The 57,671-nt window shown below is 41.5% G+C and carries 35 protein-coding genes, 2 tRNA genes and 1 other RNA gene (1 of these 38 running past the window's edge); 17 read left to right on the forward strand and 21 right to left on the reverse strand.

Annotation, left to right across the window (positions count from 1 at the left end):
• Positions 1-385 precede the first annotated feature (385 nt).
• Positions 386-634, forward strand: a complete 249-nt coding sequence (locus D0S24_RS16185; RefSeq protein ID WP_117020874.1) for a death-on-curing protein — start codon at positions 386-388, stop codon at positions 632-634.
• Between the two features lie 380 nt (positions 635-1,014).
• Here D0S24_RS16185 and D0S24_RS16190 read toward each other — a convergent pair whose 3' ends face one another.
• The 4 genes from D0S24_RS16190 to D0S24_RS16205 all read right to left on the reverse strand — a co-directional run bounded on the left by D0S24_RS16190 (position 1,015) and on the right by D0S24_RS16205 (position 4,884).
• Positions 1,015-2,259, reverse strand: a complete 1,245-nt coding sequence (locus tag D0S24_RS16190; protein WP_117020875.1) for a site-specific integrase — start codon at positions 2,257-2,259, stop codon at positions 1,015-1,017.
• A 227-nt stretch (positions 2,260-2,486) separates the two neighbouring features.
• Positions 2,487-2,561 (reverse strand) — tRNA-Pro (locus D0S24_RS16195).
• Positions 2,562-2,596: 35 nt separating this feature from the next.
• A tRNA-Ser gene (locus tag D0S24_RS16200) sits at positions 2,597-2,680 on the reverse strand.
• Positions 2,681-2,835: 155 nt separating this feature from the next.
• Positions 2,836-4,884, reverse strand: a complete 2,049-nt coding sequence (locus D0S24_RS16205; RefSeq protein ID WP_117020876.1) for an HD family phosphohydrolase — start codon at positions 4,882-4,884, stop codon at positions 2,836-2,838.
• Between the two features lie 237 nt (positions 4,885-5,121).
• Between D0S24_RS16205 and D0S24_RS16210 the strand changes: the two genes are divergently transcribed.
• Together D0S24_RS16210 and D0S24_RS16215 are read left to right on the forward strand one after the other, a co-directional pair.
• Entirely contained in the window at positions 5,122-6,297 is a 1,176-nt protein-coding gene (locus D0S24_RS16210) for an acetyl-CoA C-acyltransferase (protein ID WP_117021067.1), read from the forward strand.
• 22 nt (positions 6,298-6,319) lie between these two features.
• Positions 6,320-7,072 (forward strand): NlpC/P60 family protein, encoded by a 753-nt coding sequence (locus tag D0S24_RS16215; RefSeq protein WP_117020877.1) that lies wholly within the window; start codon positions 6,320-6,322, stop codon positions 7,070-7,072.
• 53 nt (positions 7,073-7,125) lie between these two features.
• Here the strand turns inward: D0S24_RS16215 and D0S24_RS16220 are convergent, their stop codons facing one another.
• Together D0S24_RS16220 and gyrA are read right to left on the reverse strand one after the other, a co-directional pair.
• The gene (locus D0S24_RS16220) at positions 7,126-8,388 is read right to left on the reverse strand and encodes a tetratricopeptide repeat protein (RefSeq protein ID WP_117020878.1); all 1,263 of its coding nucleotides are present in this window, start codon (positions 8,386-8,388) and stop codon (positions 7,126-7,128) included.
• A gap of 33 nt (positions 8,389-8,421) precedes the next feature.
• Positions 8,422-10,953: a DNA gyrase subunit A gene (gyrA, locus tag D0S24_RS16225; protein WP_117020879.1), complete on the reverse strand. Its 2,532-nt coding sequence runs from the start codon at positions 10,951-10,953 to the stop codon at positions 8,422-8,424.
• Positions 10,954-11,210: 257 nt separating this feature from the next.
• On the opposite strand from gyrA, the gene D0S24_RS16230 reads away from it, so the two are divergent.
• Positions 11,211-13,763: an ATP-dependent Clp protease ATP-binding subunit gene (locus D0S24_RS16230; RefSeq protein ID WP_117020880.1), complete on the forward strand. Its 2,553-nt coding sequence runs from the start codon at positions 11,211-11,213 to the stop codon at positions 13,761-13,763.
• A 204-nt stretch (positions 13,764-13,967) separates the two neighbouring features.
• The gene (locus D0S24_RS16235; RefSeq protein WP_117020881.1) at positions 13,968-14,378 is read left to right on the forward strand and encodes an STAS/SEC14 domain-containing protein; all 411 of its coding nucleotides are present in this window, start codon (positions 13,968-13,970) and stop codon (positions 14,376-14,378) included.
• Positions 14,379-14,427: 49 nt separating this feature from the next.
• Here D0S24_RS16235 and D0S24_RS16240 read toward each other — a convergent pair whose 3' ends face one another.
• Positions 14,428-15,972: an NAD(P)H-hydrate dehydratase gene (locus D0S24_RS16240; protein ID WP_117020882.1), complete on the reverse strand. Its 1,545-nt coding sequence runs from the start codon at positions 15,970-15,972 to the stop codon at positions 14,428-14,430.
• Between the two features lie 267 nt (positions 15,973-16,239).
• On the opposite strand from D0S24_RS16240, the gene thrA reads away from it, so the two are divergent.
• From thrA to thrC, 3 genes are all read left to right on the forward strand, one after another.
• Positions 16,240-18,684 carry a bifunctional aspartate kinase/homoserine dehydrogenase I gene (gene thrA, locus D0S24_RS16245; protein WP_117020883.1) on the forward strand — a complete coding sequence of 815 codons (2,445 nt, stop codon included), beginning with the start codon at positions 16,240-16,242 and terminating at the stop codon, positions 18,682-18,684.
• Between the two features lie 35 nt (positions 18,685-18,719).
• A complete protein-coding gene (locus D0S24_RS16250) occupies positions 18,720-19,652 on the forward strand; it encodes a homoserine kinase (protein WP_117020884.1) in 933 nt (310 codons plus the stop codon).
• Positions 19,653-19,719: 67 nt separating this feature from the next.
• On the forward strand, positions 19,720-21,015 hold the full coding sequence (gene thrC / locus D0S24_RS16255) for a threonine synthase (protein ID WP_117020885.1): 1,296 nt from the start codon (positions 19,720-19,722) through the stop codon (positions 21,013-21,015).
• Between the two features lie 246 nt (positions 21,016-21,261).
• On the opposite strand, the gene D0S24_RS16260 is transcribed toward thrC, so the two are convergent.
• The 3 genes from D0S24_RS16260 to glf form a co-directional block, all read right to left on the reverse strand.
• The gene (locus tag D0S24_RS16260) at positions 21,262-21,609 is read right to left on the reverse strand and encodes a type II toxin-antitoxin system PemK/MazF family toxin (protein ID WP_117020886.1); all 348 of its coding nucleotides are present in this window, start codon (positions 21,607-21,609) and stop codon (positions 21,262-21,264) included.
• Positions 21,599-21,829, reverse strand: coding sequence for a hypothetical protein (locus tag D0S24_RS16265; protein ID WP_117020887.1), 231 nt, complete (start codon positions 21,827-21,829; stop codon positions 21,599-21,601). Before D0S24_RS16265 ends, D0S24_RS16260 begins: the two co-directional genes overlap by 11 nt.
• 297 nt (positions 21,830-22,126) lie before the next feature.
• On the reverse strand, positions 22,127-23,224 hold the full coding sequence (gene glf / locus D0S24_RS16270; RefSeq protein WP_117020888.1) for a UDP-galactopyranose mutase: 1,098 nt from the start codon (positions 23,222-23,224) through the stop codon (positions 22,127-22,129).
• A 130-nt stretch (positions 23,225-23,354) separates the two neighbouring features.
• Here glf and D0S24_RS16275 point away from each other — a divergent pair, with 130 nt between their 5' ends.
• A complete protein-coding gene (locus tag D0S24_RS16275) occupies positions 23,355-24,398 on the forward strand; it encodes a beta-1,6-galactofuranosyltransferase (RefSeq protein WP_117020889.1) in 1,044 nt (347 codons plus the stop codon).
• 18 nt (positions 24,399-24,416) lie between these two features.
• Here the strand turns inward: D0S24_RS16275 and D0S24_RS16280 are convergent, their stop codons facing one another.
• On the reverse strand, positions 24,417-26,030 hold the full coding sequence (locus tag D0S24_RS16280; RefSeq protein WP_117020890.1) for an aminopeptidase P family protein: 1,614 nt from the start codon (positions 26,028-26,030) through the stop codon (positions 24,417-24,419).
• 400 nt (positions 26,031-26,430) lie between these two features.
• Between D0S24_RS16280 and gcvT the strand changes: the two genes are divergently transcribed.
• From gcvT to D0S24_RS16300, 4 genes are all read left to right on the forward strand, one after another.
• Positions 26,431-27,516: a glycine cleavage system aminomethyltransferase GcvT gene (gene gcvT / locus D0S24_RS16285; RefSeq protein ID WP_117020891.1), complete on the forward strand. Its 1,086-nt coding sequence runs from the start codon at positions 26,431-26,433 to the stop codon at positions 27,514-27,516.
• A gap of 39 nt (positions 27,517-27,555) precedes the next feature.
• Entirely contained in the window at positions 27,556-28,374 is an 819-nt protein-coding gene (locus tag D0S24_RS16290) for a sugar nucleotide-binding protein (protein ID WP_117020892.1), read from the forward strand.
• 429 nt (positions 28,375-28,803) lie between these two features.
• Positions 28,804-29,091 carry a 4a-hydroxytetrahydrobiopterin dehydratase gene (locus tag D0S24_RS16295; RefSeq protein ID WP_117020893.1) on the forward strand — a complete coding sequence of 96 codons (288 nt, stop codon included), beginning with the start codon at positions 28,804-28,806 and terminating at the stop codon, positions 29,089-29,091.
• Between the two features lie 68 nt (positions 29,092-29,159).
• On the forward strand, positions 29,160-29,870 hold the full coding sequence (locus D0S24_RS16300; protein ID WP_117020894.1) for a YebC/PmpR family DNA-binding transcriptional regulator: 711 nt from the start codon (positions 29,160-29,162) through the stop codon (positions 29,868-29,870).
• Between the two features lie 245 nt (positions 29,871-30,115).
• Here the strand turns inward: D0S24_RS16300 and D0S24_RS16305 are convergent, their stop codons facing one another.
• From D0S24_RS16305 to D0S24_RS16350, 9 genes are all read right to left on the reverse strand, one after another.
• On the reverse strand, positions 30,116-31,210 hold the full coding sequence (locus D0S24_RS16305; RefSeq protein WP_117020895.1) for a hypothetical protein: 1,095 nt from the start codon (positions 31,208-31,210) through the stop codon (positions 30,116-30,118).
• A gap of 310 nt (positions 31,211-31,520) precedes the next feature.
• A complete protein-coding gene (locus tag D0S24_RS16310; RefSeq protein ID WP_251795812.1) occupies positions 31,521-40,142 on the reverse strand; it encodes a malectin domain-containing carbohydrate-binding protein in 8,622 nt (2,873 codons plus the stop codon).
• 25 nt (positions 40,143-40,167) lie between these two features.
• Positions 40,168-48,177 (reverse strand): PKD domain-containing protein, encoded by an 8,010-nt coding sequence (locus D0S24_RS16315; protein WP_181938122.1) that lies wholly within the window; start codon positions 48,175-48,177, stop codon positions 40,168-40,170.
• 834 nt (positions 48,178-49,011) lie between these two features.
• Complete coding sequence (locus tag D0S24_RS16325; RefSeq protein WP_117020898.1) at positions 49,012-49,551, reverse strand: 1-acyl-sn-glycerol-3-phosphate acyltransferase; 540 nt, start codon at positions 49,549-49,551, stop codon at positions 49,012-49,014.
• Positions 49,552-49,675: 124 nt separating this feature from the next.
• Positions 49,676-50,803 carry an iron-containing alcohol dehydrogenase family protein gene (locus D0S24_RS16330; RefSeq protein WP_117020899.1) on the reverse strand — a complete coding sequence of 376 codons (1,128 nt, stop codon included), beginning with the start codon at positions 50,801-50,803 and terminating at the stop codon, positions 49,676-49,678.
• Between the two features lie 4 nt (positions 50,804-50,807).
• Complete coding sequence (locus tag D0S24_RS16335; RefSeq protein ID WP_117020900.1) at positions 50,808-51,509, reverse strand: HAD family hydrolase; 702 nt, start codon at positions 51,507-51,509, stop codon at positions 50,808-50,810.
• Positions 51,500-52,228 carry a 3-deoxy-manno-octulosonate cytidylyltransferase gene (kdsB, locus tag D0S24_RS16340; RefSeq protein WP_117020901.1) on the reverse strand — a complete coding sequence of 243 codons (729 nt, stop codon included), beginning with the start codon at positions 52,226-52,228 and terminating at the stop codon, positions 51,500-51,502. The genes D0S24_RS16335 and kdsB overlap by 10 nt, the downstream gene beginning before the upstream one ends.
• A 74-nt stretch (positions 52,229-52,302) precedes the next feature.
• Entirely contained in the window at positions 52,303-52,875 is a 573-nt protein-coding gene (locus tag D0S24_RS16345; protein ID WP_117020902.1) for a DUF4126 domain-containing protein, read from the reverse strand.
• Positions 52,876-52,902: 27 nt separating this feature from the next.
• Positions 52,903-54,342 (reverse strand): ATP-dependent RecD-like DNA helicase, encoded by a 1,440-nt coding sequence (locus tag D0S24_RS16350; protein ID WP_117020903.1) that lies wholly within the window; start codon positions 54,340-54,342, stop codon positions 52,903-52,905.
• A gap of 101 nt (positions 54,343-54,443) precedes the next feature.
• Between D0S24_RS16350 and D0S24_RS16355 the strand changes: the two genes are divergently transcribed.
• The 3 genes from D0S24_RS16355 to D0S24_RS16365 are packed head-to-tail and all read left to right on the forward strand — an operon-like array spanning position 54,444 to position 56,453.
• Complete coding sequence (locus tag D0S24_RS16355; protein WP_117020904.1) at positions 54,444-55,094, forward strand: hypothetical protein; 651 nt, start codon at positions 54,444-54,446, stop codon at positions 55,092-55,094.
• Complete coding sequence (locus D0S24_RS16360) at positions 55,072-55,908, forward strand: DUF3822 family protein (protein ID WP_117020905.1); 837 nt, start codon at positions 55,072-55,074, stop codon at positions 55,906-55,908. The genes D0S24_RS16355 and D0S24_RS16360 overlap by 23 nt, the downstream gene beginning before the upstream one ends.
• Positions 55,908-56,453, forward strand: a complete 546-nt coding sequence (locus D0S24_RS16365; protein WP_117020906.1) for an RsmD family RNA methyltransferase — start codon at positions 55,908-55,910, stop codon at positions 56,451-56,453. The genes D0S24_RS16360 and D0S24_RS16365 overlap by 1 nt, the downstream gene beginning before the upstream one ends.
• A gap of 214 nt (positions 56,454-56,667) precedes the next feature.
• On the opposite strand, the gene rnpB is transcribed toward D0S24_RS16365, so the two are convergent.
• An RNA gene (gene rnpB / locus D0S24_RS16370) (RNase P RNA component class A) lies at positions 56,668-56,999 on the reverse strand.
• A 305-nt stretch (positions 57,000-57,304) separates the two neighbouring features.
• Between rnpB and D0S24_RS16375 the strand changes: the two genes are divergently transcribed.
• Positions 57,305-57,671, forward strand: partial view of a DNA polymerase III subunit gamma/tau gene (locus D0S24_RS16375; protein WP_117021069.1) — the 5' portion only. The gene runs 1,454 nt beyond the window's last position; 367 of the gene's 1,821 nt are visible here — the first part of the coding sequence; it begins with the start codon at positions 57,305-57,307; its stop codon lies beyond the right edge, outside the window.

Below are 57,671 nucleotides of genomic sequence, written 5' to 3' on the forward strand. Positions count from 1 at the left end.
CAGGGCAAACATCTTCTGTTCCTTGCTCATCGTATACTATTTTAGGGCAAAGCTAGAGACAGGAAATCAAGATGGCAATATGTGCTTGGTGGGGTGGATACTATTCGTTTACAAACGTATATAGCGATTTTAATAATCAATATTGCAACTCAACATAAGCACAATGCGCCCTAATTCGATTTTACTTTACGCTTATCCGCCCGAACACTATAAAATCGAATCAGGATCCACGCGCAGTTAAGTTATGGTAAGATTTGGGGTTACATGTCCTTACCTCCTCTTCCCAATTCTTATCTTTCTTTCAATATTCGTCTCTTTTAGGATTTTTATGTAATCGTTATGATCCATTATTAATAATTTTAATTTTCGAATATTGTGTTGCATTATGGAAACACAGGATCAAATACTTATATATAGTTCGGAAGATGGAAAAACACAGGTAAGTGTTCAGTTAAAGGGCAAAAACATCTGGCTTACACAAAGGCAAATGGGAGAGTTATTTGACACAGACTCGGATACGATCGGTTTGCATCTAAAAAACATTTACCGATCAGGAGAGTTTCAAAGAGAGGCAACTACCCAGAAATACTCGGTAGTTCAAATAGAAGGTGACCGACAGATAAAAAGCAATTAAGGTCCATGGTTAGTCCATAGATACTCCATAGATACTCCATAGATAGTCCATAGTTAGGCCATAGTTAGGCCGTATTTGCGAATAGGCTAGGTCCACCCCTTTTTTGGCGCGCTAAAATAGCTCCCAAGCCACTATTTATCTTTCATGGACGGCAAAATACGCTCCGGGATCCCTTGCGGAAAACGAAGCTAAAAAGCAGTGTCTTTATGAAGTTATTTTTTCCATAAGAATATTGGCATAAACACAACAATTGTGCTTGATCCGCTATTACACTATAGTCTGGATACAATTATTTCAGTAGGGTAGAGGGTAAACTCCGTTAGGGGAACCCAATTTAGAATATAGCAAATAATGTCCTAAACCTGATATCAAAACCGTAATCAATAAGTAGCCTTAAATTCCCGGTTGTCCTTTTTTCCAAACCGCTTCAATAGATTCCCGATATCCTCGCTAATCTTGGACTCCACCACCCTAGCGTATATCTGGGTGGTAGACAATTTGGTATGGCCCAAAAGTTTCGAGACCGTTTCTATGGGTACCCCGTTGGAAAGCATGACCGTAGTGGCAAAGGTATGCCTGGCCACGTGGAAGGTAATGTTCTTATAGACCCCGCATGCCCCTGCCACTTCCTTGAGATACGTATTCACCTTTTGGTTGGAACAAATGGGAAGCAATCCATTGTAGGTAGGATAGTGCCTGTACTTTTCCAAAATCTTCCAAGCTTGGGGCAGTATGGGTATTTTGACCAGCTCGTCCGTTTTTTCCCGTTTGGTATAGATCCAATTCCGGTCGTCTATCCCCTTGGTAATCTTATCCCTGGTAAGTTCCTTTACATCTACATAGGAAAGTCCGGTATAGCAGGAAAAGACAAAACAATCCTTAACCTGTTGCAATCTGTCCTGTTTAAATTCCGTTTCCTCTATCAGCCTTAATTCCCTTTGGGTCAGGAACACGCGATCGAATTTGTTGAACTTCAATTGGAACCTATCGAAAGGATTTTTATTTACCCATTCCAGTTTCACGGCAAGGTTCACCATTTTCTTGAAGCGTTCCAAATGCTTCATTACCCCATTGTTGTTGAGACACAACTGTTTCTTTTTATTCGTATACCTCCTTAGGAAATGTTCCAGGTCCAATATGAAACGATAATTGAGCTGCTTTAGATAGATATCCTCCTGCTTGTACTTGCTCTTTAAAAATCGTTTCAGGTATTTTTCGGTGGTATAATAATTCTTCATGGTGCCGGGCTTCAGGACATGGACCATGTTCCCGTTGTGGTATTCGATAAGGTCCATCAAGGTTCTGCTTACCTCGTCTTCCCCAAGGAAACGCATTTTAATGGCGTTGGAGGAAACGATCTTGTCCTCTTGGAGCAGTTGGCCATGGCACTGTAGCAATTTGGCCTGTACCTGGTCCAAATAGGCATTTAGGCTCCTGATCTCTTCCGACCTGCCCTTTCCCCGGCCTTTGATGCAGTCCCATCGGCCTTCATCGATCTTTCGCTTTAAACTGATTTCTGCACGTTTACCCAAAATGGTGATACGGACATAAATGGATAGGAGGTTTGCTGCGCTCCTGGATTTTCTAGTAAAAAATATTACCGTAAAGGTCTGGTTTGTTTTCATTTGAAACGGCTTTAGTTAGACATTGATCTGTAAAGACGAAAGTCAAATACTACCCTAAAGTTCTTTCAAGTTACTACAATTCCAGTGAACCATTGCACACCGAATTGCACACCGAATTAGGTGTACACAATTGATATCATTTGATATCAAAGAATATCCATAAAAACAAAAAACACTGAAAATCAATTGATTAACAGTGTTTTTGATGTTCCCTATTTCTAGGTTCGTCGGGGTGGCAGGATTCGAACCTGCGGCCTCCTGCTCCCAAAGCAGGCGCGATAACCGGGCTACGCTACACCCCGTAGCAAAATTTCACAATATATGATTCAAAAAAAAGCGGAGAGACAGGGACTCGAACCCTGGCGACAGTTACCCGTCGACAGATTAGCAATCTGCTCCGTTACCACTCCGGCACCTCTCCAATATTTTTAAAGATCATCCATTAAAAATGCGGTTGCAAATGTACTTTTTCATTCATAAGAACGCAACAATTTTTCTGTTTTTTTTTACTTGTCCCTGCCCTTTGTCCATTTTTTCCACTTATCTAATTAATCTTCAAACAATTATAAAAATCAATTACTCCGGGTATTCTACCCTTAAATGATAAATATTGATCAATTTCTGTTTTAAAATCTTCTTTATCGCTTCAATCTCCTTGAAGGTAATATTGGCATTTAAAAACTGCCCCGCCTTGATCTGCCCTTGAACAATCTTTTCCACAAATTCATCGATGATCAAAAAAGTGGGGTTCTTTAGACTTTTGGAGGCGGCCTCCACCGAATCGGACATCATTAAAATAGCGGTTTCCTTAGAAAAAGGGATGGGTCCGGGATATCTAAAATCCTCTTCATTGACATCCCCGGCCAAAGCCTCCTGCTTTTTGTAAAAATAAAAGACCAAGGAAGTTCCATGATGGGTACGTATAAAATCTATTATTCTATCCGGTACCTTATTTCTCCTAGCTATCTCTATGCCTTCAATGACGTGGTTGATAATTATGGCCGCAGCATCCCTAGGCTCAAGGTCATCATGTGGGTTTACATTGGTAACCTGATTTTCCGTAAAAAAGGTGGGATTGTTCATTTTTCCAATGTCATGGTACAACGCCCCAACCCTGACCAGCATGGCATTGGCCCCAATTTCATTGGCTGCGGCTTCGGCTAAATTGGCTACCTGAAGGGAATGATGAAAGGTTCCGGGGGCCTTATTGGACAACTCCTTTAATAATTTGGAATTGGTATCGGACAATTCCAACAGGGAAACATCGGATACCAGACCAAATATTTTTTCAAAAATATAAATCAATGGCTGAACAAATAGGGTAATCATTCCGTTCAGGAAAAAATAACCAAAGGCCACCCAATGAATATCTTCCAGATTTCCCTCATGGATCATATGAAAAGCAAAATAACCAACAATATAGATCAGGGTTATTTGACCCACCGATATAAACAAATTGGCCCTTTTATACAGTTCCGACACCGATAATATGGTGACGATACCGGCCAAGGTTTGGAGAAATATATATTCAAAACTATTGGGTACCACAAAACCCAAAATTAAAACGGTAAGAACATGAACAAATAGTCCCAACCTGGCATCAAAGAATGTCTTTAGCACCAAGGGCAAAATGCATAAAGGAACCACAAAAACATATTCTACATCATATTTTACCACCATAGTGGTCAAGAATACCATGATGAGGATGTTCACTATAATAAAGGTAACTTTTGTATTGTCCCTAAATATTTCCTGCCGATATTTTTTTAGGAAAAGAAAAAACATCATCAATACCATGGCCACCAATACGGTATAGCCGAACAATATAAAATATTGATTATTTTCTTCCCATAATTTCGACTCGAACTCACTTTTCAATGAATCCAACACTCTAACATCCTCCTGTTCCACTACCTCCCCCTTGGCAATAATGAGCTTGCCCTCGTCCACATTTCCCAAAGTATAGGAGATCTTAGAATATTCGGATTCCAGCTCCTTATTGGACAAATCGGCATCAAAGCTAACATTGGGCTTTATAAAATTGAAGAACAATTCCTGAAAGGAGGGCTCATAAGCCGACAAATTGTTTTGGGCCAGTTTTTTCGCAACAACGCCCTCTACATCGGATAAACTATATATCTCATCAAAATTTAATTTAATGGCCTCGTTATTCTTGACCAGATAAAGACTGTTCCCTGTGCTCCTCCGTTCAATTTTGGATAGGATACCATTCCCATATAGATCCGCCAAAACGTCATTGGCAACCTCTTTAATCCTTTCAAGTTCGTTTTGGTCAAAACTGGAGGAATTAAAAACCTTGTCCAACTCCTTCCCAATGGTACTGTCCACCTCCGATACAATATCGGAATCATAGTAATAGTAGTCTATATGATTGCTTTCTATTTTCTCTTTTTCCTTCGCAATAGCCTCCTCTCCCTTATTAATGGAAAAATCAAAAGGAGCATAAAAGTTATTGTGTTGCCAAGGCTTTCCTTTTTGGTATTCGTACTTGAACTTGCCCCCACGTGGAAAAAAAAATACAATAAAGAAAACAGCCGAGAAATATAAAATGTACTTATAAACAAGCGAGTGATTTTTATAAAGGCTGTCCAAAAAAGTGCGCATACGGAAAGTATAGATAGTCAAAAATAGAAAAATATATACTTAAAATAGCACTTTGCTCAAATAACACCACTTTTGAAATCAACTTATAGAATTTAACTAATCGGCAAAGGCTTTAATTTACCCATTGCCCATTCCCAAAATGTAGTTATGGATTCATAAATAACTTGGAATATTCCAAGGTTGCACATTTCATTGCACATTAATTTATTAAATTCGCAAATAATAAAAATGAACTTGATGAAAGATGTTGTGATCGTTTCCGCTGTTAGAACGCCCATAGGAAGCTTTATGGGGGCATTGTCCACCATTACGGCCCCAGCACTTGGCGCTATTGCCATTAAGGGCGCATTAAGTAAGATAAAATTGGACCCTTCAAAAGTAGGGGAGGTTCTCATGGGAAACGTTGTACAGGCAGGAACGGGTCAGGCACCGGCCAGACAGGCGGCCATTTTGGCCGGCATACCCAATACAGTGCCCTGTACTACAATCAACAAGGTCTGTGCCTCGGGAATGAAATCGGTAATGATGGCCGCCCAATCCATAGCATTGGGGGACAACGATATTGTTGTTGCCGGGGGTATGGAAAACATGAGCCTAATACCCCATTATGTTCATATAAGAAATGGCCAAAAATTTGGGCCTGCCACATTAATCGATGGCATGCAAAAAGATGGACTTATGGACGCTTATGACCAACAGGCCATGGGAACATGTGCGGACGCCTGCGCCATGGAATATGAATTTAGCAGGGAAGATCAGGATAGATATGCCATTCAGTCCTACAAGAGATCCGCTGATGCCTGGGCAAGTGGTAAATTTAACAATGAAATAGTACCCGTGGAAGTTCCGCAAAGAAGGGGCGAACCTATACTTGTAACCGAAGACGAAGAATTTAAGAATGTTGATCTGGGCAAAATTCCCGGTTTGCGTCCTGCGTTTTCCAAGGAAGGAACGGTTACGGCTGCCAACGCATCTACCATAAATGATGGTGCGGCGGCCTTGGTACTTATGAGTGGTGAAAAAGCAATGGAACTCGGGTTAAAACCTTTGGCCACCATTAAAAGTTATGCCGATGCGGCCCAGGAGCCCAAGTGGTTCACAACGGCCCCTGCAAAAGCCCTTCCAAAAGCATTGACCAAAGCCGGTATTGGTATGGACGATGTTGATTATTTTGAATTTAACGAAGCCTTTTCCGTGGTTGGCCTGGCCAATATGAAGCTACTCGGCCTTAGTGATAAGAATGTTAATGTGAATGGCGGAGCCGTTTCCTTGGGCCACCCCTTGGGTTGTTCCGGCGCAAGGATCATTGTAACATTGTTGAATGTATTGGATCAAAATAAAGCTAAAATAGGGGCAGCGGCCATATGTAATGGTGGTGGTGGAGCTTCTGCAATAATTATAGAAAAAAATTAATAAGTTCTTGTAAAGCAAGCCCATGCAATACGGTATTTGCCACCTTAGTATTGTCCCGATACGTTCCGCAGCCGACGACACCGGCGAAATGGTTTCCCAACTTTTGTACGGGGAACATTTTAAGGTATTGGAGCAGAGAAAAAAATGGAGCAGGATCCGCAATGCTTTTGACAGTTCCGAAGGCTGGGTCAACAATCAGCAATTCACCTTCATTGACGAGGACCTATTTAAGGAAATGGAAAGTCTGGAAGCAACAAAAGTTTCTTCCGATCTTATTTCATTTATAGAAACGGAACACAATGTACTGTTACCCATTGTATTGGGGTCGTGCATACCACAAAATTGTCCTTTAAACCACAAGTTTGAAGGATCGTACACAGCGGGTAAACAAGACAAGGGCCAACTTATAAACAAAGCCCTTCTCTATTTAAACGCACCTTTTCTTTGGGGAGGAAAAACTACTTTTGGTATAGACGGTCCGGGGTTTACCCAAATGGCCTATAAAACCAACGGTTATCGTTTGCTTAGGGGAGCCCAAGAACAATCTACCCAAGGGGAGGCCTTAAGCTTTATTGAAGAAAGTGAACCGGGCGATCTGGCCTTTTTCGACAATAATGACGGGCTTATAGACCACGTAGGGATTATCATGGAGAACAATTATGTGATACATTCCTATGGCAAGGTCAGGATAGACCGCATAGACCATACGGGAATTTTCAACACGGAGACGAACACCTACACCCATAAACTAAGGGTAATTAAAAAAATCATATAAAAAGGGCCCATCGTTTTGCGATAGGCCCTTTTAAATTTAATTGAAAAGTTATACTACTCTCCGGTAAGCTTTTTAAGGCGTAGGAAGTTTTCATTGTCCCCTAAGGCACCGTAAATATTCTTTAATTGGGAAAGAATACTTTGATTGTCCGGATTCAATTTTAAGGCATCTTCCAAGATGATGGCCCCATCACGGAACAAGCTATCCTTTTTCTCCTTTAACTCATCATATTTGGCGATATCCGCTTTGGAATTGCCCAAGGAATTCATTTCATCTATCAGGCTGTTACCCTCATTAACATAGGTGGTAGAAAGATTTAATTGCGCATTCACATAGCCTGGATTAATCTCGATCGCCCTTTTATATGCTTTCCTTGCGTCTTCAATTAGGCCTTGTTCCATATTGATAACCCCAACATTATAGAACAGATCGGGATTATCCGGAGCAACTTCCGAAGCCTCGGCCATTAAAGACTTAAATTTTTCCTTATCGCCCATCTTATAGTAAAGATTGGCTTCGTTCAAAATCAAGTTTACATCTTTTGGATCTTTTGCCCTAGCATCCTTGTAGGCTTCCAAGGCCTTATCATCCTCACCTAATTGCGTATAGATCAGAGCAATATTCTTAACGATTTCCGTGGTCTTGGATGGTGTTTTTTCATCCACTGGATCTTTATAGGCACCGGATTTGACCATCAGCTCCCTTTGGGTCTTTTCCATTTCCTCCACTTCACCTGTAGACACGTTGGTTGCCTTATAGACCATTCCGCCTCCATCATAGCCCAAATCCTTTAACTCGTTGTAATAGGTAAGTGCCTTTTCCCAATGACCGCCATTTACTGCACTACTGGCTGCGTAATAAAGATAAACGGTATCCTGGGGGCTTAATTGGTATCCCATATAAAGTTTTCCTGCTGCTTCCTCGTACTTTTCATTGTTGTTGTCTTCCACAGCGGAATTGATCAGGTCGGCCGTCATACCGGATAGTTTTTCCTTGGCATCCGAGCCGTATTTGGCCTTACCACTTTTCTCCTCTACCTCGCTTACTTTTTTAAGGGAAGAAATAGCTTCATCAAAAGCTCCTTCGGTGCCGTTTTTAGCTAGTTCGGCATAAGCGCTTCCCCTTAAAAAGTAATATTGGGCCTGCATTTTTTCATCTGCACCGGCAATTAGTGAAGATGCCCCGTCCAATGCTGTTTTCGCAGCCATGGCATCGCCCGACTTTAACGCTTTTTCAGCCGTTTTTATCTCATCCTTTTGAGCAATTCCGACCACCGAAAAGAACATGGTCGAGAGTATTAAAATATTTGTTTTCATTTCAAATTAAATTTACTTATTAGTGTTTAAATGTTATTCTTTGGTTTCCGAACTATCGTTATCAAGAGCCGTGCCATCTTCTTCTTTGACATCCACCTCCAAGGTTTTGATATCTTCCAATTCCTCTTCGTCCTTCATCACTTTGGCCACGGCGGCAATGGAATCGTTGCCTTTGATATTAATGAGTCTCACACCTTGGGTTGCCCTACCCATTACCCTTAAATCCTCAACACTCATTCTTATTGCGATGCCCGATTTATTGATAATCATCAAATCATCGGAGTCCGAAACGTTCTTTATGGCTACCAAGCCACCTGTTTTTTCCGTAATGGAAATGGTCTTTACTCCTTTACCACCTCTATTGGTAATTCTATAGTCTTCAATACTGGAGCGTTTCCCGTAACCATTCTCGGACACCACCAATATCTCCTCTTCAAAATTGTGCACGGCCACCATACCTATCACCTCGTCCTTATCATTGGCCAATGTAATCCCACGAACACCGGAGGCATTTCTACCCATAGGCCTTGTCTTTACTTCCTCGAACCTAATGGCCTTACCCGACCTTAACCCTAGGAATATCTGACTTGCGCCCGTGGTAAGCTTGGCTTCCAATAGTTCATCGTCCTCCCGAACACTTATGGCATTGATACCATTCTGTCTAGGCCTTGAGTACTGTTCCAGAGAAGTCTTTTTAACAATACCCTTTTTAGTGGCCATAATAACATAATGGCTGTTTACGTATTCCTCATCCTTTAAATCTTGGGTACAGATGAAGGCCTTCACCATATCATCGTTCTCAATATTGATCAGGTTTTGGATGGCCCGTCCTTTGGAAGTTTTGGTTCCCTCCGGAATTTCATAGACGCGCATCCAGAAACACTTGCCTTTCTGGGTAAAGAACAGCATATATTGATGGTTGGTACCCACAAAAAGGTGTTCCAGGAAATCTTCATTTCTGGTGGAAGATGCTTTTTGACCAACACCGCCCCTGTTTTGGGTCTTATAGTCCGAAAGGGGGGTTCTTTTAATATAACCGGCATGGGAAATGGTAATGACCACTTGTTCATCCGGGATCATATCCTCCATACTTAGGTCCCCACCTGCAAAATTTATTTCGGAACGGCGGTTATCCCCGTACTTGTCCTTAATCTCCAGCAGCTCATCCTTGATGATCTGCATCCTTCGCTCTTTTTTGGCCAGGATATCCTTTAAGTCGGCAATGGTCAGGATAATTTCCTCGTATTCCGATCTTAATTTATCCTGCTCCAGTCCGGTCAATTGGCGTAAACGCATTTCAACAATGGCCTTGGCCTGGATTTCGCTGAGCTTGAAGCGCTCCATAAGCTTTTCCCTGGCCTCATCGGCATTGGAAGATGCCCTTATGATAGCAATTACCTCATCTATATTATCCGAGGCAATAATCAATCCCTCCAGGATATGTGCCCTGTCTTCGGCCTTCTTCAGTTCAAACTCCGTACGTCTTACCACTACTTCATGACGATGTTCCACAAAATAGTGGATCATCTCCTTAACGTTCAATAATTGCGGCCTTCCTTTTACCAAGGCTATATTATTGACACTAAATGACGACTGTAAGGAAGTATACTTGTACAATGTGTTAAGAACGATATTGGGAATAGCATCCCTTTTTAGGATATACACTATCCGCATTCCGTTCCTATCGGACTCGTCCCTAATGGTAGAAATACCATCAATCTTTTTTTCGTTGACCAGATCGGCGGTCTTCTTGATCATGTCCGCCTTGTTGATCTGATAGGGAATTTCCGTTACTACAATACTCTCCCTTCCCTGCACCTCCTCAAAACTGGCTTTCGCCCTCACTACCACACGGCCACGTCCGGTATGGAAAGCCTCTTTGACCCCATCATAGCCGTATATGATACCACCTGTGGGAAAATCCGGTGCCTTGATATGGGTAATAAGCTCATCTATTTCAATATCGTTATTGTCTATATAGGCAACGGTACCGTCCACTACCTCGGACAGGTTATGGGGCGGCATATTGGTTGCCATACCCACGGCAATACCGGAAGCACCATTGATCAATAAATTAGGTATCCTGGTAGGAAGCACCGTGGGCTCCTGTAAGGAATCATCAAAATTAAGCTGATGATCTACCGTATCCTTATCTATATCGGCCAACATATCATCCGCAATCTTTCGCATACGGGCCTCCGTATAACGCATTGCGGCCGGACTGTCGCCATCAACGGAACCAAAGTTCCCCTGGCCATCTACCAACATATACCTTAAACTCCACTCCTGGGCCATACGGACCATGGAATCATAAACAGAAGTATCCCCGTGCGGATGATACTTTCCCAATACTTCCCCGACAATACGCGCGGATTTCTTGTGGGCACTATTGGATCTAACACCCAACTCGTGCATTCCGAACAAAACCCTTCTATGCACTGGCTTTAAACCATCCCTAACATCTGGCAGGGCACGTGACACAATGACCGACATTGAATAATCAATGTAGGCAGATTTCATTTCATCTTCAATGTTAATCGGAATTAATTTTTCTCCTTCTGCCATTTAAAATCTTCTATTTATTTTTAGTTAAAAAAGCACGACAATATACGTAAAATCGATACTATACAAGTACCTGGGCCATACTTTTACAAAGAATTTATCAACACTACAAATATGGGGTTCCCACATCAATTTGATTGTTAATTTTAATGTAAATAATGACCCATTTCGTCAAAACCACCACGTTTAACGAATATTAGGTATAGTATTTGCCGTAGATTGACGTAGATTTACTATTTTTAAAGTTGAAAGGATATTTTATGGACGACAATTTTTCCCCTAGAGTAAAAGATGTAATTGCTTACAGTAAGGAAGAGGCTTTAAGATTGGGCCACGACTTCATTGGAACCGAGCATTTGATGCTGGGATTACTGCGTGACGGTAATGGAAAAGCAATAAGCATTTTAGACGCATTGGACGTGGACTTGGATCACTTGAGAAGAAAAGTGGAAATTTTAAGTCCCGCCAATCCAAATGCGAGTGCCGCACAAAAGGACAAAAAGAATCTGCACCTGACCAGACAGGCGGAGCGTGCGCTGAAAACAACATTTCTCGAAGCTAAATTATTTCAAAGTTCCTCTATCAATACGGCCCATTTATTACTGTGTATTTTGCGTAATGAAAACGATCCCACTACCAAACTACTACATAAATTAAAAGTGGACTACGATGGTGTAAAAGACCAGTTTAAATCAATGATAACAAGTGATGACGATTATATAGACTCTCCCACTTCAGAGTCCTTCCCCAGTGATTCCGATGAGCCCAACGATGAAAAGGAAGGCACTTTTGGCACTTCCGGTACAGGGCAAAAGGGAAGCAAAAAATCGAAGACCCCTGTATTGGACAATTTTGGCCGCGACCTGACCAAAATGGCAGAGGAAAACAAATTGGACCCCGTTGTGGGCCGTGAAAAGGAAATTGAAAGGGTTTCCCAGATCCTAAGTAGAAGAAAAAAGAACAATCCCTTGTTGATAGGAGAGCCAGGAGTTGGTAAAAGCGCCATTGCCGAAGGACTTGCCCTGAGAATAATCAACAAGAAAGTGTCCAGAATCCTCTACAACAAAAGGGTGGTAACCTTGGACCTGGCTTCCTTGGTTGCAGGGACCAAATATCGCGGACAATTTGAAGAGCGAATGAAGGCCGTTATGAACGAACTGGAAAAAAACGACGACGTTATCCTGTTCATAGATGAGATCCATACCATTGTTGGGGCCGGTGGCGCAACGGGCAGCTTGGATGCCTCCAATATGTTCAAACCGGCACTTGCCAGAGGTGAAATCCAATGTATAGGGGCCACCACTTTGGACGAATACAGACAGTACATAGAAAAGGACGGTGCCCTGGAAAGAAGATTTCAAAAAGTAATCGTTGAGCCTACCACTGTAAGCGAGACCATTGAGATCTTAAAAAACATAAAAGGAAAGTACGAGGACCATCATAACGTAATTTATACCGATGAGGCCATAATTGCCTGTGTAAGCCTTACCAATAGATATATGACGGACCGTTTTTTACCGGACAAGGCAATTGATGCCCTAGACGAAGCAGGTTCTCGCGTGCATATCGTAAACATGGATGTTCCCAAACAAATTTTGGAACTCGAAAAACAATTGGAAGACGTTCGTGAACTTAAGAATACGGTCGTAAAAAAACAGAAATACGAGGAAGCCGCCAAACTTAGGGACGATGAAAAACGAATAGAAAAAGATTTGTCCATTGCCCAAGAACGATGGGAAGAAGATAGTAAACTCCATAAGGAAACCGTTACGGAAGACAATGTGGCGGACGTGGTTTCCATGATGAGCGGTATTCCAGTAAATAGGATAGCACAAACGGAAAGCAATAAATTGGCCGAACTGCCAAAACTTATCAAAAGCAATGTAATTGGTCAGGACGAAGCAGTGGCCAAAGTGGCCAAGGCGATCCAACGTAACCGGGCAGGTCTAAAAGACCCGAACAAGCCTATTGGTTCCTTCATCTTTTTAGGTCAAACCGGAGTAGGTAAAACCCAACTTGCCAAAATATTGGCCAAGGAGTTGTTCGATTCCGAGGACGCCTTGATCCGAGTGGATATGAGCGAGTATATGGAGAAATTTGCCATATCCAGACTTGTAGGTGCCCCTCCGGGATATGTTGGGTATGAAGAAGGCGGACAATTGACCGAAAAGGTACGCCGCAAACCCTATTCCGTTATTCTGTTGGATGAAATTGAAAAGGCACACCCAGATGTATTCAACATGCTTCTGCAAGTGCTGGACGATGGTTATTTAACAGATAGTCTTGGCAGAAAGATCGATTTTAGAAATACGATCATCATTATGACCTCCAACATTGGAGCAAGGCAAATTAAAGATTTTGGCCAAGGAGTTGGTTTTGGAACTTCCGCAAAAAAGGCCCAGGCGGATACCCATCAAAAAGGTGTTATAGAAAATGCCCTAAAGAAGGCCTTTGCACCGGAATTCTTAAATAGAATAGATGACGTGGTGGTATTTAACGCTCTGGAGCGCGAAGATATACATAGGATAATCGATATCGAGCTTAACAAATTATACCGAAGGATCAAAGATATAGGATATGACCTACAACTAACGGATAAGGCCAAGGATTATATTGCCGAAAAAGGGTTCGACAAACAATACGGTGCCAGGCCGCTCAAGAGGGCCATTCAAAAATATATTGAAGATGCCCTGGCCGAGGAAATCGTAAATTCCAAATTGGAGGAAGGTGACACCATTCATATGGATCTCGATGAAACCAAGGAAACGCTTACCATTAGGATCAAAAAAGCGGAAAAGTCGTCCAAGACCTAATTGGGATATCGCCAATAGTCACAAAAAGGAGTAGCCAAATGCTACTCCTTTTTTTATTTATTCCCAGGCGTTTGTAAGAAATAAAATACAGCTAGCCCATTTCCATTCCACATAAACGATTAAAGTGTCTTTAATCTAATAATTTTTATAATAGTTATACTTAATTCTAAATTCGCTGCAGACACACTATATAAAATAAGGAGAATGAAAGTCGGACGACCCAAGAAGACTATTATCGTAAGAGAATATCAACTGGACATTGGAAAAGTACAGGTATTTGACGACTACATGGTTTCTATTTTTAACGAAGGAACCACCATTACCAAAGAAAGGGTATTTCAAATTATTGGCATTATGGAGATCCATTTTAGAAATAAAAATTTCGGTTACATAAGCTTAAGGAAGCACTCATATGCCATTGATCCAATGGTGTACAACCAAATTAGGGAAATAGAGAACATTAAGGCATTTGCCGTAGTTTCCATTAAGGAAATTGATATGCACAATTTTAATATCGAGAGACTATTTTACAAGAAACCCATGAAATTCTTTATTGATCAGGACAATGCCCTTTTGTGGATAAAAAGGCGGGTAAGAACATCCAATGCGGAATAACGGTTGTCCTTACCAAGTATCATGTCAATACTAGATTGGCAATGAAATTCTACTGATTACCTTCACCAGAGGCAACATCGGGTTCCGAAATTTGAAAAAGATCCAAATAGGCCCTGCCTATATTATCCAATATACCACTGGCGATCAGGGCCTGAAAACTACAATTCTCCACGGCAATATCGGCAGCCTTTCCGTGGAGGTACACGCCAAAAATTGCCGCATTTAACGGGGAATGGCCCTGAGCTATCAAACCCGTTATGATCCCCGTTAGCACATCCCCGCTGCCACCGGTGGCCATACCCGGATTTCCGGTGGTGTTCACATAACCCGTATCCTTATAAACAGTAATGGTATTGGCCCCTTTAATGACCAAAATACAATCGTATTTTTCAGAGAACCGCTTTGCTTTTTTCAATTTGTCAAAGTCGTCCGTCCATTTCCCCAATATTCGTTCCAACTCCTTGGGATGCGGGGTTAAAACGGTTTGGGGAGGCAATTTTCCTAATAGCCCCTTGTTTTTGGAAAGAATGTTCAATCCGTCGGCATCTATGACCAAAGGCAATTTATTGTTCATTAGAAAATTGGAAAAGGCCTTGGATGTAGTCCCCGTTGTTTCCATGCCAACACCAATACCGATTACGCTGGGCACTATGTCAAAATCAATTTTGGAGATTTCCCCCTCTTCATTGTCCGTTATGACCATGGCTTCCGGCAATGCTGTTTGCAATGGCCCGTACCCGCACCTTGGAACATAGGCCGTAACCAATCCGCTTCCGGCCAGCATACTCCCTTTGGCGGCCAGAACTACGGCCCCCATCTTTCCGTAACTTCCACCAATTATAAGGGAATGGCCATAGCTGCCCTTATGTGAAAACTTCTCCCTGGGCTTGTACATAGGCAGCACTTCGCCCTTACCGATCAACTCATATTCGGTTTTCAGGCCAACCAAAAAATCCTTGTCCAAGCCAATATCCAGCACCTCCCAATGATCTATATATCTTCCCGTTTCCGGAAGAAAAAAAACAAGTTTTGGGACTTGAAAAGTAAGCACGTAATTTGCTTTTATTACACCATCCTTATTCGGAAGACCGGCATCCATATATAGCCCCGAAGGCACATCTATCGCAAGAATAAAGGCTTTGGAGCTGTTAAGGTGCCGCATAAGTCCTATCAACCATTTATCAGGAACCCTGTTGAGCCCTATGCCAAAAATGGCATCCACAATAATATCCTCCTTTCCAATATCGGGAAAATCCGATTGTTCATTTATAAAATTAGGCCAAATGCCCTTCTCCTTTAAACGGTCCAGGTTGATCAAAAAATCCTTGGACCTGTGCTCGCTATAGTCAACAACAAAAACCTCTATATTATAGTCGTGATCCAACAAATGTCTGGCAAGTGCCAGTCCGTCCCCTCCATTATTGCCTATGCCACAAAACAAATGGATTTTAAGCTGGGTTCCCTGCATTCTAGAATGCATCCAATTAAAAATCCGTATTGCTGCCCGTTCCATAAGCTGTTCACTGCTGATTCCCTGCTTAATCATTGTGAATTTATCAGCTTCGTATATCTGTTTTGCATTAAAAATCTTCATTCGATAAGATTATTTATAAAAATTTGATGATTTAGTAAAAATCCGTCCAAACGTTTGATTGGGCAATCAAAAATACTACATTTGGTTCTTTATTCTTATGATGGGATATAACAATACGGACATCAAATTACCTAATTCTCCATTTATAAATGGTCGCATTGCCATTACCGCTATCAGCACCACTACCCCATTGGGGTAAGCTACTACATATACGTCCGTTACATATTATATCAAAATTCAATTTTTATTACTTAATACCTTTGAACCATGAAAGTTCTAAAATTCGGTGGCACGTCGGTAGCCAACGCCAATAATATAAGTTTAGTAAAAAATATTATAGCAGACCTTGGGGCCAAAAAAACCATTGTAGTAGTTTCCGCTCTTGGAGGAATAACAGACCTTCTTTTAAAGACCGCAGCGCTAGCTTCCTCACAGGAACAGACCTATAAAACCTTGCTAAAGGAAATAGAGGACAGACATCTGCATACCATAAAGGAGCTAATCCCGATCCAATCCCAAAGTAAGGTCCTTAGTAAAGTAAAGAGTGAACTTAATACCCTGGAAACACTATTGGAAGGGGCCTATTTAATAGGGGAGATTACGCCAAAACTATCGGACAAGATAGTGAGTTACGGAGAGTTGCTGTCTTCCTATATTATCAGCGAATATTTCATAGTTGAAGGAATAGATACCGCATATGCCGATAGCAGACAGCTTGTAAAAACAAACTCCAATTACGGGAGAGCGGCCGTCAATTTTGATATAACGAACAAAAATATTACCGACTACATTGAAAAATGCCCCAATTCCGTAATTATTATGGGAGGCTTTATTGCCTCGTCGGCAAATGGTGATTCCACCACCTTGGGCCGTGGAGGATCGGATTATACCGCTGCAATAGTAGCCAACGCCATAGATGCGGAAATTCTGGAAATATGGACGGATGTAAGCGGCATGTATACCGCCAACCCCAAAATAGTAAAACAGGCCATGGCCATTCCCCATATTTCTTATGAAGAAGCTATGGAGCTGTCCCATTTTGGGGCGAAGGTCCTATATCCTCCCACCATTCAACCGGTATTGACCAAAGGAATATCCATTGTCATTAAAAACACCTTCGATCCAAAGGCAGCAGGTACTTTGATCACCAAAAATAAAAACGGAAAGGGCAAAACCGTACGCGGAATAAGCCACGTGGAAAATATTGCCCTCCTATCCCTGGAAGGCCCGGGTATGGTAGGTATTACGGGAATTTCCAAACGTTTTTTCGAAGTAATTTCAACTGCGGGCATCAGTGTTGTGATGATTACCCAGGCATCGTCCGAACATTCTATCTGTATCGGAATTGACAATCAGGATGCGGACCACGCGGTACAAGTTATCAACGATGCATTCTATATTGAGATTTCCCTTGGAAAAATAAAACCGGTAGTGGCAGAAAAAGATTTGGCCATCATTGCCCTTGTAGGCGATAATATGAAAAGCCATCAAGGTCTTAGCGGAAAAATGTTCAGTACCTTGGGCAAAAACAATGTTAACATCCGTGCCATAGCCCAAGGGGCTTCCGAACGTAACATATCTGCAGTAATCCTTAAAGAGGATGTAAAAAAAGCGCTCAATACCTTGCATGAGGAATTTTTTGAGGAAAATATAAAGCAGCTGAATCTGTTTGTTATGGGAGTGGGCAATGTTGGCGCCAAGTTTTTGAACCAGATACAATCGCAAAAAAAATATTTAAAAGAGAAGCTAAAACTAAATATCAGGGTTATTGGTATGTCCAATTCCAGGACTATGATATTCGATGAGGATGGCATTGCCCTTAAAAATTGGCAGGAACTTCTAAGCAAGGGAGAAAAGACCAATCTGGAACAGTTCTTCGAAAAGGTTAAAAAACTGAATTACAGAAATAGCATATTTGTAGACAATACCGCCAATCAGGAGGTTTCGGAAACCTATAGTTCCTATTTAAGGAATAGCATATCCGTTGTTACCTGTAATAAAATAGCCTGTTCCTCTACCTATGGAAATTATCAGGAATTAAAGGATCTGGCAAGACAGTACAATGCGCCCTTTCTTTTCGAAACAAATGTAGGTGCCGGCCTGCCCATTATAGACACTTTAAAGCACTTGGTAGCTTCGGGCGATAAAATATTAAAAATTCAAGCGGTACTTTCGGGTAGTCTAAATTTTGTGTTCAACAATTTTAACGACAGCACCACCTTCCACGATATCGTAAAGCAAGCCCAAACGGAAGGCTATACCGAGCCGGATCCCAAAATAGATTTGAGCGGGGTGGACGTTATGCGGAAAATATTGATCCTGGCACGGGAAAGTGGAAACGTACTGAACATAGAGGACATCCAAAACAATCCCTTTCTACCACAGGAGAGCTTGGAAACAAAGAACAATGAAGATTTTTTCAAATCGTTGACGAAACATGAAGCATCGTTTCAACAAATGTACAGGCAGGCCGTTGAGGAAGATAGTAAATTGAAATATGTGGCGCAATTTGAAAACGGAAAAGCCAGTGTGGGCCTACAAAGGATTCCCAAAGGACATGATTTCTATAACTTGGAAGGAAGTGACAATATCGTATTATTCTACACGGAACGATATCCCAACCAACCAATGATCATAAAAGGGGCCGGGGCCGGGGCAGATGTTACCGCCTCTGGAATATTCGCCGATATTATACGCATCGGTAATTATTAAAAGAGGCCCGAAAATGTGAATTTATTTGAGTGAAAATGAAAACTAACGAAATTAGAATTTTCTGTCCGGCCACCATAGCCAATGTTTCCTGTGGTTTTGATGTCCTTGGACTTGCTTTGGATTCGGTAGGTGATGAGATGGTGGTCAGGAAAACCAATGAAAAAGGAATAAAGATCACCAAGCTTACAGGGCAGGATCTACCCACCGAAACCCTGCAAAATGTGGCCGGGGTCGCAGGATTGGCCTTGCTGGCGGAAAGTGATCATGTGGGTGGTTTTGAGATCGAGATTTATAAGAAAATAAAGGCGGGCAGCGGTATTGGAAGCAGTGCAGCCAGTTCAACAGGGGCAGTGTGGGCCATGAACCAACTATTGGGCTGCCCTTTCACCAATCTGGAATTGGTAAAATTTGCCATGGAAGGAGAGCGGTTGGCCAGTGGGGTAGCCCATGCCGACAATGTTGCCCCTGCCCTGTTCGGGGGCTTTACCCTAGTGCGCAGTTACCAACCTTTGGATATTGTAAAAATCCCTACGCCTCCAGAATTATACGCCACCGTTATACATCCACAAATAGAAGTTAGGACCTCAGACTCCAGACGCATCCTAAAAACATCCATTTCCCTGGAAGATGGTATTAAGCAATGGGGCAATGTGGGCGGACTTATTGCAGGCCTATTTACCAACGACTATGAACTTATAGGCAGGTCTTTGGTAGACCATATCATAGAACCCATTAGATCCATTCTTATCCCCGGATTCGATAAGGTGAAGGAAGATGCCATTGGAGCAGGTGCCCTAGGATGTGGAATCTCAGGTTCGGGACCCTCTATCTTTGCCCTGAGCAAGGGCAGGGAAAATGCCAATGGAGTAGCGGAAGCCATGAGAAAAGTCTACGAAAAAATAGGGGTAGATTATGACATACATATTTCCCAAATAAATACCCAAGGGATTAAAATCCTGGAAAGCTAAAGTATGCTGCTTTTCTGGGTATCCAAGTACCAATTTGAAATTACAACTCATATCAACACCGATAAATATGAACTTTTATAGCCTAAACCAACAAGCGCCCAATGTATCTTTCAAAGAAGCCGTTATAAAAGGAATTGCCCCAGATCGCGGCTTATATTTTCCAGAAACGATCACGGTGCTACCAAACGATTTTTTTAACAGGATAGAAGAATGCTCCAATCAGGAAATTGCCTTCCTGGCCATACAACAATTTGTGGGCAAGGATATTCCGGAAGAGGCACTTAAAGAAATTCTGGCCGATGTTTTGGATTTTGATTTTCCCCTTGTAGAAATTGAGGACGACGTGGCCGCTTTGGAACTTTTTCACGGCCCTACCCTAGCTTTTAAAGACGTGGGTGCGCGATTTATGGCTAGATGCCTCGGTTATTTCTCAACCAAAACCACAAAGGATGTAACTGTATTGGTAGCCACTTCCGGAGATACGGGAGGCGCAGTTGCCAATGGGTTCCTTGGAGTGGACGGGGTTAAGGTAGTTATTCTATATCCTAGCGGAAAGGTGAGCGATATTCAAGAAAAACAATTGACTACATTGGGCAGGAACATTACCGCCCTGGAAGTTGAAGGCACTTTTGACGACTGCCAGAATATGGTAAAAACAGCTTTCCTGGACAAGGAGTTGGTCCAAAACATGCAGTTGACCTCCGCCAATAGTATCAATGTGGCCAGGTGGCTCCCCCAAATGTTTTATTTCCTGTTCGCCTATAAGGAAATGAAATCCAAGGCCAAGGATATTGTATTTTCCGTCCCAAGTGGAAATTTTGGAAATATCTGTGCAGGAATTATGGCGCAAAGGTTGGGTATGCCCTGTACACATTTTATTGCTTCCACCAATGTAAACGATGTGGTTCCACGCTATATGGATACAGGAACCTATGCACCAAAAGCCTCCATCGCTACCATTTCCAACGCCATGGACGTGGGCGATCCCAGTAATTTTATCCGGATAAGGCATTTGTACAAGGATAGTTTTGAGGAGCTCTCCAACAACCTAACCTCCTATTCCTTTACCGATAAAGAGACCAGGGAAGCCATGCTAAAATTGTACAACGACTATACCTATGTGGCGGATCCACACGGTGCGGTTGGCTATTTGGGCTTAAAAAAGTATCAACAAACCCATCCGGACACCTATGGCATTTTTCTGGAAACGGCACACCCTGTCAAGTTCCTGGATGTAGTGGAGGATACTATCAGGGAAAATATCGATTTGCCGGATAGTATTGTAAAAGTTATGGACAAAAAGAAAAAATCGATTAAAATCTCTGAATATACGGAGCTAAAAGATTATCTATTGGACAAATAAGCTTCCAAGCAATGAAATTATTTAAGTTTTGAAGCAGTAAGGCTTAAGCTTTAAGCGGTTAGCTTTGTAAAGCTCTGTTATTCGAGTTTCTTTGAAAGTTTTGTAAGTACGAGTGTGACACTCGCGCCAACGGGGTATAATATGATGACCTTGCCCCTTGCCGATTTGAGAACGATCCAAAAAATAGAAAACCGCTCCAGAGTGGTTTTAATAAGCTGAATTTTAATTTACTAATGTCCTACGATATTATTCTAAATCAATTATTATCATTAAATTTTCCTTCACCTTTTCAATCAGATTTTGAGGTAGGTTTCCAACTTTTTTAACAAGTCTTTTATTATCAATTGCTCTAATTTGGTCTATCATTACATCACAATTTTGATGTAGATTTGCTTCTCCTTTTTTTATGTGAACCCGCAAGATTTCCGAGCCTTTTTTTACATTTGTCGTTAATGGACAAACAATTGTTGAAGGATGTGGAATTTGATTTAATAGATTTGTCTGGACAATAAGAACTGGTCTGGTTTTTCCAGGTTCCGTCCCGATTTGCGGATTTAAATCTGCAATCCAGATTTCATATTGTTTAAACGTCATAATCGATCCCCTCAAAATCTTTTAAAACTTCCAAAGAATTTGCTTTAACCAAATCCGATTCTTTTTTTAGTCTTTTTTCTAAAATTGAACGTTTTTGAATACGATTGTAGTAGTCAATTGCATCATTAATATACCTGTTTCTCGGTTTTTTAATTTTTGCAAGGATTTTTTCTGTTTCCCCAAAAATTGAATCATCAATTTTTAATGATACTGTTTTCATAATTTTTACTTATATAATATAACAAAAGTATATCCTTTTTGTATATTAAACAAGTATTTCTAATTGTTCTTTTTCAACACGCGGTAAAATATATTAATATTATAAACCATAACCAATATACTTGCTTAATGTATTGTTCTCCAGTACATATTATCCTTATAATTTTTAAAAATTTTCGTGGGTCTGCAGCGAGGCACGATTGTGACACTCGCGTCAACGGGGGTTGGTAATAAACGAACTTCACTGCCCACTGTTAACTGTTGCAGCCAAAATTTTTGGAAAATAAACAGGACTATCTTAGGGAAATATTTTTTTGCACTTGGCCAATGCCGAGGCAATTACCTGGTGCATATCATAGTACTTATACTCGGCCAGCCTTCCCCCAAATATAATATCGTCCGTTTCGGACAAGGTCCTGTACTTGGAATAGATTTCATTGTTCCTTAGATCGTTGATGGGGTAGTACGGCTCTTTATTGCCGGACCATTCCGTAGGATATTCCTTTGTGATAACGGTCTTTTTTTGTGTTCCAAATTCAAAGTGCTTATGCTCTAAAATACGGGTATATGGAATTTCGGCATCCGTATAATTTATGACCGCATTGCCCTGATAATTTTCCATATCCAGGGTTTCATGTTTAAACTCCAGACTCCTATATTCCAACTTCCCATATCGATAATCATAAAACTCATCGATCTTACCGGTGAACACAAGCTGATGGGCCATTGCCATCAGTTCCGTTCTATCTTTAAAAAAATCGACCTCCATCCGAGTTTCAATACCCTCCAACAGACCATTGATCAATTTATTGTAACCCCCAATGGGAATTCCCTGGTATTTATCATTAAAATAATTATTGTCGAACGTAAACCGCAACGGCAACCTTTTTATGATAAAAGCCGGCAACTCTGTGGCCTTTCGTCCCCATTGTTTCTCCGTATACCCTTTGATCAACTTTTCGTAGATGTCCTTACCGACCAGTGACAAGGCCTGTTCCTCCAAATTCTTTGGATTGAGCACCCCCACTTCCCGTACCTGTTCCGCTATTAACGATTTGGCTTCCCCAGGTGTTGCAACCTTCCATAACTGGTAAAAAGTGTTCATATTGAAGGGCAAATTAAAAAGTTCGCCCTTATAATTGGCTACCGGTGCATTGGTATACCTATTAAATTCCACAAATCCATTTACATAATCCCAAATGGTCCTGTCATTGGTATGAAAAATATGTGCCCCGTACTTATGGACATTAATACCTTCCACTTCCTCACAATAAACATTACCCCCAAGATGTGGGCGCTTATCGATTACCAGGCATTTTTTTCCTTTCTTTTTGGCCTCATGGGCAAAAACGGCACCAAAAAGTCCAGCACCTACAATAAGGTAGTCGTATTTCATTACGCGTAAATGAGTTCACAATAAAAAAGTAAAACTAATGTATAATATATCGTTTTCAGATTGAAATCAAAAAAAAATCCACTTTGCCATAACATGGTTATATTTGCATAGCGTAAAGAACCAAACCACAATGGCCAATTTATATTATATCTCCCGAAATTACAAAGCAACCAACAGCGCAGCCTCCAAACCGAAAACGGATTGCGAGCGGATCTTGGACACCATAGGTTTTAAAAATTTAGGTTTTAAACAGACCACCTATGCCAGTTCTGCCTTAGGGGCGGTCATCAGTTTTTTTGGAATAACAAAGGGGGTAATACGTCTCCCTAAAAATTCCGTTTTGGCCATACAATATCCGCTAAGCAAATATTACAAATACATCACCACCATAGCGGGAATAAAAAAATGTAAAATTGTTCTGATCATCCATGATGTTAAATATCTTATGGGAAAAAACAAGGATATTGCCCGAGAAATGAAAAAATTCTCATGTGCCGACGTAATCATTGTACATAACGACAATATGAAAAAATGGTTCGAGCAACAAGGGGCCACGGCCAAACTGATCCCTCTGTACATGTTCGATTATTTGGACAACAACAATACCTACATTGCTCCCGAGCTTTCCAATAAGGGCTTGTTCGATGTTGTTTTTGCCGGTGGCCTTGGAATGGCAAAAAGTGCCTTTATCTATAAATTGGATGCCTTAAAAAACAATAGCTTTCATTTAAAGCTCTACGGTAGTGGTTTTATCAAAGATGATGTGGACCCGGCCAATACCATCATCAGTTTTGAAGGGATGTTTTCCCCGGATGAAGTAGCAAAACACATAAGGGGTTCTTTCGGCCTGGTATGGAACGGGAACTCCATTGACGAGTGTGCCGGTCATTTTGGACAATACCTATTATACAACAACCCCCATAAGACCTCTTTATATTTGCTCTGTGGCCTTCCCATCATCATATGGGACAAGGCGGCCATTGCCACAGTAATACAGGAACGCCAATTGGGCATCTGCATTTCCTCTTTGGAAGAATTGGACGGAAAATTAAAAAACCTATCCGATGAGGATTACCAAAAAATGGTAAAAAATGTAGCCGAAGTTAGGGAAGGGATAATTTCCGGTGGATTTTTGAAAGCAGCTATGAAAAAAGCCCTCGTAGAAATTTCATAGTTTCCCCTATAGTCCCATTTAATCCAACGATGGCAATTTAAAATGGTCCAGCGGACTGGATTCTTTCATCACGGCCTCTATAGCTTCCGTGGTCCTTGGGGCCATTTCCGACAAATTAACGGGACCATTTTTCGTGATTAGGATATCGTCTTCGATCCTTACCGCTATTCCCCACCATTTTTTATCGCAATCACTTCCTTCGGGAATATAGATACCGGGTTCTACCGTAATCACCGTATTTTCCTTAAATGGCTGGTAAGTACCCTTATCGTGCACATCAAGCCCCAAATAATGGGAAGTGCCGTGCGGGAAATATTTCCTGGCCTCCCCTGGGCTCCCAATAATCCCCAGCTGCACCAACCCCTGGGCAACCACTTCACTTGCGGCCTCTCCGGGGGCCTGAAAAGAAGCCCCTACCACACTGGCCTTTATTCCCGCCTCTTGGGCCCTGTAAACAATATCGTAAATCTGTTTTTGCTCCTTTGAAAATTTTCCGTTGGCCGGAATGGTCCGGGTTACATCGGCAGTATAACCGTGATATTCCGCACCCAAATCCATCAAGACCAAATCGTTCCCCACCTTTGGTCTATTATTCTCTATATAATGCAGAATACAACCGTTATTGCCACTACCTACTATGGAAGGATAGCCCTCATATTCGGCACCGTATTTCTTATAAACAAACTCATGTACTCCCTGAATTTCCATTTCGGACATATTGGGGTGCATGGCCTTCATAACCTCTATTTGCCCTACTGCCGAAATCTCCACCGCCTTCTTTAAAAGCACCAGTTCTTCCTGGGTCTTTATTTCCCTTAAGGTGTTCATTATTTCCTCCAGCTTGGCACTATTTAGGTTATTGGACTGTAGTTGCAGTGCCACCTTTTCCCTGATTTCGGTCCGGGACCTATCATCTTTGGCCTCCACAAAATCGACCAACAATGTATCCGATCTTAGTTCCTGATAATAATTCAAATACCTCCCCAGGGTCTGGGCCACATTGGCACTGTTCTCCAACTCGGTAGCTTTGATCATACTATAAAGCTGTTGTTTGGTGGCATCGTAATCTGTAGGATAATTGGTCTTTTCCTTAAACGCCCGTATCAGATCAAACTTATCGGCGGGGCCCTTGGTATCCCTAAAATCGTTCTTGAAATCGAAAAACATTACATTCCCAAACTTGGAAAAATCAATATCCGAGTTTAAAAATTCTTCGGCGTTAAAGGCGCGTTCAAATCCCAGTTGCCCTTTAACGCCTTCCATTCCCAATCTTTTTCCATTCCATTGTTCGGCCCTTTCATCCCGTTTCTGGACATAGAGTACCTCATTGTATTGACCCCCATCCTTATCCTTTTGCATTTCTGAAAATAGGAGCAGAAGGGCATTGGGTTCCCTATAGCCCGTTAAATAATAAAAATCAGGATCTTGATGGTATACATAATCCACGTCGTTTGCCCTATTCCTTACCGCTGCGGCAAAAAATACCGCCACACTGTTTGGGGGCATGGCCTTACGCACTTCCTGACGCCTTCCCTTATGAAAATCCGCACTTAATAAATCATTGGGAACTTCCTGTGCCCAAAACCAAGGGCCTAGCAAAAAAAATAAAGAAATCATTGTTAAATTCCTCATAACCATCATTAATTTTAGGTCTAAAAATAATCAATAATAGTACCAAATCGGTTATTGATTAACCACAAAGACACCTCAAAGTACAAGGGGCAGTCCCACCGGGACAAAAAAATGTTCACTGCCCAGTTATTTCAACCACGCAACATGAATCCCAATTAACATTAATTTGTGCAAAACAAAAGGTGTTTGGATTCTCCCTTAGATATATTTTCAATATTTTTACGCCTCAAATCGTTCAAATGAAACGAACATTAATAAATTTTAAATATTTTTTAACAAAAGAAAATATTTAAAATTTTTAATGTGAGAACGGAGTGCCTGCCTGCCGGCGAGGCAGGGTTGCACACGTTCTTAATTTTATAATTAGCTTATTAATAAATAATTACTAAAATTTAAACGTGTGAAAAATACCGCATTGACAAAAACCCACGAGGCATTGGGCGCTAAAATGGTGCCCTTTGCAGGATACAACATGCCTGTTTCCTATGAAGGCGTGAACATAGAACATGAAACGGTCCGCAATGGAGTGGGCGTTTTTGATGTGTCCCATATGGGCGAGTTCCTTGTGGGAGGCCCCAAGGCATTGGAACTCATACAAAAGGTGACTTCCAATGATGCTTCCAAATTGAGTATAGGAAAGGCCCAATATAGCTGCTTGCCCAACGAAACCGGTGGTATTGTGGACGACCTAATAGTATATAAAATTAAAGAGGAACAGTATTTACTGGTTGTAAACGCCTCCAATATCGATAAGGATTGGGCGCATATTAACAAATACAATAAAGATTTTGGTGCGGATATGCGCAATATATCCGAAGGATATTCCCTATTGGCCATTCAGGGACCCAAAGCCGTGGAAGCTATGCAATCGTTGACATCCATAAACCTTAGCGCAATAAATTTCTACTCCTTTGAGGTAGCGGATTTTGGAGGTATAGAGCACGTAATCATATCAGCTACCGGTTATACGGGTTCAGGAGGTTTTGAAATATACTGTAAGAACGATGAGGTACAACAGATTTGGGACAGGGTGTTTGAAGCTGGTGCCGCCTACAACATAAAACCTATCGGCCTTGCCGCCAGGGATACCTTGCGATTGGAAATGGGCTACTGTTTGTACGGAAATGATATCAATGATACTACCTCGCCACTGGAAGCAGGCCTGGGCTGGATTACCAAGTTCACCAAGGATTTTGTAAATAGGGAAGCCTTGGCCAAACAAAAGGAAGACGGAGTTGCCAAAAAATTAGTGGCATTTGAGTTGGATGAAAAGGGGATTCCAAGGCACGACTATGATATCGTTGATGCTTTGGGCAATAAGATTGGAACGGTAACCTCGGGCACCATGTCCCCTTCCATGGGGAAAGGTATCGGCTTGGGTTATGTACCCACGGCCCTGTCCCAAATCGGTACCAAAATCCATATACAAATTAGGAAGAACGCCGTTCCTGCTACCATAGTTAAACTCCCTTTTTACAAGGTCTAAAAGAAGTAGCGGTCGAGTTTTGCAAAAGGAGGTGATAGAATGAACAAAATACTCATTTTAGGGGCGAGCGGATTTATAGGCAATGCCATTTACAAGGAGTTGAACTCCTATTTTGACACCTATGGTACCTATTATTCTTCCAGAAAAAGCTTTGAACACAATCAACAGTTCTTTAGGTACGACCTTGAAGAAGATGACGTATTTGATATTTTGAACAAGGTTAAGCCCGACCTCATCATTTCCGCCCTAAGGGGGAATTTCCAGGCGCAGGTAATGGCCCATCAACATTTGGTGGAATACATCCAAAACAGGGATTGCAAATTGTATTTTATATCGTCTGCCAACGTTTTTGATGCCTATAGCAAATACCCCTCCTACGAAAACGACAAGACCCTATCCGAAAGCATTTATGGCCGATTGAAGATTAAAATAGAAAATATGCTTCTAAGGATACCCGCGTCTAAAATGGCCATTCTTAGGGTACCTATGGTTTTTGGAATAAATTCGCCAAGAATTAAAGAAATAAAGAGTGCCCTGACCGCTAAGGAACCCATTGAAGTATTCCCCAATCTGATCATTAACGTCACCAACGATGATAAGCTTACACAACAAATACATTACCTTATAAACCACAATAAGACGGGGGTCTTTCATTTGGGAAGTGTAGACCTGATACACCATGAAGATTTTATACGGGAAATTATAAACCGTTTGGGCAACTATCGGCCTATTTACAAACATGTATTTACTACCAATGAAGACCGTTATTTGGCGGTGTTGCCAAAATTGAACCGGCTGCCAAAAAATTTACTGTTCAACTATCAGGAGATTATAGACCATCATATCTTTAGCGAATAGGTGGCTTGGAATTGTACCGTTTTAATTAACTTTATAAAAAGTAGCGGCATGAAATGAGCCATGACAATTCTGGACACCTTGTGACAATTATCGGGACGAAATGTTGATTGGTGAAACCGAAGGTTCATGAACTTGGTAATGATAGGAATTATGTAAGTAATTAAACCCGCCTGTCCGCCCGTTCTGGTACGGAAGGGAACGAAGAAGTCGGGCAGGTCTGACCAATAAAAAACAAATTAATATCAACAGATGAAACGAGTATTAAGAAATTTAAAAATTATTTCACATCCCGATTGCTATCGAGAGTGGATGTTTAAAATTTTTAATGTGAGAGCGTAGCGGTTACATACGTTCTTAACCTGCCCGACAGGCCATTCAGGCGGGTTTTTTAATTAATTTATTATCATATAATTACAAAAATTTAAACGTATGAAAAAATTATCGGAAACAGAAATAGAAAAAAGATTGGAAGAACTGGATGGGTGGGACTATGTAGATGGCGCCATTGAGACCTCCTTTGAATTTAAGAATTTTAAGGATACCTTCTCTGTAATGACCAGGATCGCCTTTGAATGTGAGTCGCAAAATCACCACCCAGAGTGGAACAATGTCTACAATTCCCTTAATATCCGACTTTCCACCCACGATGCGGAGGGGGTTACGGACAAGGATTTCAAGTTGGCGCACAGTATTGAGGAAATTATTATCAGCAAGTAAACTTAACCCTTGTGCCGGCATTAAAAATTGTTAAATTTGTTCCATTATTATTCTAACAAAACTAAGAAATGGGAAGAGCTTTTGAGTTTAGAAAAGCACGTAAAATGAAAAGATGGTCCGCAATGTCGAAGGCCTTTACCAGAATAGGCAAGGACATTGTAATGGCGGTAAAAGAGGGAGGGGCAGACCCGAGCTCCAATGCACGGTTAAGGGCCGTTATCCAAAATGCCAAGGCGGTAAACATGCCCAAGGACAATGTGGAAAGGGCCATTAAACGGGCGTCTGACAAAAGTTTGGGCGACTTTAAGGAAGTGCTTTTTGAAGGATACGCACCCCATGGAATTGCCATTTTGGTAGAAACTGCCACGGACAACAATACCAGGACCGTGGCCAATATTAGAAGTTACTTCAACAAATGCAACGGTAGTTTGGGAACTTCGGGCTCGGTAGAATTCATGTTCGACCATACCTGCAACTTTAGGATTCCTGCCGAAGGAATAGATCCGGAGGAATTGGAACTGGAAATGATCGACTTTGGAGCCGAAGAAGTTTTTGCCGATGAGGACGGCATTTTGATCTATGCGCCCTTTGAAAGCTTCGGGGCCATACAGAAAGAATTGGAAAATAGGGGTATTGAAATTCTATCTTCAGGTTTTGAACGTATTCCACAGGTCACCAAAGCCCTAAGCGAGGAAGAAGCGGCCGACGTAGAGAAACTTTTGGAAAAAATAGAAGAGGATGATGATGTACAGAACGTGTACCACAGTATGCAGGAATAGTGTTGGATTCCAGATGCTGGATACTAGATTTTAGATGTTGGAATTGAGAATTGATACTTTAGATAGACCATGGACTGAACCTGAAACCTTGAACTTTGACCCTGCCAACTGCCACTGCCAACTGAAAACTGTTACCGCCCACTCCTGTAAAAAGGTCTCGATCCCCGCCCGAACGGACCGTTCGGTACTGGCGGGCGCTTGACCGGACAAAACTTTTGGACAACTTTTAACTTTAACCTTAATCCTTAGTGCAGCTCATCTTCCGTATGGATCATGAGCGACTTGTTCAAGGTAACAACGATAGTACCCTCATCGTCCATTGGGGTAACCGAGGTTATAAAATTGTTATGTTGGTTTCCTGAAGTTACTATTGGGTTGCCATACCAGTCATTTCCGTTATTGACAAAGATATTATTGGTAATAGTAGTTTTGGAATCATGTTTAAAACCTCCTCCGGTATTAATAATGGTTCCCGTATTTCCCTGAAACAGGTTCCCATCAAAAAGGGTATTGTTGGCCCCCAATGTATCCTCTCCCCAAGACGGGGTGTCACCGATCTTACTTGAAAAAGTAAATAACAGACGACCGGTATTGTTCACAAATTTGGAGTTTAATATTTGGTAGCGGTTTACCCCCTTAAAATTGGCTATTTGATCATAATTTCCACTAAAAAGGCAATTGTCTATTTTTACGTAATGTTCTGTTGAAAAGATGAGGCCCCTATTGGAAATAAATGACGAGCCGGTAATGGTAATTTTATTGGTATAATCATTTTCATTGTCCGATGTAAAATTGGGAGTGGATCCCCAATAGCTTCTAAATAGGGTAGCAGAATTATTTTCAAAAATGGAGTTGAAGATAGTAATGGAAGAATGGTCTCCCTTGGACCAAAATGCGGTTTGATTGGAAATTCCGACTACCCTTATCTCAGATGCCTTTACGGCAGAGCCCGAAACGGCAAAAATAGTTCCGTCCTTATAATTATCGGCAGAGTCGGTCAGGGTAAATCCTGAAATATCCAAAGCAAACCCCTTATTTACTACGAACATACGATAATTCCCTTCCCCTGAAATAGTGACATGTTCCGCCCCCGTTCCGATAATGGACAGGTTACTATTGATGTGAGGTAGATCTGAAGATAATCTAAGAATGCCTTCCAATCCTTCCAAAAAAATTATCCTATGGATAACCGAATCGGCATTGGCCTCATTTATGGCCCAGCGCAGGGTTCCCCTACTGTTATCGTCGCCAAAATCGGTTACCACAAGCTCGGTTTGCGCAATGGATGTAAAAAAACATAGGACGGCAATTAAAAAAACGGTTATTTGGTTTCTCTTCATTCTCAATGGAATTTATACTACAAATGCTTATAATCCAACGTTATCCCTTAGTAAAAAAGGCATAACCCTTGTTCTTTAATAACGTATCGGGATTAAAATTAGTATTCCATATCCAGAATAGGTTTTATTATAGCGTTAAAGATGTGTAAGTGCCTGAAAATGTTGTGTACACGACCTAGGAGCATAATAAAGGACTCGTTTTCCTACATTGCGATTTACAAACCAAAGATGTTTTAGGTTTTTACCCCTCTGTACAAAAAAAAGCACCGGATAAAACCCGGTGCTTTTATATTGAATCCCAAATTACATATTACAGGCCACTGGGCACCTCCCCAGCAACATTAAAATTGGTTACCAACAGTGAAAAATCCTCCAATCCTACACTACCGTCCCCATTAAAGTCTGCACGGGGATCATAGCCGGTATTCCCAAAACCAATATTAAAGGTGGTGACCAAAACAGAGAAATCTTCCAACCCTACTGTATTGTCGTTGTTGGCATCCCCCACCCTTAGTTCCCCTATACTAAGATTGTTGTCTCCTGCCTCTAATGTTATGGTAGCGACTTTTTGTAAATGCATCCCTGTTTTAACTGCTACTTCATACGTTCCCTGGGGAATACCATCTACTATAGCCTCCCCATTGGCAGTACCATTTGGGGTAAACTCCATTAAAGGTATAGTAGCTCCCACTTCATATAATCCTACGGTTAACCCGATACTTTGATCGGTACGCCCCTGTAAGCTATAAGAGATGGTCATATCGGACTCAGCTGTTGAAGGATCATATTCAAGGACTATTGTATTGGATGCTACACTATTTATTCCATTATTTCCAGTTACTACGGCGATAAAATGATTGAGGCCTCCATTTGGTGTTCCGCCCGATCCCAATGTTTGGGTTAAGGTTACCGGAATATTCCCTACCCCGGATGCATTTAACTGAATGGTATACAGCTCTTTGGCCATAGCCTCATTTGCTTCAAAAGGATCTATATCATAACCAATGGAAGGATTACCTGCATCAATGTACAATCTTCCATCTACCCTTAATAAGCTGACCATTGCATTGGGCTCGCCGTTAATTTGCACCACTTGATTGGCCTCTGCAACTACTCTGGAAGCATTTGATCCCTCCACCAAAATGGAAGGTGCAACCAAACTATTGCTTTCACCATTTACAATGGCATCAGATCCTCCAAAGGAACCTTGGTCATACAAACTTGTTGAATAAACAACTCCACTGGCAAACTCTATGGTAATTGTAGCCCCGATCAGTTCAAATCCCGAAATGGAACCCGCATCACCAGATGATAAATCGCCCTTAATGGTCGTTGGATCCATATCTATTCCGAACACAAAGGACTCTCCAGGATTAAAATCTGTAAAATTCAAAGATAAAACATCATATCCCTCCGCATTATTAACGCCATTATGGGGTTGAGAAAATACACTTAGGCAATCTTCATTGTCCGAACCTCCATTTCCAGGCACTGTTAATCCAACAGCATTGGAGGAACTACCCGCATTACCAGCCGTTAAACACTTAGCCACACTATCCCCTGCAGTCCCTACCGGATCAAAAACTACATCCATCATATATCCAGAAGCCGTATTGATAGTTACATTAACAATGTTATCATCTCCTGTATTATTTATGAAAAAGGAATTGTTATCAAAAGTTGAGGCTGCTATATCCGTTCCCGGGGTAACCATAACCGTCGCTTCCGGATTGCCTATTGGCAATGCGGTAATATTCCAATTAAAGTTAACTACTGTACTGGAGGACGGTTCACAGGCATCACTTACCGTTACAGCCACATTATAGGGACTATTTTCCGAAGCTCCAGGTGAACCGCCTTCATTCTGTAAAGATTGGGCACCATTCAATAAGGTATTATTTACTCCTGTTCCGGTATTATCTATATGGGTTAGTGCTATACGATCTATTTTATGACCTTCAGATCGCTCGTTCATAGTAATTGCGTATGTCCCAGGATTGGCAAAATAGGCATATATAGGCCAAGCATTATTATCTATGGTACGTGCATACCACGAATTGGCAATCGTATTGGTATATACCTTAAAGAAACCGTTGATTCCTGGATTTTCAGTAACATGATCAGATCTTCCCTGAGAATTCCCTTTTGGCCAATACAGGGTTTTAGTGGTACTTGCCGGATTACTCAATTCATTAAGGAATTGTTGGGTTCCGGTAAGGTCTCCCCCCTGCACAGTAAAGAAATGAACGTCTGGAGTGTTCTCTATTTTAAACCAAGTATCATTTTTATCGGTAGAACTTGAACCAGAAATTGCCGATTTAACATGAAAGCGATATACTCCAGGTGTCGTAATTTCCACATTATAGTTAATACTTTGTCCATTTAGACCGGAGAAATGATCATTACCACCTACCAAATATGTTGTGCCCGAAGTGGTTTCAAGATTCCATCCTCCTGCTGTATCCACAAAATCGGTTTCTGCTTCTATGATTACCAATCCATTGTTTTCCATAAAGGCCCCGGCCGTACCACTACCCGAACCACCAAGAATAGTCCCTGAAATAATTCCGGTTGTTGGATCAATGGTCAAATTAGGCGGCAAATTAGTAGCCGAATAACTTAAGGGGCCACATGTATCCGTATTTTCATCATTTGCTATAATTTGTAGGTTTACCGTACCGCCATCTACACCGATCTGCCCACCCGGATTGGCTACGACGGGTGGTAAACCGGAAGTAGGACTACCGGTAACATCCAATATTTCGATGCCCTTCAGGGAAGGGTTCTCAATACCATGAATAAATTGGATATCCAAAGTCCCATCTGTAACGGTGATCCTGTGTGATACCATAAAAGCGCCCAGCGCTCCAGCTTTTGCAAAGGGATCAATATCATTAAATGTAGTGGGTACGGACCCTTCAACGGAAACATCGAATACCCTTTGCCCGGCAGCAATAATTTGATTGTACAATTCGGCAAAATAAAGTCTTACCTCAACTTCCGTTCCAGCATCTACCGGAAATTGCCACAACATTTCTGGCGCACCCTCAGCGTCATATCTTTCTGTGGTAAACATATTACTAGGTGTTCCAGAAGGAAGTGATGCATGTGCCATATTAATAGGACCTGCATAGGCAGAACCGGAAGATTGATCAAATAATCCATTAGTTGCGGTTGCAGCTGCCAAATATTGTGAGTTTCCAGCAATCCCAAAAGTTCCCTGATCCACACTCCAATCAGGATTGGGTGCGTCCGTTGCCGCAATCAACCCGCCACCTGCATTTACACGGTATAAAATAGTTGACACCTCTTCGCCACTGGCAATATCTATATTCGAAAATCCGTTACTACCATAGGCCATGACCAAAGTAGCTTCTTCCCCTGTTTGGGAGCCTATATGTTCAATTTGAATTGTCCGAGTAGTGCCTGCCTCTATAAGAAAACTGTTAGATCCAAGAATCTTAAAATTTGAAGCATTGGAACCGGTAAGTGCCAAGGACTTAACATAAACTCCCTGATTGCCCCCCGAAACACTTATCAATAAATCCTCTACCCCACCTTGAGGCACCGAAATATTGGAGGGCACTGCCAAGGTACTTGCAACAATAGCTGTCCCGGCTGGGTTATCAGTACCATAAACCTCCATTTTCGTTTGGCTACCACCACCTTGATTAGGTGATCCGGAAGTAATCCATATACCATCTCCCGATACAATTCCCTGAGTACCATGACGTGGATTGTTCAAATCGCTCAGTGAAGTCCATGTATTGGTATTTATATCCAAGGCATCAGTATTAACATAGGCCTGACCATTTCCTTCACCACCAATTACGACCACTTTTCCATTAAAAGTAACTGTTCCGGAAGCAGCACGTGGGGTAGGTAAATTGCTGGATGCCGGAAGGGTTATCCAAGTTTTACTAACAAAATCATATACATCCACTTCTGGAATAACAGGAGCAAAAGTTCCTCCATCGCCGCCCGTAAGCCTACCACCTACTACATATAATTTATTGCCCACAACGGTAGCATGAAAATGATCCCGTGCACGTGGTATATCCCCCAGAACCGTCCATTTACCGGTAGCTGGATCAAACTCATCAAACCATGGAATATAGCCACCATTATGCCCAATGGTATTACCTGCAATAACATAAAACTTACTGTTGTACATCACTAATCCTGCCGAACCTCTTTTCCGTGCATTTGGAATGGCCGGACCTTGAATCCATGTATCGGATACAGGGTTGTACATATAAATATGATCGGCCGGAGCTTCATTTGGATATTCATTATCCTTAAAGGATCCAATAACCCAAATTAGCCCTTCATAAGCCACAGCTTGGAAGTGATTAAATTCGAATGGGGCAGTTGAGGCTGCCTGGGACCACGAATTGGTATTGTAATCATAAATTTCTACTTTTTTGGCATTTTCCCTACCTCCGAACAAATAAAACTTATCTCCTGCTTGTACAAAGGAGTTTTCGTGTCTGGGAGTATGTTCCGTTACATTGGTTATATTGGTCCAATCACCAATTGGTTCACCGGCATTGGAAATAATCTCAATACCCTTAATATTGGGATTTTCAATTCCCTTTATAAAATCGATATCCAGATTACCATCATTTACCTCAACAACAAAACTCTCAACGCCAGCATTGGCATACCCATAAACAGCTGTTTGATCAAAATCGTTCAGCACAACCTGACCTTCTATGGCCACATCAAAAACCCGCACCCCATTTGATTGGGCACCAGTCCATACTTCTGCAAATAATAAATTAACGGTATATGTTCCCTGTGAAAGTGGAATATTCCACTGCATATTCTCAGGTGCCAATAAGGTATTATATCTTTCTGTGGAGAATATACTGTTCGGATAGGGCGTATTATTAACAAATGACCCTGGAAGTGCTACTCCATAGGTTTCATCCTCAGAGGATGAATTTACGTACTGGGACGGTGTTCCATTTTGTGCATTGCCGTTGGCACCACTTGCCGCCTGGTCTTCTTCCCAGTTTAATGGCGAGGCATCGTTGGAAGCCACCACATTACCACCAGCATTGATACGGTATAGCACAGTATTGGGTACATTGGGGTTGTTGACCGTCCATGCAAAATTGACATTTGCCGGTGTAGACGACGGCTTGCTTACCGTAACCGTAACATTGTACTGGCCTGCATCTTCTGCATAGGAAGAAATAGTACCCAAAATAGCGCCTTGAGTTGGCTCAATACTTAATCCGGGGGGCAATCCCGTAACTGTAAAAGTAAAATTCTCATTGGGATCACCTCCACTTGCCGTAATATTCAATGTAGGTGTATCCCCTGGATTATTTATTTGATTGGCAACAGGATCAATGCTTATCGGTATATTTGCCACACTCCCTGCACCAAGTATTTCAATGGCATTGATTAACGGATTTTCGGTTTGATGTATAAATTCAATATTTAATACCCCATCATTTACGGTTACCTGATAACTTTCCATGGCACCTACCATATTTCCATATTGCCCCGATAAATCCTTATCGTTAATGACCAACGCCCCTTCCAGATTAACATCAAACACTCGCTGTCCAGGTGATCCGGTGCCTTCATAACCATTTCCCATATATAGGTTCACTGTAAAGGTTCCGTTACCTGTATTAAATGCCCATTCCATCTCAGGAAGCTCTTCCGCATCCCATCGCTCTTGTGCAAAAATGGCCTGTGGAGCATAGGTAGGTACCGAAGAATGCCTACCAGTAATATTATGGGCGGTAGTATTTCCAGTGTTAACAGTAAAATTGGTTCCGCCCGATGCTCCGGCAACATCATTGGCTGCCCAATCCGGATTGGGAGAGTCTGTTGCCGCTATTGTTGCTCCACCAGCATTTACCCTAAATAAAACCGCAGGTTGTTCGGTGACATTTACAGTGAAAATTTGTTCTACAAACAACAAATTGGAATCCGTTGCCCTTATGGTAATAGTTGAACTGGCCTCGGAATCGGGATAATCCAAAGTGAGGATATTCCCTGCAATGTTGGCACCTATAGCTGGGTTGGTATTATCAGAAACTGTGTAAGTTAAATTTCCTACACCTTGGTCATCCCCAAAATAATCGTTAAGATCAATATTTTGGTTTGGAGAATCAATCAACTTTTCCAAATTGGCCAAAGGCTGGGAAACTGTTGGCTGGCTACCGGTTACATTCAGATAGTCCCATGTTCCCTCTACCTCCTGCCCTGCAGCATTGGAGGTTCCGATCAACCCTACCGCCAAAATGGTAGAGGATTGTTGTATGGCCGTTTTAATGGTTCCTGTCGAAGCGATGGTCCCCAAAGAAATTGGCGTATTGCCATCTATACTGTATAAAATTTGTACCTCCGCCGAAACTGTATTGACATTAAATGAAAATACCACATCATTGGCAGGTCTATTTCCAGCGTCAATAATTGCCGTCAACTGGGTTTGGGTTTGTGGGATGTCATTAATTTCCTGTATGGCTACAATCCCATTCTTAGTAAGCACTACTTTAATAAAATTGCTTTGTGTACCGTCTCCAATAAAGATTCCTAATTCACTATTGGCAGGTGCAAGGTTACCGTACAACTGTGTAGGATCTGAAAAATTGAACAATCGGCCTTCCACCATAAATGAACCTACAGATTGATCCACATTTACGCCATATTGAAACCCTTTTTCCTGATTATTGGCCGACCCAGATGCGGATCCCGACGTCATCTGCATAGTCATGGCACCGGTGGCTCCTCCTAAAATGTCATTGGGATTGGGACCTTCACCTACCACATCCAACCAATTAAGCCAATTGGGATTGGGGGCACCGTTATTCATAAGACCTGTCAATCCGAGTCCCAAGTAACCGCCCAAAACCAAATTATCGGATAATAATTCGTTTATCACCGGCAAATCAAATCCGTCCGAGCCATTATTCAATGGGTTTCCCATTTGAAATGGATCATTGGCATCCAAAATACCATCATTATCATCATCATTATCGTTGAGATTGGAAACCAAGACCCCTCCTGCCAACTTATCGAAATCATTGGGCTGTGCCCCTCCATTACAATGATCTATTCCATTCTGAACTTCATCTTGATTGGTATAACCATCTTGATCGGTATCTTCCGATCCAACATATAAGGGATCAGTGGGTTCATAGCATTCAAATACTGGCTGTGGCTCCAAAATTTTTATGGTTCCATTAAACGTTGCCACCCATATGGTTCCGGGAAAGGGATCATTGTCCCCATTACAGGTAATTCCCAAAGCGTTGCCCCCGAGACCAGATGCAAAGGTACTCGTCAATTCTTCAAGGCTCCCATCAGCATTTAGTTCTACCCTTCTTAAAATTCCGTCATTCTGACCAGCGATAAGATCACCTACCATACTTTCCGGACCAGTGAAAATTGTGGAGGTATACTCGTCTATTCCGTTGGTATTGTTCCCCCAAACAGTTACAACAGCATCTTGATCCCCATCAGGATTGGGAGTAGAGGGCCCTCTCCAGTCGCCCTCGGCCTCATTGGCCAAACTTACTGGTACAGGAGGCCAATCCACTGGCAGTGCAATACTCTTTTGATTGGTATAGCCCACTCCTTTAGTACCGGTCGGATCATAAATCAAAGTTCTAAATACCGCTCCACTTGTGTTATTTACGGAAGGGTTGGTATACAGTCCTGCTCCTGTCGGATTAGCCCTTATTGGCGCCGGGTGCCCTCCATAAAAAGTACCGAATGAATACGCTTGAATATTATTCGTAATCAGCGACAAGTGATCATCATTATCTACACTTTCCCCTCCGCTATTGGAATTACTCCCAGGTTCGCTGGAATTATAATCATTGGTTACATTAGCTGTACCTTCATTATTTGGAAAACCGCCCCAACCGCCATTGGCACCATTGTCCGTTACATATACTGCGCCGGTAGCAGTGAGAACCAAATCATAGGCATTTCTGTATCCAGGGGAAAATATTTGTACAGGGCCACCTATTACGATCTTTGCCTGATTTAAACCATCGTTCCCACCCCAAGGATCATTCACATCTATACCGTTATACCCTTGAACTGCAGGGTCTTCTATACCATTTACATTGCTACGGGTAGGATCATCCAAAGTCGGTATATCATAAATGTAATCCCTCCCATCGTTTTTGATGGGCATATTTTCAATAAGATCAAGGTTTATGGAAAGTACTGCAGCAGATAACGCATATTCCGTGGTCCATGCAAAATTGTCGGAAGGCGATCCTGCATTGGTATGCCCCCCAGAAGCTACAATGAGAAAATCGACCCCATTGATAGTAACGAATTCCAGCCCGTTGGTCGCATGGTTTTCCTCAGACCTGGGCAAACCACGAACAATATCCACTACGGACCAGGAACTTCCAGTCCAGGTTAGCCGAGTAATTACACCCGAATTGGTATCAAGATTCAAATCGCCACTAGGTCCACCTACCCTTGAATCACTTGAGGTAACATAGATTATAGGATTTAGCGCTGTTCCTGCCACAGTAAGACCAGTTGCTTCTCGGTTATTTCCACTATTTGAAGAACCGTCATCATTGTGGTTGGGAATATTCTTAACCGCCGCCAAGCTCTCGGCCGCAGTAACCACATAATTATTGCTCGCATTCTTTTGTACCGTAAAAATATCGATGGTACCATTTAAATTGAGAACATATAATCTGCCGTCAGGGCCATACATCAAGGAAGTTCCTTGACTAACACCGCCATTGCCATTGTAATTCAGATTACTTTGACTAAATGATTGCGCATTTATATGGTTATGACAAAATAAGATCAATAGCATAAATGTCAATAAAGGGAGTAGTCTACCTTCCACTGAAATTCCCTTTATGATCATTTTTCTAAAATATTCCATAATCGCAGAGATTATGGTTTGATTAAATTTTAAGTTTTCCATTTTTAAAATCTTTTTTGGGACTAGGTTATCGCTTGATGGCCAATTGTTGTTGTAATTCCTTTCCTTCAGCATCAATAGTTCTAATAAAATAAGATCCAGTAGGTAGATCCTGAACTCCAAGGAGATATGTCCCTACATTTTCATTAGCATCCATTTTTAAGAATTTCACCAGTTTACCGGTAATATCATAAACATAGATCTGAGTTAAAGGTATAGGCTCGTCAAATGAAACGGTTACACTTTCATTGGCCGGATTTGGAAAGATATTCATCGAGGCAACCGACATCTTTGCAGTAGAACCGGACTGTACCACATTAAAGTTGATGGTCAATGATTGACCCACCTTACCTGAGGCACCTGATAACCCGTAGGGTGTTCCCTTTAGGGTATAAGATCCTACCGGTAATAATGTTGGATTGTATTCCCCGTTCAAATCCCCATATAGGGCATAGGGAGAAGCAGATTCTATCCAAGTCCTGGTCAACGTACCCGACAATTCAAATTTTACACTTCCAACGATTCCGGGATCTGTATTGGCCCTAATATTGACACCATCACCATCATTCACATTCATATTATTTTGAATATCGAATAAATCAAATTGATTGTCTGCGTCTATTAAAGTAAAACTTACCACCTTATCAATATCGGCAGGATCAATTGCCGTTACCTGAATACTGGTCGTACCTATTCCACCTTCATTATCGGTTACGGTAAGGGTAACCATTTTTGCACCGCCCGAACTGTAGTCATGGGATGGGTTTTGGGCTGTTGAGGTAGCGCCATCACCAAAATTCCAGGAATACCCAACAATGTTCCCATCACCATCGGAAGATCCAAGACTAGAGAAATTAACTTTAAATGCCTGGCTGGCATCCGGGTTGCCTATGGCAACAGCAATAGGGTTAACATTGACCGGTGGACCACTTATAATACTAAAATTAATGGTCTGGGTCTCACCAACACTTGGTCTGGCCACTAAAGTATAGTTTCCGACAGGAAAAGGCGTCCCTTGGACATCCACTCCTATATCCCCAAATAAGGAGTATGGCCCGGATGGTCCTTCCGACTTACTTTGATTTATTGGCCCCGTCAAGGTGAAGTACACATTGCCAGGATTTAAATCAGGGTTATAAATGATACCTAAGGGAGTCTCTCCAATATCGGTTTTGGAAATCTGCAATCCGTTGGTCAAGGTATATAATTGACTATCATTATTGGCATTTAAAATAAATAGTGCCGCATTGTTGTTAGGTGCATTTACAGTGACATATACACTTACTGTACCTACTGCCCCATCATCATCCGTTACGGTAAGGGTACCTACAAAATTACCTTGGGTGGCATAGGTATGTGAAGGGTTGCTCTGGGTAGAGGTTGCTCCATCCCCAAAATCCCATTCATAGTTCTCAATAGTACCATCCGTGTCACTTGAACCTGCACTTGAAAAATTGACTACCAATGGTGCCGTTCCACTATTTGGCGAAGCAGTGGCCACAGCGTTTGGTGGTTGATTAATATTAGGATCTATTGCCGTTACACTAATACTTTTAGTGCTGGTTGCGTTGTCGTCATCCGTTAAATTGAGGATTACATTATATGTTCCGGCAGAACTGTATGTATGTGATGGATTTTGCTGACTGGAGGTATTACCATCCCCAAAATTCCAGGAATACCCTGTTATAATTCCATCATTATCGGTAGATCCGGCACTCGAGAAATTAATTTTAAAAGGAACATTATTATCCGCATTTCCAGCTAGGGCCACAAATGGAGGCACATTGGCTGGAGGACCACTAATTATTGAGAAATTAATCGTCTGGCTCACTCCGGAAGTAGTAGAGGTTACCAGGGTATAATTCCCAATTGGGAAGGGCTGACCTTGTATATCCACCCCTATATCCCCGAATAAGGAATATGGTCCTGATGGCCCCTCGGATTTGTTCTGATTTATGGGACCGGTCAACTTGAACGAGACATTACCAGGATTCAAGTCTGCATTATAAATGATTCCCAGAGGTGTATTGCCTATGGTATTTTTTTCAATTTGAAGTCCGTTGGTCAATGCGAATAGGGCCACATCCGTGTTGGCATTTACTACTATTACGGACGCATTGTCTATTGGACTACCCACGCTTATAGTTCGAGTGGCACTATTTGAACAACCATTGCCATCCTCATAGGTATAGACTATTGAATAGGTTCCACTTCCTATACCGGGATCAAAGTTATTATTGTCCACCCCAGGACCACTATATACCCCTCCGGAAGGACTACCTCCCGTTAAGGCAAACGGACTATCAGTTATAAGTACATCGGCAAAGGGAGCCAAGGTTACTAAAGGAAGCGTTGGTCCATTTAGTGTAACGGCCAAATCCTCAGAACAACCATTGGCATCCGTAATCGTAACATTATAGGTGCCAGCTCCCAATCCACTGACAGTACCAGTGTTCAAATTGGCGTTATGGCTCCAAATGTAAGTTAGAGGCCCTACAAATCCAACGGTATTGATTCCTATTGAGCCATCGTTACTACTACAACCACTAGGGTTGACAGTGGTTCCTATACTTGAATCAAAATTACTACAAAGCGGATTCTGATTTGTGAATTGAAAGCTTATGGTCTTTGCGGTACCCTGATTTCCGCTCAATCCTGAACCGGTATATGGAGTGGCCATAAGGTTATAGCTTCCTATGGGAAACAACTCGCCAATATAATCGGCTGTAGATACATTATCACCAAACAAGGCAAAAGGTGCAACACTTTCAGTTTGACTCCGGGTCTTAGAACCACTTAACAATAAACTAACACTACCCACGTCCGAAGTAGTATTGGCTCTAATAGCCAGATTTGTGGAAGCATAGGTCGCGGCATTGATCAATATACCATCGGTCAATTCCATAATATCCTGGTCCGTATCCGCATTTACCAGTGTAAATCCATTTACGGTAAGTGAAGCTGGAGCTATAGTCTCTATGGTTACATTGAAGCTACAGGTCTGATCGTTTCCTGCTGCATCAGTAACCTCAAAAATATTTATGGTAGTTCCTAATGGAAAGTTGGAACCACTGGCAAGACCTTGAGTTTGTTGAATACTGGCATTAGGACAATTGTCGCCAAAAAGTGGAGTGGAAAATTCCACTATGGCAGCAGAAACCCCTTCTTCCACCTGAACAACAATATCTTGAGGACAATTTATTATTGGATTTTCTGAATCCAATACGGTAACCGTAAAACTACATGAGGCGGTATTGCCCGATGCATCCGTAACGGTATAAACTTCTGTAGTTGTACCAACGGGGAAAAACGCCCCACTTCCCAAACCTTGGGCCAAAATAGTTGTAGCGCCTGTAGCATTGTCCGTTCCAACCGGTGCAATATAATTCACTACTGCTCCACATTGACCATTTTCATTGGACATGCTAATGTCTCCCAAGCAAGTGATTTCTGGATCTTCATTATCTTCTTGAATTGTTACGGTAACGGTCCAATTCTTCTGGGTTCCATTTTGGGCGGTAACCGTATAATTTACAGAATTGGTGAAATCCAAAACAGTTCCGGAAGAAGGATTTATACTGGCATCTGCAGAAACCCCAATAGTAGGCGAAAGGCTGGTAACATCCGTTCCTGCTACAACGGTAACCCCAACTGCACCAGATGAAGCATCAATAATTTCTGGTCCAACTTGTCCTTGAACAGCAAAAGATTCAATATTTTTCTGGCTGGAGGCCGTAAAATTAACAGTAACCAATTGTATACAAGAGGTAATGTTCCCAACATTGTCCAATGCCTTCCATTCTATTTGTGTAGTCCCTACAGGAAAGGCATCCCCTATCTCCAAGCCATCACTTCTTGTGCCGGTCAAAGTAACATCCAATTCCGAACATGAATCAAAAACAAATGGAGCAATAATATCCACTGCTATTGGATTTCCATTGAAACTGTTAGAACTAATATTGGTCGGACATCCAAAATTTGGCCCCACCCCATCATTGACTGTAATAGTCTGGGTACAGGGATCGGAAACATTCCCGGATTCATCGGTGGCAGTCCAAGTTACGGTGGTTTCTCCCAAAGAGTAAGGATCTGTTAAAGAAAGCCCATCACTTCTAATAGCTTCAAAAGTCACATCCCCGCCAATGTCTATGGCAGATACTCCTACAAGATTTAATTCGACCCCGCAAAAATCCGGGTCGGTAGATGTAATTATATCTGTTGGACAAGCTATTACCGGAGCTGTACCATCCAGTACGGTTACCATCTGTGTAACTTCGACCGCGGCATTCCCGGCATTATCCGAAACATTATATGTAATAATATAATTACCAATTTTATTAGGATCTACGATATCCCCACCAACAACTATCCCATCTGTCAAATCACCATCGGTTTCATCAAAGGCACTAGCACCCAAATTAAAATAGGGGGAGCCCAATTCCACAGGAAGTGGATCAACATCCAAAAGCGTAATGACCGGGGGAGTGGTATCTGGCAGGGTCACAATAAAATTAACCATATCCTTGGCCTCCTGATTTTCAAAAGTAGCATGTGTAGGATCTGCAACTACCAATACAATGGTATTTGCTCCTTCCACAATTCCATCTTCCGCCGTTAAATCCCAAAATTCCTGTCCAATCTGTGAGGCTGTTGAAATTCGGGTCGTCGGATCAATATTGTTGATATCGGGTGGGTTAACGAATATGTGATAATGCTCTGTAAGAGCATATAGGACATCTGTTCCTGTCCATTCCAATCTTACATCTGTAGCATTCAAAACCGAGGATTCATTAGGAAGGTCAATAACCACACTGGGGCCAGAAACATTAACGGAGACATTGGCCGTACCCACTTCCAAACCATTGTCCGTAGAAGTTGCCATCAAGGTCTGAACTCCAGGTGTAACAAACTGTCCGGTAATTGCCGAACCTATTCCGTCCAAAGGTGTTGTGGTAAACCTAGAATCATTGGAACTCCAACCTATAAGATTGGAAATGTCCCCATCTTGGGCATCCAAAGCGGTACCGGTCAGGGTCACATCAGTTCCCCTTATTACCGTATCTCCATTGGACGGCGCCATTATTGAAACCACCGGCGGAGTATTGACAGGTTCCGAAATTAAGCAAATACTGAAACCTTTTACTGATGGATTTTGAGTGCCTTTAATAAAATCAATATTCATTATACCGTCTGTAACTTCTACAGTGAAAGTTTCAACCTTAGCAATGTTGAATCCTCCTGCTGCAACTGAAGGTCTATAATCATTCAAGACCAGATCACTTTCTATTTCCACATCAAAAACTCGGGGATCATTAGCTTCTCCCGTCCAGTTCTCATTAAATAAAATATTAACCTCATAAATTCCATTTGCAGGAAACTCCCAGTTCATCAATGTGGCCCCATCAATATGCCGTTCAGTTTGAAAAACAGTATCGGGATAACCCGTATTATTTGACACCAAAGGTGTATTTGAACCATAGGTCTTATCTACAGAACCCTTATAATATGGAGAGGGATTTCCAGTAGCTGCACTTCCACCTGCCTCTGCAAGGGATTGATCTTCTTCGAAATCCCCTCCCGATAATCCCTGGATAGGACCCCCGGCATTTATACGGAACGCCACGTTACATGCGGCAATGGCAGATTGCGAAATCTCAAAATTCTTAATATTGGCACCCCCATTAAAATCCAAACGGATAGTCTGGATTCCGGGATTGCTAATTTCCACGGATGTAAAATAGGAAGCATAGGTCTGCCATTCGGTCTGCACAACTCCGACCGAACCAATTGACGTATAACCACTACCATTTTCCTCAGAAACGGTTACAACGGTTGTGCCCGCACTTCCCTTGGCAGCAAAAAATTCTATATCATACACTCCGGGAACCGGTACATCTATTAAATACTCCACATAATCCCCTGCATCTATATAACCAATATTCTGAGCAGCATTGGCTTCAATGGCCACGGTAAATGGCAACACAGGAGCAGTATCCGATGGGGCTTTGTACCAAGGCAATGGACTACTAAAAGTTCTGGCAAGTATATTCCCAGGTATAGGTTGGGCTACATTAATATTAAAGGTTTTCCGTACGGGTAGATTAACCCCATCATTGGCTGTTACTTCTACCAAATAAGAACGTCCTTCGCCAGAATTGGTATTCCAATCAAGTGTAAAATTACCCCCACCGTTATCGGTAAACGTATAATCGGTTACAGGTATCACGGTAGAAGGCAATAAGGGACTATTAGTTCCTCCATTGCTCTTGTCATATATAACAATACTGGCATTGTAAATATCCTTATCATCGGAAACCACAATATTGGTGGATACAGTTGATCCTTCTGCCACTTCAACATCATTTATATCGGCAATAGTAGGTGGCAAGTCCAAACCGGAAGGATAAATGGTAATCGTAAACTCAGCTGTTACCGCTGCACTATTTCCATCGGAAATAATGGCGTTAACTACATAATCGCCTAATTCGGAAGTTTCTGGTGTTCCCTCCAATTGATTGGTAGATGGGTTATAGCTTAAAGAAGATGGCAATCCATTAAACACAATGTTCAACTGATCGGTATCTATGATATTCAACGTTTCGGCAACTGTGGTGGAGGCTTCAAATTGATGGTTGCCTAAATTGGCAATAGGATGCACATTTGTGTTGGAAGTAGTCGTAACACAAATACCCGATATTTTTCCGTTATCAACTGTTGCAGGTCCTACCTGTAAATTTAGATTACCATCAACAACCTGTACAAAATATGCCCTTACAATAGCTGATTGATTGGTTCCAATACCGTCTTTTATAGGATCTACCAAATCGTATTCATCCAATATCACATTCCCTTCCAAAAGCACGTCAAAAACCCTACCACCAGCAGCGGGATGATATACCTCTGCAAAGTATAGATCTACTTGATAATAACCATCCGGAACAGGAATCTCGTAGGCCAAAGGAGGATTGTCGATATCCTTGCCCCCATAAATTTCCTTTTGAAACAACTTTAATTCATCAGTAGTAGTTGTTCCACTTATTGCCCCATTGTAATCTAAATAGGCTTTACCACCTGTTCGTATAAAGGAACCACTTGATGGAGGTACAGTTGCCGGATCTCCAATAAAATTGCGACCAAAGGCGGTAAGTGCATCATTGCCACTGGCTATGCACAATTGAAAGGCACTTTCTATGAAACTAGCACTTATGGTTGCAGTAGCCTGAACATCTGTGAACTCATATGTGGCCACGGGACCAACTGAACTTCCATTTATTAGAACGTCCTCAATCTCAAACCCTTGGTCAGGTGTAATTGTAAAAATAATATTATCGCCATGATTGACCTGCGTAGTGGATGGAGATATAGTGCCATTTGAGGCAGGATTGGTAGTGATGGTATAGGTGTTGACCACCACTTGGGAGACATTTACAGTACGCACAACCTCAGTCGCAGGATTTCCAGAGGCATCCACAACATTATAGGTTACAATATAGGTACCAACCGTATTGACATCAACAGTATCGCCTCCAATAACCACTGCCAGACTAAGATCGCCATCTATTTCGTCGCTAGCACTGGCTCCTTGCTCGGTATAAACATCACCGACGGATAAATTGATAACTTCATCTCCGATCAGGGTAATAACCGGAGGTACAATATCCGTAATACCAACTGTAATTGTAGAGCCAATGGCCCCTGATAAAATATTTTGCCCTCCAAAGGTGACTTTTGAAGGAAGTCCGCTAAATTCTATATCCGTAGAACCCTCTGCTAATGCGGTAAACTGTAATTCCAGCAAATCGAAGTCCGAATTTGGAAAGGCAGAAAATGTACCTGCCGCATAATTGATTACCCCCAAAGAATTATCAAACTCCGATCCAATAATTGGAACGGGCAATGGATTTGGTTGAGGTAAACTTATATTTGTTACCTCTATTACATTTGGATCATAACTCATATGGATTTCGGCCCCATCGGCAAATTGACTTGTCTCTACTGTTACCGTTATTGTAAAAGTTTCGTTAGGTGAAACTGTCAAAGAAGCAGGTGTAGTCGTTATTTGGACTTGAGCTAAAAGTGATGTACCGGAACATATAAACATAAGTAATATCCCTGCAATCCTATTTTGCCAAACACAAGACTGCATTATTTGCAATGGAATAAAATACCGATTAATTTCAAGTAATAATTTTGACATAGTGTGGAGTGTTAAAAATAAATCTGGAATGATTATTTAATATTATTAGGTCCAATGAACCTTTTGGGTATATTAATTTAAATTCAACAGTCCATAAATGGAAGTAGGCATAAATCAAATCACATTTCAACCATTTTACATTGTAAATGGTTGAAATTGAAATATGCAAGAAGAAAAAAACTTTCCTTAGGTAATTTTTTTTCATAGAAATACTGTTGGTCATTACCACAACCAAGGGAAGCACATAGAGATCTGGGGTGCAAATCAACTAAATGAATTAATAAAAAATGGGGGATATTTTTTAATTAAAGCTTACTCTACAAAATAACCTATAATATCTTTATTGAGTTAAAGGTGATACTTACCATTAATCGATTTTATTAAAGTCTAAATATTATTATAAAATGTTAAATTTTGTGAAAAATGTTTACAATTTCGATAAATGGTATTAAAACACAGATAAGAAACCTACTCCAAAAACAATAAAAACAAGGTTGGGCATAGAGATTATAAAATATTACCGATGATGTAGTTTTGGATTTTGAATCCAAAAATTGGAATTACAATTATACAGTCTGTTATAATAGAAAATTAACACTGAAAAATAATGCTATAAATTCCTATAAATCAAAGTCTAATAACTTACAAAATCCTGGAAATATGCCTATTTTGATTTTAAAAACTATTTTCCGGGACCTTGCCCACAACACCTTCAAAAAATGCCTTGTAGCTTGCAAAATCCGCCTCTTGGTCATCCGTAGGATACTGCGGCCCGGAAATTTTAACCTGCTTTTTTCCAAAGTCGAACGCCACCATTACAATGGGCACCTTGGCCCCTTTGGCAATAAAATAGAACCCGGTCTTCCATTGGGCTACTTTTTTCCTTGTTCCTTCAGGAGAAAGTGCCAATCTGAACCTTTTCTTTTGATCGAATATTTTGGCCGTTGCGCCTACGGTATCCATATTCTTGTTCCTATCGATGGGGGTACCTCCCATCCAGCGAAAATACCAACCAAATGGAGGTTTAAACAGTGCCTTCTTAGCGATAAAATGAATCTCCTCGTTCAACACCTTCCTAATTAAAAGACCCAAAAAGAAGTCGACCCAACTGGTATGTGGCACTACAATTACAATACATTTGTCCAGTTGTGGAAAGGAGCCGACCAATGTCCATCCTAAAATCTTAAAATAGATAAATTTGGCAAGGGTCTGCATTGACCATAAAATATTTAAAATGTTGTGTAATCGGTATATCCCCTACCTACCATGGATCGCCTGGATCATATTTTCCGCAAAATCCGAATTGGTTGGTACTTAAAGTGTCCTTATCCAAGGCATTTTATATTTTTTTATAGATCGATTTTAATTTTTCTGGGGTTATCAAAGTTTGCCATTCCTTTCCAAGGGCATTTTCCCATAGGGGCACAAGCCCAAGGGCCACGTTGATCATGATATCAAAATCATTATTGGTCAGCCCCCTACAGATGCCCTGCGGTAGTTGAATATTGTGTTTTTCCCTCATTTTATCGAATAATTCCACCCCTTCAGGATAAAACTCCTTCAAATGTTGGAACACCAAACAGTTCCCTATTCCATGTCTAATCCCCAACAAATAGGAAAGACCATAGCTCATGGCATGTGCAACCCCAACCTGCGAATAGGCTATGCTCATACCCCCATGCCAGGAAGCCATCATTAATTTATTCCTAGCCTCATCCTCATGCAAGTCTTCCAAATAGACCTCCTTGCACAATTCCAGTGCCTTTTCGCCATAGCTCTGGCTAAACGCATTTAAAAAAGTGCCATTAAGTGATTCTATACAATGTATAAAACAATCCATACCGGTATAAAACCACTGCTCCTTGGGTACTCCTTTTGTTAAATCGGGATCCATGAGCACTTGGTCAAAAGTGGTATAATCGGAGTTTATCCCCAATTTTTTCTCGGGGCCCAATAGAACGGTCGTCCTGGATACTTCCGCACCGGTACCGCTTATGGTGGGTATACCTACATGATAAATGGATGCTTTTTTTACCAAATCCCAGCCCTGATATTGATGGGCATTGCCCTTATTGGTCAACATAATTGCCACGGCCTTTGCCAGATCGAGTATGGTTCCCCCTCCTATACCTATAATACCGGAGGGCAAATGGGCATAATCGTTCTTAATTTTCTGGACCAAGACATCTACCTGGTCCGTTTTGGGTTCCTCGTCCGCCGAAATAAATATTATCCGATCGTTAAAAATTAAGGGAATCCTAGAAACTAACCCAGTGTTTTCGAATACATCGTCTACCAAAAAAATGAACGGCGCCTCGGAATTGATCCTTTTTGGCAACAAAATTTCTCCCAACTGCCCAAAACAACCAGCTCCAAATATAACGCGGGGCACCATAGGAAAGTTCTTGTAATCCGTCTTTAAACCAGGGCTTGTAATTGTATTGATATTTTTACTCCTTATGTCCATAAAATTATTTAAGATACTCTAAAATATCGGAGATAGTGCTTAGGGTAAGGTGATCATTGTTATGCTCCCCTATCTTTACCTCTTCATGCTGCCAGGTGGTATGAAAGGGAATATGAACAGCTTTAGCTCCAATATTCATTATTGGCAATATGTCCGATTTTAAAGAATTTCCTATCATTAAAAACTCCTCCACCGGAATTTCCAAATGCTCCAACAGATTCTTGTAATTTTCTTCTTTTTTATCGCTCAGAACCTCTACATGGTGAAAATATTGGGAGAGGCCGGATTTTTCCAATTTCCTCTCTTGATCCAACAAATCCCCTTTGGTCAACACTATTAAGCGATATTTATCCTTTAAAGCTTCCAATACTTGCTCCACGCCATCCAATAATTCCACTGGGTGCAACAACATTTCTTTCCCTAGATTCAAAATTTCGGTAATCGTTGCTTGAGAAATCCTGTAATTGGAAAGTTCCAGGGCAGATTCTATCATGGACAGCATAAAGCCCTTAATGCCATAGCCATATAGTTCAAGGTTCCTGATCTCTGTTTTAAACAGCTCCTGATCTATTTGGTTCTTGGTTTCATATTTGTCCAATAGCCCGGCAAATTTTTCCTCAGCATTTCTAAAATACGTTTCATTGACCCAAAGGGTATCATCGGCATCAAAACCAACTACTTTGATTTTGCCAAAATCTATTTCCATACCATCTTTGCTTTTTCCAAATCTTCCGGAGTATCTATTTCTATACCGGAAACACTAGTTTCTACCATCTTTATTTTCTTTCCATATTCCAAATAACGGATGGCTTCTATTTTTTCCGTCGCTTCCAGTATAAGCATGGGCAATCTCTGAAAGTCCATCAGCGCACTTTTTCTAAAGGCATAGATTCCTTTGTGCTTAAAATAAGGGATATCCAGTTCCCTTGATCTGGGATAGGGAATCGGAGCCCTGGAAAAATAAAGGGCAAAATTCTGATTATCCACAATTACCTTTACCGTATTGGGGTCGTTGATCTCTACCCAATCGGTAATCCTGGTCATTAAGGAGGCCAAATCTATTTCTTTTTTAAGATCGTCCTTAAATACCTCGATCACACTGGCTAGGCTTTCCCTGTCCGTAAACGGTTCATCTCCCTGAACATTTACGATGATATCTACGTCCATGGATTCCACTGCCTCGGCAATACGGTCACTTCCACACTCGTGTTCTTTGATGCTCATTAAGGCTTTGCCTCCTATCCCGGCAATGGTATCATAAATAATGGTACTGTCCGTAACTACAAAAACTTCCTGAAACAAACCGGTTTTTACCGCTGCTTCATAGGTTCTTTGTATTACCGGTTTTCCTTGAAGGTCCTGCATTAACTTACCCGGAAATCTTGAGGCTGCATAACGAGCCGGGATCATTGCAATGATTTTCATATGGTGATATTTATCTTCATTGATTTTGCGAACAGATTTGGGTAATGATCATTTGACATGAAAAGAATTTAAAATTAATGTGGATTTTTTTTTGGTCCGATCTTTCTATATAACCTATAAATAAAGATCATTACAAGAAGGACCAGGAACGCAGCAAGGATAGGGGCAAAAATGGATGCTGTGGTCACTACTGCGGCAGTTCCCGTTTCCACCAAGCCTATAACTGGATTGGCCATTCCCCCTGTGGTAGCCGTAGAGGCCAATCTGCCGGTAGCCGAAGCGCCTTTTATTGCGGTAGCCGTTCCCCCGCCCGCAATTATGGCCAAGGTCCAGGTAATCACCGGATCCAAATTGGATGCCGTTGAAACCATGACGGCCGTACCGGCCAAAGCGGCCAGAGGTATTGCGAAACTATCCAGTAGATTATCCAACCAGGGAATAAAATATGCGGAAATTTCCACGATTGTGGCAACCCCAAAAGTTATTACGGCCGCCATACTGCCCACCCATTCCCAGTTTTCATTTAATTGCCAAACATCAAAATAAGAGGCCAGACTTAAAGCAAACAAAGGCAAAAAAATTCTAAAGCCTACCGATGCCGCCAGTCCGATACCTAAAAATATGCTTAAAACGGTCTCAAAAGTCATATTCACAAATATTAATGCGAAATTAGGCTATTCCCTATCAACAAAAAAATCATCCTTAAAACCTATAAGGTACAATTTGTGCTTTGCCCTGGTCACGGCGGTATACAGCCAACGAAGGTATTCCTTGTCTATACCGTTGGGCAAATACGGCTGTTCCACAAAAACGGTATTCCATTGTCCCCCTTGGGACTTATGGCAGGTAATGGCGTAGGAGAATTTCACTTGGAGCGCATTAAAGAATTTATTGTTCTTTACCGCCAAAAACTTTTTGTACTTGGATTTTTCATCGGCATAGTCCTTCATAACCTCCTGATAAAGACGGTTGCCGTCCTCATATGACAAAGATGGGGTCTCTGCCATAATGGTATCCAACAGAAGCACTGTTTCAAAGGGTTTTTGATTGGGATAATCTACCATTTTCACCTTTACCTCCGCAAATTTAAAACCGTACAACTCTTTAATCGCAAATATCTCCAACACTTCAATAATATCCCCGTTCGCTATAAAACCGGCCTCTGAGGCGGGATTTAACCAAAAATAGTTGTTTTTGACCACCATCATATAGTCTCCTGTGGCCAGCTCATTTTCCAAATATAGGATCCTATTCCTAATATTTTCATTGTATAGATTGGCCCGTTTATTGGAGCGTACAATAATGGCGGTCTCCTCTTTGCCATTTTGGGAGTAGGAACCGTCTATGGCCTCTTGGATATCATTGCCATCCATTAAGCGAACAATATCGGAAAAGCTACCAACCGAGAACTTAAAATCATCAAAGAACCCACTTTGCATTTGTTCCCTCAAGTTCGTTGCATTTACCAGAATTCCGGAATCCTCGGCCTGCCTCACCACCTCGTCCAACTCCAATATTATAACTTCTTTATTATAATTCAGGGCCAATTGATTTTCATCCAAAGCCGGACTAATATTCAAATGTACGGGAGGAAGCTGTGCCGTATCACCAATAAGGATCAGTTTACAATTATGCCCGGAATACACATACATAAGCAGATCGTCCAGGAGCGACCCATTTTCCATCAATTTGGAATCTGTGGGCGTATCCGGAATCATAGAAGCCTCATCCACAATAAAAATGGTATTCCTATGCTTATTGGGCGATAATACGAACTGTACCCCACCCCCACTCTGTTTTTTAGGAAAATAAATTTTTCGGTGTATCGTGTAAGCTTGGGTTCCGGAGTAATTGGCCATTACCTTTGCCGCCCTACCCGTTGGAGCCATTAAAACCGCCTTCATCGTGGTCTTCCAAAGATTGGTCACAATAGTACCCACAATGGTAGTTTTTCCTGTACCTGCAAACCCCTTCAACATAAAAACACTCTCCTTTTCCTTGGATAGGACAAAACTTGCCAATTTTTGCAAAGCCACTGACTGCTTGGCAGTTGGAACATGCGGAAATTTGTCTGTCAATAGTTTAAAAAAAGTAGCATCGGTTATAGAAGTCATAGGTCTTCAAAGATAATCAGTATTTTTAAGGTCAAATACTTTTAGCATTAAAAAAAAATTGTAGATTTGTGACAACCACTAAATAAAATAGCACGTACAAAATGAAGACCATTTTACAAATTTTCCTTTGGATAGCGGCAATTGTGTTGGGTTATATGATATATAACTCTGTGAACGGCCCAATTGTATTTAAGAAAATTAAGCAAGAACGTTTTGCCAAGGTAATATCCAATTTGAAGGACATCAGAAATTCCCAAGAGGCATATAAAACTGTAAATGGAAGATATGCAAAGGATTTTAACGCCCTGGTAAGTTTTATCGATACCGGAAAATATACCATTACCCAGCAAAGGGATTCCTCTTATTTGGAGTTCGATAAGAATTTTGGGATCGATATGTTGAAAGAAGTAAAAATCATAGATACATTGGGTACTGTTTCCGTTAAGGATTCTTTATTCAAGAAAGACGATCGTTATAAGACAATGATGAATGTGCCTTATGCCCCAAATGGCGAAAAATTTGAAATGAAGTCGACCGTCATAGAAAAAAGTGGGTACAGAGCTCCTGTCTACGAAGTAAAAGTTAGCAAGGACGTAGTATTGCATGACCAACCCAAACCTTTGTTGGCTAGGGAAAATACCCAAATTAATGTAGATGAGGTTAATGGAAATGTAATTAAGGTTGGATCTTTGACCGAGGTAAGCACCAGTGGAAATTGGCCATCTATATATGACAAACGAAACGACCAATAGCATTTTAGAAAATTCTAAATCGGAATATCATAAATTGTCCATTCAAGTTAGCTTGAATGGACTTTCTTTTTGTGTCCTGGACACACTTTCCAACACTATCCTTGCTTCAGAAAGGATGGTGTTTGAAAATGAACTTGCCCCCTATGCCGTTCAAAAGGAAATAAAGCAGCTTTTTGAGAAAAATAAAATAAGGGATGTAAAATTTTCAGAAGTCGTTGTTATTCACAGGAACAATCTTTTTAGCCTAGTTCCACAGGCGCTCTTCAACAGGGATGAGCTGGCCAATTACCTAAAATTCAATGCCAAGATCCTTGCCAATGACCATCTGGAATATGATGAAATTAAAAGCCTGGACATGGTAAACGTGTATGTTCCCTTTATGAACATAAACAATTACATATACGACCTATTTGGCGAATTTGAATTTATGCACCATGGGACCATCATGGTCCAGACCCTGACAAACCACCATGGAAACCAAAGCGAACCCATTTGTTATGTACACCTTATTGAAGGACATATGGACATTGCCGTTATCTCCAACAAAAAGTTGATACTTTACAACAACTTCAGTTTTACGACCAAGGAAGATTTTATTTACTATTTATTGTTTACCATGGAACAATTAAAATTGGACACGGAAACCGCTAAACTCAAACTTTTTGGGTCTATTGAGGAAGGCGATGAACTCTATAAAATATGCCATCAATATATAAGGGACATTTCCATTTTTATTCCCTCCAATACTTCATTTTATCATTTTGGGGAGTCCGATAGTGAAACCATAGATTTTACACTGCTAAACACTCTTTAATGCGTATTATATCCGGCAAAAACAAAGGCCAAAGACTTACGGCACCAAAAAAGCTCCCTGTCCGCCCCACAACCGATATGGCCAAAGAGGCCCTCTTCAATATTCTCAACAACCAATACTATTTTAACGAGATAAGCGTATTGGATCTTTTTGCAGGGACCGGAAATATCAGCTACGAATTTGCCTCCAGGGGCTCTGAAAATATTACTGCCGTGGACGTGGACCTTGGATGTATCAAATACATTTCGGCAACCTCCTCGGAAATGGACTTCCCTATTGTGGCCATTAAAAAGGATGTTTTTCAATACTTGCAAACCAACCCTGTAAAAGCGCATATCATATTTGCCGATCCGCCCTATGATCTGGCTCCCGAAGAATTCGCCACTATTCCTAAACTAATATTTGAAAAGCAACTACTAATGGAAAATGGTGTTCTGGTCATTGAACATTCCAAACATACCGATCTATCACATTTGGAGCATTTCACCAACCAAAGGAGATATGGAGGCAGTGTATTTAGTTTTTTTGAATGGACGGAAGAATAACTAAAGTGTAATATTGTAGTATTACATTGAAATAATATCGCATAGAGTGTAATTAGGAAGACATTTCACTTCCATCAGGACATTCAGTTCACTTTATACTACCTGCGGCTATATTAATTGAATGGATTTCTCCTTTACCTGCTTTGCTCAAGATGATACCGCCTGCGGCGGCATTAATTCGACTACGCATTTGCTGTGCAAATGCTGTCCCATAAAAAAAAGCAGGTCATAAGCCGGATTCTGTTAACCTTGAATTACTTCGAGGCTTCCCTATCATTTATCTAGGCCAAAGGTTGCCCAAAAGCTCTAACCGCCTACCCTTCAGCTCGGGCGTGCAGCCCTCTCCCGATAAATATCGGGACACTGATTTACATGGCGTTGCACCGTATAGAGTTTACCTGGTTTCACTACAGCCTTACCTGTACATACTTTCTGTTGCACTTGTCCTCATCTCTCGATGGACGGGCATTACCCGCTATACTGCACTATGGTGTCCGGACTTTCCTCTCCCCGCGTTATGCGGGCAGCGATAAGGCGACCTGCTGATACAAATATAAATAAAAAATATCAAGGAATTTTTATTTTAAATCAGCCGGAACTTCCTAAAAAAAGCAATTCCGACCCTGCCTACCGGCAAAGGCAGCGTCGTCCGAACGGGACCGGGGGGGGACTCTCCAAAAGTGGGTTAAACCTTGTCTGAGGAACAGGCAGGCCCCATCCAAGGTGCGGAGAATTTTTTGATTGAATTGTTGATAAATAAAGTACTAAAGACAGTTAAATAGCCCCTTTTATACGATGCTATCTTTATATTTGTGTTGTATTTTTTTTATACTAAATATAAATTAATAGCCTTGGAACCTTTTATAGTATCCGCCCGAAAATACAGGCCCCAAACATTTAAGGATGTTGTTGGGCAACAGGCTATTACAAACACCCTGACCAATGCCATTGACAATGACCACCTAGCCCAGGCATTATTGTTTACAGGGCCCAGAGGTGTTGGAAAAACTACCTGTGCGCGTATTCTGGCAAAGCGGATCAATCAAGATGGCAGAACTGACGAGAATGAGGACTTTGCCTTTAACATCTTTGAACTGGATGCTGCTTCCAACAATTCGGTAGATGATATAAGGGAACTTACAAGTCAAGTGCGCATACCCCCACAAGTTGGAAAATATAAGGTATACATAATAGACGAGGTGCACATGCTCTCCCAGG

It is taken from the genome of Arenibacter sp. P308M17, assembly GCF_003426735.1.
Classification (GTDB): Bacteria; Bacteroidota; Bacteroidia; order Flavobacteriales; family Flavobacteriaceae; genus Arenibacter.

What these genes read in the sequence shown, in the direction of transcription:
- D0S24_RS16185 (WP_117020874.1), top strand. Translation starts at nt 386, where the DNA reads ATGGAAACACAGGATCAAATACTTATATATAGTTCGGAAGATGGAAAA.
- D0S24_RS16190 (WP_117020875.1), bottom strand. Translation starts at nt 2,259, where the DNA reads ATGAAAACAAACCAGACCTTTACGGTAATATTTTTTACTAGAAAATCC.
- D0S24_RS16205 (WP_117020876.1), bottom strand. Translation starts at nt 4,884, where the DNA reads ATGCGCACTTTTTTGGACAGCCTTTATAAAAATCACTCGCTTGTTTAT.
- D0S24_RS16210 (WP_117021067.1), top strand. Translation starts at nt 5,122, where the DNA reads ATGAAAGATGTTGTGATCGTTTCCGCTGTTAGAACGCCCATAGGAAGC.
- D0S24_RS16215 (WP_117020877.1), top strand. Translation starts at nt 6,320, where the DNA reads ATGCAATACGGTATTTGCCACCTTAGTATTGTCCCGATACGTTCCGCA.
- D0S24_RS16220 (WP_117020878.1), bottom strand. Translation starts at nt 8,388, where the DNA reads ATGAAAACAAATATTTTAATACTCTCGACCATGTTCTTTTCGGTGGTC.
- gyrA (WP_117020879.1), bottom strand. Translation starts at nt 10,953, where the DNA reads ATGGCAGAAGGAGAAAAATTAATTCCGATTAACATTGAAGATGAAATG.
- D0S24_RS16230 (WP_117020880.1), top strand. Translation starts at nt 11,211, where the DNA reads ATGGACGACAATTTTTCCCCTAGAGTAAAAGATGTAATTGCTTACAGT.
- D0S24_RS16235 (WP_117020881.1), top strand. Translation starts at nt 13,968, where the DNA reads ATGAAAGTCGGACGACCCAAGAAGACTATTATCGTAAGAGAATATCAA.
- D0S24_RS16240 (WP_117020882.1), bottom strand. Translation starts at nt 15,972, where the DNA reads ATGAAGATTTTTAATGCAAAACAGATATACGAAGCTGATAAATTCACA.
- thrA (WP_117020883.1), top strand. Translation starts at nt 16,240, where the DNA reads ATGAAAGTTCTAAAATTCGGTGGCACGTCGGTAGCCAACGCCAATAAT.
- D0S24_RS16250 (WP_117020884.1), top strand. Translation starts at nt 18,720, where the DNA reads ATGAAAACTAACGAAATTAGAATTTTCTGTCCGGCCACCATAGCCAAT.
- thrC (WP_117020885.1), top strand. Translation starts at nt 19,720, where the DNA reads ATGAACTTTTATAGCCTAAACCAACAAGCGCCCAATGTATCTTTCAAA.
- D0S24_RS16260 (WP_117020886.1), bottom strand. Translation starts at nt 21,609, where the DNA reads ATGACGTTTAAACAATATGAAATCTGGATTGCAGATTTAAATCCGCAA.
- D0S24_RS16265 (WP_117020887.1), bottom strand. Translation starts at nt 21,829, where the DNA reads ATGAAAACAGTATCATTAAAAATTGATGATTCAATTTTTGGGGAAACA.
- glf (WP_117020888.1), bottom strand. Translation starts at nt 23,224, where the DNA reads ATGAAATACGACTACCTTATTGTAGGTGCTGGACTTTTTGGTGCCGTT.
- D0S24_RS16275 (WP_117020889.1), top strand. Translation starts at nt 23,355, where the DNA reads ATGGCCAATTTATATTATATCTCCCGAAATTACAAAGCAACCAACAGC.
- D0S24_RS16280 (WP_117020890.1), bottom strand. Translation starts at nt 26,030, where the DNA reads ATGAGGAATTTAACAATGATTTCTTTATTTTTTTTGCTAGGCCCTTGG.
- D0S24_RS16290 (WP_117020892.1), top strand. Translation starts at nt 27,556, where the DNA reads ATGAACAAAATACTCATTTTAGGGGCGAGCGGATTTATAGGCAATGCC.
- D0S24_RS16295 (WP_117020893.1), top strand. Translation starts at nt 28,804, where the DNA reads ATGAAAAAATTATCGGAAACAGAAATAGAAAAAAGATTGGAAGAACTG.
- D0S24_RS16300 (WP_117020894.1), top strand. Translation starts at nt 29,160, where the DNA reads ATGGGAAGAGCTTTTGAGTTTAGAAAAGCACGTAAAATGAAAAGATGG.
- D0S24_RS16305 (WP_117020895.1), bottom strand. Translation starts at nt 31,210, where the DNA reads ATGAAGAGAAACCAAATAACCGTTTTTTTAATTGCCGTCCTATGTTTT.
- D0S24_RS16310 (WP_251795812.1), bottom strand. Translation starts at nt 40,142, where the DNA reads ATGGAAAACTTAAAATTTAATCAAACCATAATCTCTGCGATTATGGAA.
- D0S24_RS16325 (WP_117020898.1), bottom strand. Translation starts at nt 49,551, where the DNA reads ATGCAGACCCTTGCCAAATTTATCTATTTTAAGATTTTAGGATGGACA.
- D0S24_RS16330 (WP_117020899.1), bottom strand. Translation starts at nt 50,803, where the DNA reads ATGGACATAAGGAGTAAAAATATCAATACAATTACAAGCCCTGGTTTA.
- D0S24_RS16335 (WP_117020900.1), bottom strand. Translation starts at nt 51,509, where the DNA reads ATGGAAATAGATTTTGGCAAAATCAAAGTAGTTGGTTTTGATGCCGAT.
- kdsB (WP_117020901.1), bottom strand. Translation starts at nt 52,228, where the DNA reads ATGAAAATCATTGCAATGATCCCGGCTCGTTATGCAGCCTCAAGATTT.
- D0S24_RS16345 (WP_117020902.1), bottom strand. Translation starts at nt 52,875, where the DNA reads ATGACTTTTGAGACCGTTTTAAGCATATTTTTAGGTATCGGACTGGCG.
- D0S24_RS16350 (WP_117020903.1), bottom strand. Translation starts at nt 54,342, where the DNA reads ATGACTTCTATAACCGATGCTACTTTTTTTAAACTATTGACAGACAAA.
- D0S24_RS16355 (WP_117020904.1), top strand. Translation starts at nt 54,444, where the DNA reads ATGAAGACCATTTTACAAATTTTCCTTTGGATAGCGGCAATTGTGTTG.
- D0S24_RS16360 (WP_117020905.1), top strand. Translation starts at nt 55,072, where the DNA reads ATGACAAACGAAACGACCAATAGCATTTTAGAAAATTCTAAATCGGAA.
- D0S24_RS16365 (WP_117020906.1), top strand. Translation starts at nt 55,908, where the DNA reads ATGCGTATTATATCCGGCAAAAACAAAGGCCAAAGACTTACGGCACCA.